At 68.3% G+C, this 43,924-nt stretch carries 34 protein-coding genes and 5 pseudogenes; 21 read left to right on the top strand and 18 right to left on the bottom strand.

Annotated elements, in window-relative coordinates; translation table 11 throughout:
• Positions 1-117: universal stress protein (locus AB0J72_RS53330; protein WP_363415100.1), on the top strand; the 117-nt coding region annotated here is incomplete at its 5' end.
• Positions 118-162: 45 nt separating this feature from the next.
• Here AB0J72_RS53330 and AB0J72_RS53325 read toward each other — a convergent pair.
• A complete protein-coding gene (locus AB0J72_RS53325) occupies positions 163-393 on the bottom strand; it encodes a hypothetical protein (protein WP_363415088.1) in 231 nt (76 codons plus the stop codon).
• 44 nt (positions 394-437) lie between these two features.
• On the bottom strand, positions 438-1,808 hold the full coding sequence (locus AB0J72_RS53320) for a nicotinate phosphoribosyltransferase (RefSeq protein WP_363415086.1): 1,371 nt from the start codon (positions 1,806-1,808) through the stop codon (positions 438-440).
• A gap of 199 nt (positions 1,809-2,007) precedes the next feature.
• Between AB0J72_RS53320 and AB0J72_RS53315 the strand changes: the two genes are divergently transcribed.
• The 4 genes from AB0J72_RS53315 (at position 2,008) to AB0J72_RS53300 (ending at position 7,265) form a co-directional block, all read left to right on the top strand.
• Positions 2,008-3,498: an AAA family ATPase gene (locus tag AB0J72_RS53315; protein WP_363415083.1), complete on the top strand. Its 1,491-nt coding sequence runs from the start codon at positions 2,008-2,010 to the stop codon at positions 3,496-3,498.
• Positions 3,499-3,587: 89 nt separating this feature from the next.
• Positions 3,588-3,794 (top strand): DUF1918 domain-containing protein, encoded by a 207-nt coding sequence (locus AB0J72_RS53310; protein ID WP_363415081.1) that lies wholly within the window; start codon positions 3,588-3,590, stop codon positions 3,792-3,794.
• Positions 3,795-3,820: 26 nt separating this feature from the next.
• Positions 3,821-4,765, top strand: coding sequence for a CBS domain-containing protein (locus AB0J72_RS53305; protein WP_363415078.1), 945 nt, complete (start codon positions 3,821-3,823; stop codon positions 4,763-4,765).
• Positions 4,766-4,778: 13 nt separating this feature from the next.
• Positions 4,779-7,265 carry a glycosyl hydrolase family 65 protein gene (locus tag AB0J72_RS53300; protein ID WP_363415075.1) on the top strand — a complete coding sequence of 829 codons (2,487 nt, stop codon included), beginning with the start codon at positions 4,779-4,781 and terminating at the stop codon, positions 7,263-7,265.
• Positions 7,266-7,299: 34 nt separating this feature from the next.
• Here AB0J72_RS53300 and AB0J72_RS53295 read toward each other — a convergent pair whose 3' ends face one another.
• On the bottom strand, positions 7,300-8,490 hold the full coding sequence (locus AB0J72_RS53295) for a site-2 protease family protein (RefSeq protein WP_363415072.1): 1,191 nt from the start codon (positions 8,488-8,490) through the stop codon (positions 7,300-7,302).
• Positions 8,491-8,821: 331 nt separating this feature from the next.
• On the opposite strand from AB0J72_RS53295, the gene AB0J72_RS53290 reads away from it, so the two are divergent.
• Positions 8,822-9,583 (top strand): DUF4118 domain-containing protein, encoded by a 762-nt coding sequence (locus AB0J72_RS53290; RefSeq protein WP_363415069.1) that lies wholly within the window; start codon positions 8,822-8,824, stop codon positions 9,581-9,583.
• A 610-nt stretch (positions 9,584-10,193) separates the two neighbouring features.
• On the opposite strand, the gene AB0J72_RS53285 is transcribed toward AB0J72_RS53290, so the two are convergent.
• The 7 genes from AB0J72_RS53285 to AB0J72_RS53255 all read right to left on the bottom strand — a co-directional run bounded on the left by AB0J72_RS53285 (position 10,194) and on the right by AB0J72_RS53255 (position 18,427).
• Positions 10,194-10,643 carry a hypothetical protein gene (locus AB0J72_RS53285; RefSeq protein WP_363415067.1) on the bottom strand — a complete coding sequence of 150 codons (450 nt, stop codon included), beginning with the start codon at positions 10,641-10,643 and terminating at the stop codon, positions 10,194-10,196.
• Between the two features lie 78 nt (positions 10,644-10,721).
• Positions 10,722-11,708 (bottom strand): RHS repeat-associated core domain-containing protein, encoded by a 987-nt coding sequence (locus tag AB0J72_RS53280; RefSeq protein WP_363415064.1) that lies wholly within the window; start codon positions 11,706-11,708, stop codon positions 10,722-10,724.
• A gap of 595 nt (positions 11,709-12,303) precedes the next feature.
• The gene (locus AB0J72_RS53275) at positions 12,304-12,609 is read right to left on the bottom strand and encodes a transposase (protein WP_363415061.1); all 306 of its coding nucleotides are present in this window, start codon (positions 12,607-12,609) and stop codon (positions 12,304-12,306) included.
• 156 nt (positions 12,610-12,765) lie between these two features.
• Complete coding sequence (locus tag AB0J72_RS53270; protein ID WP_363415058.1) at positions 12,766-15,018, bottom strand: MMPL family transporter; 2,253 nt, start codon at positions 15,016-15,018, stop codon at positions 12,766-12,768.
• Between the two features lie 87 nt (positions 15,019-15,105).
• The gene (locus tag AB0J72_RS53265) at positions 15,106-17,100 is read right to left on the bottom strand and encodes a multicopper oxidase family protein (RefSeq protein ID WP_363415055.1); all 1,995 of its coding nucleotides are present in this window, start codon (positions 17,098-17,100) and stop codon (positions 15,106-15,108) included.
• On the bottom strand, positions 17,097-17,468 hold the full coding sequence (locus tag AB0J72_RS53260) for a DUF6220 domain-containing protein (protein ID WP_363415052.1): 372 nt from the start codon (positions 17,466-17,468) through the stop codon (positions 17,097-17,099). Before AB0J72_RS53260 ends, AB0J72_RS53265 begins: the two co-directional genes overlap by 4 nt.
• A 278-nt stretch (positions 17,469-17,746) precedes the next feature.
• Complete coding sequence (locus AB0J72_RS53255; protein WP_363415097.1) at positions 17,747-18,427, bottom strand: IS6 family transposase; 681 nt, start codon at positions 18,425-18,427, stop codon at positions 17,747-17,749.
• Between the two features lie 55 nt (positions 18,428-18,482).
• Here AB0J72_RS53255 and AB0J72_RS53250 point away from each other — a divergent pair, with 55 nt between their 5' ends.
• Complete coding sequence (locus tag AB0J72_RS53250) at positions 18,483-19,112, top strand: hypothetical protein (protein ID WP_363415049.1); 630 nt, start codon at positions 18,483-18,485, stop codon at positions 19,110-19,112.
• 694 nt (positions 19,113-19,806) lie between these two features.
• Here AB0J72_RS53250 and AB0J72_RS53245 read toward each other — a convergent pair.
• Positions 19,807-20,862, bottom strand: a complete 1,056-nt coding sequence (locus tag AB0J72_RS53245; protein ID WP_363415046.1) for a hypothetical protein — start codon at positions 20,860-20,862, stop codon at positions 19,807-19,809.
• Positions 20,863-21,048: 186 nt separating this feature from the next.
• On the opposite strand from AB0J72_RS53245, the gene AB0J72_RS53240 reads away from it, so the two are divergent.
• Together AB0J72_RS53240 and AB0J72_RS53235 are read left to right on the top strand one after the other, a co-directional pair.
• Positions 21,049-22,374: a hypothetical protein gene (locus tag AB0J72_RS53240; RefSeq protein ID WP_363415043.1), complete on the top strand. Its 1,326-nt coding sequence runs from the start codon at positions 21,049-21,051 to the stop codon at positions 22,372-22,374.
• Positions 22,375-22,736: 362 nt separating this feature from the next.
• Positions 22,737-23,801, top strand: a complete 1,065-nt coding sequence (locus tag AB0J72_RS53235; protein ID WP_363415040.1) for an integrase core domain-containing protein — start codon at positions 22,737-22,739, stop codon at positions 23,799-23,801.
• A 276-nt stretch (positions 23,802-24,077) separates the two neighbouring features.
• On the opposite strand, the gene AB0J72_RS53230 is transcribed toward AB0J72_RS53235, so the two are convergent.
• Together AB0J72_RS53230 and AB0J72_RS53225 are read right to left on the bottom strand one after the other, a co-directional pair.
• A complete protein-coding gene (locus AB0J72_RS53230; protein WP_363415037.1) occupies positions 24,078-24,383 on the bottom strand; it encodes a ribbon-helix-helix domain-containing protein in 306 nt (101 codons plus the stop codon).
• 45 nt (positions 24,384-24,428) lie between these two features.
• Positions 24,429-24,926, bottom strand: coding sequence for an RICIN domain-containing protein (locus tag AB0J72_RS53225; protein WP_363415034.1), 498 nt, complete (start codon positions 24,924-24,926; stop codon positions 24,429-24,431).
• 277 nt (positions 24,927-25,203) lie between these two features.
• On the opposite strand from AB0J72_RS53225, the gene AB0J72_RS53220 reads away from it, so the two are divergent.
• The 3 genes from AB0J72_RS53220 (at position 25,204) to AB0J72_RS53210 (ending at position 28,930) form a co-directional block, all read left to right on the top strand.
• Positions 25,204-25,770, top strand: coding sequence for a hypothetical protein (locus AB0J72_RS53220; RefSeq protein WP_363415031.1), 567 nt, complete (start codon positions 25,204-25,206; stop codon positions 25,768-25,770).
• Between the two features lie 566 nt (positions 25,771-26,336).
• Positions 26,337-27,647 carry an L-fucose:H+ symporter permease gene (gene fucP, locus AB0J72_RS53215; RefSeq protein ID WP_363415028.1) on the top strand — a complete coding sequence of 437 codons (1,311 nt, stop codon included), beginning with the start codon at positions 26,337-26,339 and terminating at the stop codon, positions 27,645-27,647.
• The gene (locus AB0J72_RS53210) at positions 27,644-28,930 is read left to right on the top strand and encodes an ABC transporter substrate-binding protein (protein ID WP_363415025.1); all 1,287 of its coding nucleotides are present in this window, start codon (positions 27,644-27,646) and stop codon (positions 28,928-28,930) included. The genes fucP and AB0J72_RS53210 overlap by 4 nt, the downstream gene beginning before the upstream one ends.
• Positions 28,931-29,496: 566 nt before the next feature.
• Here AB0J72_RS53210 and AB0J72_RS53205 read toward each other — a convergent pair.
• Positions 29,497-29,694 carry a helix-turn-helix domain-containing protein gene (locus tag AB0J72_RS53205; protein ID WP_363415094.1) on the bottom strand — a complete coding sequence of 66 codons (198 nt, stop codon included), beginning with the start codon at positions 29,692-29,694 and terminating at the stop codon, positions 29,497-29,499.
• 226 nt (positions 29,695-29,920) lie between these two features.
• Positions 29,921-30,280 (bottom strand): annotated as a pseudogene (locus AB0J72_RS53200) (hypothetical protein); the annotation flags it as partial.
• Between the two features lie 398 nt (positions 30,281-30,678).
• Between AB0J72_RS53200 and nhaA (AB0J72_RS53195) the strand changes: the two are divergent.
• Positions 30,679-32,019 carry a Na+/H+ antiporter NhaA gene (gene nhaA / locus AB0J72_RS53195; protein WP_363415022.1) on the top strand — a complete coding sequence of 447 codons (1,341 nt, stop codon included), beginning with the start codon at positions 30,679-30,681 and terminating at the stop codon, positions 32,017-32,019.
• A gap of 206 nt (positions 32,020-32,225) precedes the next feature.
• Here the strand turns inward: nhaA (AB0J72_RS53195) and nhaA (AB0J72_RS53190) are convergent.
• Positions 32,226-33,530 (bottom strand): annotated as a pseudogene (nhaA, locus tag AB0J72_RS53190) (Na+/H+ antiporter NhaA).
• Between the two features lie 59 nt (positions 33,531-33,589).
• Between nhaA (AB0J72_RS53190) and AB0J72_RS53185 the strand changes: the two are divergent.
• Positions 33,590-34,843 (top strand): cation:proton antiporter, encoded by a 1,254-nt coding sequence (locus tag AB0J72_RS53185; RefSeq protein WP_363415020.1) that lies wholly within the window; start codon positions 33,590-33,592, stop codon positions 34,841-34,843.
• Between the two features lie 175 nt (positions 34,844-35,018).
• On the opposite strand, the pseudogene AB0J72_RS53180 reads toward AB0J72_RS53185, so the two are convergent.
• Positions 35,019-35,156 (bottom strand): annotated as a pseudogene (locus AB0J72_RS53180) (NADH-quinone oxidoreductase subunit A); the annotation flags it as partial.
• A gap of 137 nt (positions 35,157-35,293) precedes the next feature.
• On the bottom strand, positions 35,294-37,756 hold the full coding sequence (locus AB0J72_RS53175; protein ID WP_363415017.1) for a glycosyl hydrolase: 2,463 nt from the start codon (positions 37,754-37,756) through the stop codon (positions 35,294-35,296).
• A gap of 483 nt (positions 37,757-38,239) precedes the next feature.
• Here AB0J72_RS53175 and AB0J72_RS53170 point away from each other — a divergent pair, with 483 nt between their 5' ends.
• The 7 genes and pseudogenes from AB0J72_RS53170 (at position 38,240) to AB0J72_RS53140 (ending at position 43,554) form a co-directional block, all read left to right on the top strand.
• A complete protein-coding gene (locus AB0J72_RS53170) occupies positions 38,240-40,012 on the top strand; it encodes a cellulose binding domain-containing protein (RefSeq protein ID WP_363415014.1) in 1,773 nt (590 codons plus the stop codon).
• A gap of 33 nt (positions 40,013-40,045) precedes the next feature.
• Positions 40,046-40,501 (top strand): annotated as a pseudogene (locus tag AB0J72_RS53165) (cellulose binding domain-containing protein).
• A gap of 127 nt (positions 40,502-40,628) precedes the next feature.
• Positions 40,629-41,021 (top strand): hypothetical protein, encoded by a 393-nt coding sequence (locus AB0J72_RS53160; RefSeq protein ID WP_363415011.1) that lies wholly within the window; start codon positions 40,629-40,631, stop codon positions 41,019-41,021.
• Positions 41,022-41,066: 45 nt separating this feature from the next.
• The gene (locus AB0J72_RS53155) at positions 41,067-41,240 is read left to right on the top strand and encodes a DUF1918 domain-containing protein (RefSeq protein ID WP_363415009.1); all 174 of its coding nucleotides are present in this window, start codon (positions 41,067-41,069) and stop codon (positions 41,238-41,240) included.
• Between the two features lie 238 nt (positions 41,241-41,478).
• Positions 41,479-42,096, top strand: a pseudogene (locus AB0J72_RS53150) (phosphoribosyltransferase family protein); the annotation flags it as partial.
• A 99-nt stretch (positions 42,097-42,195) separates the two neighbouring features.
• Positions 42,196-42,840 (top strand): hydrolase, encoded by a 645-nt coding sequence (locus AB0J72_RS53145; protein WP_363415091.1) that lies wholly within the window; start codon positions 42,196-42,198, stop codon positions 42,838-42,840.
• 144 nt (positions 42,841-42,984) lie between these two features.
• Positions 42,985-43,554 (top strand): cation-transporting P-type ATPase, encoded by a 570-nt coding sequence (locus AB0J72_RS53140; RefSeq protein WP_363415006.1) that lies wholly within the window; start codon positions 42,985-42,987, stop codon positions 43,552-43,554.
• Positions 43,555-43,924: the final 370 nt, after the last annotated feature.

The following is a 43,924-nucleotide window of genomic DNA, read 5'->3' as shown; positions in this document are numbered from 1 at the left end:
TCCCGCGGCCGCGGCGGGTTCACGGGGCTGCTGCTGGGCTCGGTGTCACTCACCGCCGTCCAGCACGCGGCCTGCCCCGTCGCCGTCGTCCGCCACGAGAGGCCCGGGCCGTCGTAACGCGGCTCCTAACCCCGGCGCAGCCCCGGCGACGTGCCCGATCGTCTACCCGCAGATGTCGCCGTTCGGCGCGCTCAGCAGCCGATCCGCCGCGGCGACAACCGCCACGGGGCAGCCCGCATCACGCAGCAGTCCACCTGTGACCGGGCCGAGGATCCGCACGCCGGTCTCGAGCCGGCTCCGCGCGGCCACCACCATCATGCAGGCGTCCCGCGTCAGGGCCACGATGCCGTGCTCCACGTCCGGGCCGTGAACGACGCACCGTTCGATCGGCACGTCCGGGAACCGGGCCGGCCAGCCGCGCTCATGCCGACGGATGTTCAGGCAGGCAAGCCGGTATGGACCGGTGAGTAGTGTCTCAGCGGGGCGCAGAGCTTTGCGGTCAGCCGCGCGGCGACCGTGCGCAGCGGTGTGGTGGTGTGCACCGGCACGGGCACGGGTCCGGTCAGCCGCCGGGCGGTCGCGGGCAGCCAGTTCAGTTCGGTGGCGCACCGGTCCCGGGCCGCCCGGAGCTCGCCGACCGGGTCGCCCGGTGCGGTGCGCCGCCCGCCGAGCATGACCGGCACCAGCAGCGGTTCGCACCCGGAGGGAGCCGGCTCCTCGCGCAGGGCGAGCACGTCACCCTCGTCGGCGCGGGGATGCCGGTACACCTGTTTGGCGCCGGGCCAGGTGACCTTGCCGGTGGACAGCTTCATCACCGGGCGGTCGCCGTACGCGACGAGTTTGTAGGCGCTGTCGAGCGACGGGGCGTCCGCGGAGACGCCCATCTTGGTACCGATGCCGTAAGCGTCGATCGGTGCGCCCTGCGCGACCAGTGCGGCAACGGCGTGCTCGTCGAGTCCGCCGCTCGCGACGATCATGGCCTGGCGCAGCCCTCCGGCGTCGAGGATCTGCCGCGCTCGGCCGGCGAGCACGGCGAGGTCGCCGGAGTCCAGCCGGACGCCGAGCCGACCGGTCAGGCCCAGTTCGGCCGCGACGTCCACGGCGGCGTGCAGCCCCGCCTCGGTGTCGTAGGTGTCGACCAGGAAGATCGGATTGTCCGGGAAGTCCGTGGCGAACGCGCGGAACGCCGATCGCTCGTCGGGGAATGCCTCGATGTACGAGTGCGCCATCGTCCCCGACGGGCGCAGCCCGTACCGGCGGGCGGCGGCAAGATTGCTGGTCGCTGCGAAGCCGGCGATCGCCGAGCACCGCGCCACGGTCGCCGCCGCGCCCAGGCCCTGGGTGCGGCGGAACGCGAAGTCGATCAGTTCGGCGTCCGGCGCGGCGAGCCGGCAGCGGGCCGCCTTGCTGGCCACCGTCGTGCCGAACGTGACCGCGTTGAGCACTGCGGTCTCGACCAACTGCGCCTCGGCGAACGGTGCGGTGACCTCCAGCAGCGGTTCGTCGGCGAAAACCAGGCGCCCCTCCGGCACGGCCCACACGTCGCCGGTGAACGTCATCTCGCGCAGGGCCGCCAACGACCTGGCATCCAACGCGGCGGCCTGCCGCAGGTACTCGATCTCGTCCTCCTCGAACCGGAAACCCTCGAGGAAGTCCAGCGCCTCCGCCAGTCCTGCCGCCACCAGAAACCCGCGGTCCGCCGGCAGACGCCGGACGAACAGGCTGAACGTCGCCGGCCCGGCCATCGCCCGGCGCAGGTAGGCCGCCGCCATCCGCACCTCGTACATGTCGGTGCACAAGCCGGTCATGGGAATCCTCACCCCCTCCCGTCCGGCCGGAAACAGCTACCGGTCCTCATCTCCCCAGTTGTTCTGCGTTCACTCTGGTCGGCATGGGTCGCCCTGGCCGGGGAACCACGGGGCGAACGGAACCAGTGCGGCCGAACGATGAGGTGGTGGCGTGTCGTTTCCGGTGGGGAACGCTTCTAGCGGTTCGGGTGAGCCGTTCGTGGCGGTGCACGAAACGCATACGGCGGTCGTGTTCCTGGTCGGGGACCGGGCGTACAAGCTCAAGAAGCCGGTCGGCCTGGGGTTCCTGGATTTCACCACCCGCGAACGCCGCCAGGCGGTGTGCCGGCGCGAGGTCGAGCTCAACCGCAGAATCGCCCCCGACGTCTATCTGGGCGTCGCCGACGTGCACGGCCCGGACGGCCTGCTCTGCGATCACCTGGTGGTGATGCGGCGGATGCCGGCACATCGGCGGCTGGCGGCGCTAATCAGGGCGGGTGTCCCCGTGGACGATCAGGTGCGGCGCCTGGCCCGGCTGGTCGCCACCTTCCACGCCGCAAGCCGGCATTCTGCTGAGATCTCCGCGCAGGGCAGCACGGCGGCGATCCTCGGCCGCTGGACCGACAGCTTCGCGCAGGTCCGCCCGTACCGCGGAAGCGTCCTCGATGACGACCTCACCGGCGAGATCGAACAACGCACCGTCGACTTCCTGACCGGCCGGGAGCCGCTGCTGGCCGACCGCATGGCGGCCGGACGCATCGTCGACGGCCACGGCGACCTGCTCGCCGACGACATCTTCTGCCTCGACGACGGACCCCGCGTGCTGGATTGCATCGAGTTCGACGACCAGCTACGGCGGCTCGACGGGCTCGACGACGCCGCGTTCCTGGCCATGGACCTCGAACGCCTCGGCGCGCCGGCGCTCGGAGCGCGGTTCCTGGACTGGTACGCCGAATACTCCGCAGATCCCGCACCCGCTTCGCTCCGCCATCACTACATCGCCTACCGCGCCTTCGTCCGCGCCAAGGTCGCCTGCCTCCGCCACGCCCAGGGCGACCGGCACGCGGCCGCCGATGCGGCCGAGCACGCCGAGCTGACCGTTTCGCACCTACGCGCCGGCGCGGTCACCCTGGTCCTTGTCGGGGGCACGCCCGGCACCGGCAAGACGACCCTCGCCGGGCGGCTCGCCGACCGCCTCGGCGCCGTCCTGCTCGGCACCGACCGGATCCGCAAGGAACTGGCCAGCCTGTCCCCCGGCGAACCAGCGGCCGCGCCGTATCAGGAAGGCATCTACACCCCGGACTGGACCGGACGCACCTACGCTGAGCTCCTGGCCCGGGCCGAAGCGCTGCTCCACCGCGGCGAATCCGTGATCCTGGACGCCTCCTGGACCCGCGAAGCACACCGCGACGCCGCCGCAGGAATCGCCGCACGCACCCGCAGCACGCTCGTGCAGCTGCGCTGCGAAGCCGCACCGGCCGTCGCCGTCGCCCGCCTACGCCAGCGAACACATGCGATCTCCGACGCCGACGAACACATCGCCGCCGCGGTGGCCGCACACGCCGACCCGTGGCCGCAGGCGACGACGGTCCGCACCGACGAAACTCCCGACCGGTCCCTTGAGCGGGCGGCCCGGCTGGCCCGTCCGCACGAGACCACGACCGGCGACGGCGCGGCCGACACGGCACAGGAACCGCTGACCGACACATGAAGGAAGCCGCCAGGTGCTCGGCTCGGCATGAGTCGCAGCGCCCGGGGAATGGAATCGATCGTAGGAACGATGCGGAGGAAACGATTGCCGTGCAAGCACACATCGGGGACCGGCTCATCGAAGAAGGCACGCACGTCGGAGACCATCGGCGCATCGGTGTCATCACCGCCCTGCGACACGACGACGGCACCCCGCCGTACGTGGTCCGCTGGCTGGACACCGACCACGAGGCGCTGGTGTTCCCGGGGTCCGACGCGCACATCGAACCGGCCCACACCGAGGGAACACCGGGCTGATCCAGCGCTGCCCTGACGGCACCACGGTGTCGCACAACACGTTCCGCGACAACGCGGCGGCCGGCGTGCTGTTCGACACGCCGGGCGTGCAGTCCGGCGGCAGTGTCGTGATCGACCACAACCAGTTCGTGCGCAACGGTTTCGCCGCCGGCCGGCCGTGCAGAACGCGGCGGCCGGCCCGGCGAGGCAGGAAGGTTTCACCGATTCCCGCACGGGAAGCGAGCGGCAATGGCGCGCGAACCGATCGCGAAACGCGCAGAAGCGCAGGCGAGATCCGGCCTCGGCGTCATCCTGGCCGGATCGGGCGCCACCCGGCGAACTGCCGGAGGGGCCGCACCACTGAGGAGCCGACAATGCACGCCAAAGACATCATGACTGCGCCGGTGCACACCGTACGTGCCGATGCGCCGCTGGCCGACGCGGTGGCGCTGCTGGAGCAGAAGTCCATCACCACGCTGCCTGTCGTCGACGAGCAGGACACCCTGGTCGGGTTGATCAGCGAACTCGACGTGCTCCGGCAGCAGACGGCTGCCGCGGCGGGCGGCGTGGCTCCGGGCGGCCGGGGCGCCCCCACGCCGCGCGTCGGCGAGGTGATGTCCAGTCTGCCGCTGGTGGCCTGGCCCGAGGCCGACGTCTCCACCATCACGGCCGCCATGGTGGAGCAGGGCGTGCACAGCATCCCGGTCGTCTTCGAGGAGCACGTCATCGGCATCGTCAGCCGGTGCGACGTGCTCCGGACGATCCTGCCCACCGACGACTCCGCCCAGCGCGAGGCGCAGCGGCGCCTCGACAGCTACGCCGGCGGGCGGCACCGCTGGTCGGTCGCGGTCCACGACGCCACGGCGACCGTCGACGGCGGCTTCGACGACGACACGGAGCTCGCGGTCGCCGAGGCGCTGGTACACACCACGGTTGGAGTGAACGCGGTCCGCGTGGCCGCACGGTCCGGCGCGCACCGGACAGGATCGTAGGACGGCTGCGCCCGTGACGGAGGCATGGACGCTGCAGTTCGACGGGTCCGACCCGGCCCGTGAGGGGTTGCGGGAAGCGTTGTGCACCCTCGGCAACGGCTACCTCGCCACCCGCGGCGCCCTGCCCGAGCGCGACGCCGGCGGGCCGTACTACCCGGGCACGTACGCCGCCGGCTGCTACAACCGCCTGCAGGACGACGCCGCGGGCGACACCGTCGAGAACGAGAGCCTGGTGAACCTGCCCAACTGGCTGCCGCTGACGTTCCGAGCCGATGACGGCCCGTGGTTGGGTCATGCCGGCGTGGAGCTGCTCGACCAGCGGCACGAGCTCGACCTGCGGCGCGGCGTGCTGACCCGCCAGTTTCGCGTACGTGACAGCGACGGCCGGGTCACGGCGGTGACGCAGCGGCGATTCGTGCATCTGCGCCACGAGCACGTGTGCGGGCTACAGGTCACGCTCACGCCCGAGAGCTGGTCAGGGACATTGACCGTGCGCTCCGAAGTCGACGCCACCACCAGCAACCAAGGGGTGGCCCGCTACCAGGACCTGTCCGGCCAGCACCTGATGCTGCTGGACGCCGAACCGGCGGGCACGGACACCGTGCTGTGCGTGGTGCAGACCAACCAGTCACACATCCGTGTGGCCGAGGCCGCGCGTACCCAGGTCCTCAGCCAAGGGCGCCCGGTCGACGCCGGACGCAGGGTGTGCCGGAAGCCGGGCCGCATCGGCCACGAACTTGAGATCGGCGTCTCGGCCGGGCAGCAGGTCACCGTCGAGAAGCTCGTCACCGTCCACACGTCGAGGGACAACGCGATCTCCGATCCCGCCGACGAGGCGGTGCAACGGTCACGCTGGCTGGCCGGCTTCGACGAGCTGCTCGACGAGCACGTGCTGGCCTGGCGGCACCTGTGGCGGCGCTTCCGCATCTCGATGCAGGGCGAGGAGCGCCGTGTACTGCCGACGGTGCGCCTGCACCTGTTCCACCTGCTGCAGACGGTGTCGGAGAACAGCGTCGACGCCGACGTCGGGATTCCGGCCCGCGGGCTGCACGGCGAGGCGTACCGAGGACACGTGCTGTGGGACGAGCTGTTCGTCTTCCCGATCCTGAACCTGCGGATGCCGTTGCTCAGCCGCGCGCTGCTGCGCTACCGGTTCCGACGGCTGCCGTGGGCCCGCGCCGCCGCCCGGGCCGCCGGCCACAGCGGGGCGATGTATCCGTGGCAGTCCGGCAGTGACGGACGCGAAGAGAGCCAACGACTGCACCTCAACCCGCTGTCCGGACGGTGGGTCAGGGACTCGACCAGGCTGCAACGCCACGTCGGGCTCGCCGTGGCGTACAACGTCTGGCAGTACTACCAGGTCACCGGCGACCTGGAATTCCTCAACCACTACGGCGCCGAGATGATCCTGGAGATCGCTCGCTTCTTCGCCGGGCTGGCCGACTACGACGACGGCCGCGACCGGTACGTCATCCGCGGCGTGATGGGCCCGGACGAGTTCCACACCGGCTATCCGCACACGGACGAGGAGGGCATCGACAACAACGCCTACACCAACGTCCTGACGGCGTGGGTGATGCTCCGCGCGCTGGACGTCCTCGACCTGCTCAGCGCCGATCGCCGCGCGGAGTTGGTCGAGACGCTGGGCATCGCCCCCGGTGAGCCGCAGCACTGGCAGGACGTCTCCCGCCGGATGTACGTGCCGATCCGGCCCGACGGCATCATCGACCAGTTCGACGGGTACGCGGACCTCGCCGAGCTGGACTGGAACGTCCACCGCGACCGCTACGGTGACATCCGCCGCCTGGACCGCATCCTGGAGTCGCGGGGCGACAGCCCCAACCGGTACAAGGCATCCAAGCAGGCCGACGTGCTGATGCTCTTCTACCTGCTGTCCGCCGACGAGCTCGGGGTGCTGATCGACCGGCTCGGCTACTCGCTGCCGTCCGACGCGATACCGAAGAACATCGAATACTACCTGTCCCGTACCGCACACGGCTCCACACTCAGCGCGGTGGTGCACGCATGGGTCCTCGCCCGCAACCATCGCGAGCAGGCGCTGCGCTACTTCGTCGAGGCGCTCGACACCGATGTCGCCGACATCCAGGGCGGCACCACCGCCGAGGGCATACACCTGGCGGCCATGGCCGGATCGGTGGACGTGCTGCAGCGCTGCTTCGCCGGCGTGGAGACCCGCGACGACACGCTGATGCTCAACCCGTACTGGCCTCCGCACCTGGGCGTGCTGGAACTCGACATCCGCTACCGGGCGCTCCCACTGACGCTGCGAATCACCGGGGACACCGTCCGGGTCGAGGCCGGCCCCGGCCGACAGCCACCGATCCGGCTGTGTTGCCGCGGCGAGGCGGTCCTGCTCGCCCCTGGCGAGATCGTCGAATTCCCCGTCTCGCAACGCGGCACGGCCGTCGGTGAGGGTGAGGCCGGGTGCTCCGACGATCGCCACCACACCCCGGGGGCGGGTCGGCGAATGCCCGGCTGACCGAGCCGAGCTGCAGTGGCGCCGGGCTTGTCTGTTACCGGTGGATGTTCGCCGGTGCGCAGGTTCCCGGCGTGGCCGTGTCTCCTCCGCCGCGGTCCGGTGTGATGCCCAGTTCGGCCAGTTCGGTGGCGCGGGCAAGGTCGCCGGGAGTCACGATGCCGGTCAACCGGCCGTCGGTCACGACCGGGGTCAGCCGGTGGCCGCCGGCCAGCACCGTCGGGGCGGCGTCCATCAGGGGGGCGGCCGGGTCCAGCACATGGGTCCGGTCGACCGGCGCCGAGACGTCGCCCAGTCGTGTCCGGTCCCGGTCGGTGCCGGGAACCTTGGCGAGCGTGGTGAGGCTGACCAGGCCGACCAGCCGTCCGTCCAGGTCCAGGACCGGGAAGATGCGGTGCGGGTGGCGGCGCGCCACGGTGGCGACGAAGTCCGCGACGGACTGGCTGATGTAGCCACATGCGACTGGTGCCGTCATGACGTCGCCGACCCGAACCCCGGCCAGTGTCTTGCGCAGCATCACGTCAGTGGTTTCCGCGCGGGCGGCCGACGCGACGAACCACCCCAGCACCGCCAGCCACAACCCGCTGAGGTTGGCGGCCAGCAGCACCTCGAGGAGACCGGCGGCGATCAGCAGCGCGCCCAGCGCCATCCCCACCCGGCCGGCGACGCGGCGGGCGGCCGCCCGGTCACGCCGCACCCACCACAGGACGGCAGCGAGCACCCGGCCGCCGTCCAGCGGTGCGCCAGGCAGCAGGTTGAACACCCCGAGGATGGCGTTGACGACGGCCAGCCACGCCAGCCCGGTGACTGCCAGCGAGCCGGCGTCCGTTGCGGATGCGACAGCCGCGCCGGCGGCGAACACCCCGGCACCGGCCAGGCTCACCACCGGTCCGGCCAACGCGATCAGCAGGTCGGCCCGGGCGTGCGGAGGCTCGCCGTCCAACTCGGACACGCCGCCGAGCATCCACAGGGTGATCGCGCGTACCCGGACTCCGTAGTGCCGGGCGACCAGCGCGTGGCCGAGCTCGTGAGCCAGCAGCGCGGCCAGGAACAGCAGCGCCACGACCACCGCCACACCCCAGTACACGGCCGTCGCATACCCCCGCGCCCCGCCGGGCAGGATCACCGACGCCAGCCCCTGCACCAGGAGCAGCATGATCACGAAAACGGACCAGTGCACCCCGATCGGGATACCGGAGAACCGGCCCAGCCGCGCGGTCTGCCGCATCGCCACCACCGACCTCCCGTAACGGCGCCCGGCCCGCGGTTCCCGCGGACCCGAGCCAGCAGCAACCTTGCGTTGCTACCCGCAGGCCGGCGACCTCGAACCGTCTTACAGCAAGAACGTCTCTGCTCCCGGCCACGCGGCGGTCTGCGAGTCGCGCCGGGCCGCTGACGCGTCAGCGCCTTGGTCATCTGGGGGCATACGCTGGAAGTCGACCGACGCCCGCGACGTTTGCTGACCGAACCGGCTACCGCTACCGGCATGAACGCCGCGGGCGCTACTTCGGCGAGCACAGGAGACGGTTACCGCTGGGCGAAGAGGCAGGCGATACACGATGCTCAGCTCCTCCTTCAGCCGGGAACGGATCGCGCTCGCGGCGGCAGTCCTCGGGCCGTTGGCCGTCGCCTTGGTCCTGATTCCCTTCCGTACCGCGATCTCCGGCGCGAACCTGGCGCTGGTCCTGGTGGTGGCTGTCGTGGCGGTGGCCGCCATCGGCAACCGCCTGGCTGGCGCGCTCGCGGCCTTGTCCGCCGCAGCGTGGTTCGACTACTTCCTGACCGAGCCGTACGAGCGGTTCACCATCGCCGCGAACACCGACGTCCTCACGGCGATCCTCTTGCTCGCCGTCGGCCTGGCGGTGTCGCAGCTGGCCGCGCGGGCCAACCGTCTGCGCCTCGTCACCATCACCGACGCCGACCACCTGGCCCAGATCTACCGGACGACCCAGCTGGTCCAGTCCGGCGCCGCCCCCAACCAGATCGTCAACCAGGTCCGCCCCGAGCTGGTCGACCTGCTGCACCTGCGCGGATGCCGGTTCGAGCAGGGACTTCTGCTCGGCCGTCCACCGCGGCTCGAACCCGACGGCAGCATCACGCCAAAACCCATGCACTCGTCGTCGCAGGCGGGCGAGCTACCGGACGAGGACGTCGAACTCAGAGTCTGCGCGGACGGCGTCTACTACGGGCGCTTCATGCTCACCCCCACCCCTGGCGATGCCGTGCCGCTGCAGGCCCGGCTCGTCGCGGTCACCCTCGCCGACCAGGTCGCCGAGGCATTCGACGCTGTACGCACCACCAGGCCCGATCACCGACCCTGACCGAATGGGTGACCACGAAAGGACCTCCAGGGTCCGTTCGAGCACGCCCGGTTCCAAACCGTTTGGAACCGAACAAGTTGAGTCAAGGGGATCCAGGAGCGACATGCTTGACCAGACATGCAAATCAAAGAATGAAACGAGGCCTTGCAGGTAGTTTGACCTGCGGAAACCCTCAGAATGTCGGGACGGCGGGATCCGAACCCGCGACCCCTTGACCCCCAGGGTCGCCGGAGGCCCCAGCGACGTGCTCAAGCACGTGCTCCCAGGTCGCCTCCAGCATAAACCGGCCGAGTAAAGGGGTCCACGAATCACCTCGCCGCCGAAGCCCGGCCAGTGGCCGGAACTGGCGTTTGTCGTTCATGCCGCGCCGAACGCCTCGGCGTGCCGGGGTCAAGTCCGGTGCGGTGAACTGACGCTTCGGCTCACCGAACGCGGCATCATCGTGAACCGCGAGGTCATGGTCAACCGACGGATCCCCTCACCGGAGCTGGAGAACGAACCGACATCCTCGTCGAAGCCGCAACACGCACCAAGCCCACCGACGAAACCACCGCCAACCGCGTAGCCGTCATCATCGAGATCAAAGGCTCATGGAACAAGGAGATATCCGCTAAGCGCACAGCACCTGCACGAGGAGGATCGTCGCCGTGCCGTTCTGCACCGCGGCACGCTGCGCATCCGACAGATCAGCGCGCTCGAACACGAGCTTGCGCCTATCGCCGCGGAGCTCGGCGGCCTTTCCCAGCCGGTAGACGACCACCGACGCGGACGGTGTCACCCCTTCGGGCTGGTATCCGCTGGCGACTGCGTCGTACGCACCGTAGCTGCCCAGTTGCGGCGAATCCCGCAACTTCACCTGGTGCAGGTGGAACGCCTGGATCGGGTCGACGCCGACCGGCCCGACCAAGTACGTCCTCGACACGTCCTCGACGCCGTCATACCAGCGATGCGTCTCCTCGAAGCCGTCGACGCGGAGCCCGGCGACGCATGGCGGCGGCTGCTCCGACCGCACATACCACCAGACCCCGACCGCGCCGACCAACATCACGCCGATCGCCACCGCCAGGACCGTGACAAGGCGACCGCTCCGTGGAGACCTCACACCGCCCTCGACCGGCTCAGGTGCGCTCAACAGTTGCTACCACCCGTCTGCGTGCAGACCATACCAGTCCTTCTTGAGCCCCAGATTGTAAAATTCCGTCCCGGCAAGCGACCCGAGACCCGCGAGGAAGAACGCCCCGCCCACCGTGAGTGCGACGGTCGTCGTCCACGGGTTGGCCTGGGCCGCCCGCATCGCTCGCGAGCCGATGATCGTCCGGTCGTAGAACGTCGAGGCCTCCTGCATCAACAGCGCCAGCAGGTAGGCGGCGTCGACCTCGGCCGCGATCTGGATAACGTCCTTGGTCTTCGCCAGGAGGTCCGGGTTGCATGAGCCCTTCTCGGCCTGGGCGCACAGGTCCTCGAACTTCGGCTTCGGGGCGGCCCGCGGCCGGTAGTAGGTCTTGCCGTTCTTGTCCTTCGCGGAGCTCTTCTCGGTGGTCCCGTTGCTGTACCCCGGGTTGCCGCGCGTTTCGTCGCCCGCGCAATCGTCCTCGCCGCTGCACGTCCTCAGGCCCGTGGCATCGCTCGACGTGACCGGATTGTTGGCGGCATACACATAGCCGCTGAGCTGTTGCGGGTCGCTCGGATCGGCGACCTGGTCGTCGGCGATGAAGCGGCCGGTCGCGGGTTCGTATTCGCGGGCGCCGAGGTGGGTGAGCCCGGTGGTGTCGCGGATGCCGTCGACGAACCCGCGGGTGTTCGGCCAGGTCGGGTCCGCGCCGCGGACGGTGCCGAAGGGGTCGGTCTTACGGCGGGTGACCGCCTGGGTGACCGCGTTGACGGCGAGTTGCCCGGTGTTGTGATGGTCGGCGGCGAGCCAGGTCAGGCCGGCCGGGGTGCGGCTGGCAACCCCGTAGTACCGCGTGGCCGTGACCGTGCTGCCGACCTTGCGCAGTTCGTAGCCGGGCAGGTACACCGTCGCACCGGCAGGATCCTTCCCGACGAGCCGGGTGCCGCCGGTGTCGTAGATGTAGCTACTGGCACCCGCGGAGTCGGTGCAACACCGGCGACAACCTCCTGGCATTCCGGTATCCGCACTACACGACTTGCTGGCCCCCTTCGCCCTGCGTCCGGCTCTCCCGGACCCCAGTGGCGGGTCGTCACGCCCGCGACTACTACGAGGCATCCGCCCCGACCGGACGTCCATCAGCGGCAACACACCTGCCACCGAACCGTCCTGGATGGACAGTGTCGTGTCGGGCGCCGGTCGGTTCCCACGTTCACCAACTCATCGATCAGCCAGGGCGGTGCCCAGCTCTACTCCGGCAGCATCGCCACGACTACGCCGCTGACCTTCACCATGGCCTCCCCACCGTTGGAGCTAAACGGCTTCGGAGTCGACCACCACGATGACCGTGATAGTCGTGCGCTGCACACCGGCCCAGATCCACCAGGTTTGGAGCCGGCTTCGCTGTTACGGAGCTTCAACCACTGGTTCACTCGCGTTACACCTTCTGGCCTCGCCGACAGGCCCGCACCGTCTGGCAGTCCCGGCACGTCCCGCCTTCGTCAGGGCCGCTTGCCACCCTCCCCGCCGTTGCACGGATCAGGCTGCCCTCAGGCTTCGACCGGACCGCTGCGACGGTCCGGCGGGAGGGTCTCCTACCCTCCTCGATCAGTCAGCGCTGCATGGCGCACAGCTCCGCAGCGAGATACGCACTCGCCGCCTTCAAGATCTCGTTCGCCCGCCGCAGCTCAGCGCTCTCCCGCGCCAGCCTGCGGTTCTCCTCCAACAGATCACTGGACGGCCGGTCGGTACGCTCCCCGGCGTCGGCTTCAGCCTGCCGGATCCAGTTCCGCAACGCCTCTGGGTGCACGTTGAGCTGCTCGGCCAGCCGCCGGATCACCGGCTTCGGGTCTGACTCCCGATACAAGCGCACAGCGCGCTGCCGCAGATCGGGTGAGTACTTCTTCGGTGGTGCCACGGATCTCCCCTTCCCACAGCCAGCAGACCATGATCAAGAATCTCCATGAAAGCCCTGTCGACAGTGGTTCACGCTGCCGACGCGCTCTCCGGAGATTTGCAGTAGGAGTGCGGGGAACCCGCGCAGGGGTTCCCCGCACTCCGGCTCGCCGAAGGGTCAGACTCTGGCCTCTTCCTCGACCCTGGCCTGTGCAGCCGGGGTCGACTTGGGTGCCCGGCGTCCGGGCATCCACCAGTTGGCCTTGCCGCACAGTTCCATCACCGCGGGGACGAGGATCATCCGGACGATGGTGGCGTCGATGAGCACGGCGACGGCCATGCCCAGACCTCCCTGCTTGAGGGAGACGTCGGGGCCGAGCAGGGAGGTCGTGAAGATGGCGATCATGATGGCGGCCGCGGCCGTGATGACCTTGGCCGTCCGTGCCAGCCCGCGGGTGACGGCCATCCGGGTGTCGCCGGTGCGCTCGTACTCCTCACGGACCCGCGAGATCAGGAAGACCTCGTAGTCCATCGACAGGCCGAACAGGAGCGGGAACATCGTCACCGGTATGAAGGTCGTGACCGGCATCTCGGTGGGGAATCCGAGGGCGGGGCCGAACCATCCCCACTGCACGACCGCGACGATCACGCCATAGGCGGCGGCGATCGACAGCACGTTCATCACGGCGGCCTGCAGCGCGATCGTGACCGACCGGACCAGCGCGATCATCATCACCAGGGACAGCACGATGACGATCGCGATCATCGGGAGCAGGCGGGAGCTGACCCCGTCGGCGTAGTCGATGGTGGCGGCGTTCGGGCCGCCGACGTAGACCTCTTTGCCGCCGGGTGTCTTGGGCAGCACGTCGTCGCGGAGCTTATGCACCAGGTCCGCGGTCGCCTCGTCCTGGTACCCGGTCGTCGGGAAGGCCATGAAGATGACGGCCTGCCCATCCTTGCTGACCCGAGGCTGGGTTGTGTAGGCGATGCCCTCGGTCTTGCCGACCGCCGCGACGACAGGACGCAGATCGGCGCCGGAGGAGCCGACCTCGGTGGCGAAGATCAGGGGTGCGCCGTAACCGGGCCCGAAGCCCTCGGAGATGATCTTGTAGGAGGTGTAGCTGCTCCTGTCGTGGGGCTGGACACTGGCGTCGGGCATGCTCAGCCGCATCGACAGCACGGGTGCGGCCAACACCAGCATGACCGCGCCGGCCAGGATCGCGGCGGCCAGCGGCCAGCACTGCACCACGCCCGCCCAGCGCTCGGCGAGGGTACGACGCTCCCCGGACGGAACGCCGTCGGCCCCGCGCCGGCGGGACGAGCGGCGGGGCAGCCGCAGCGAGTTGATCTTGTAGCCGATGAAGCCCAGGAACGCCGGCAGCAGGGTCACCGCGGCGATCACCGTGACCAGCACGGCCACCGACGTGCTGACGGCCAGACCGGTCATCATCCGATCTCCCATGACGACCAGGCCCAGCAACGCGATCACGACGGTCGTGCCGGCGAACAGCACCGCGTGACCCGCGGTGGTGATGGCCTTGACCGTGGCGCTCTCGGGCTCGTCGCCGTCCTCCAGGGCTTCCTTGTAGCGGGTCACGATGAACAGTGCGTAGTCGATGCCGACACCGAGCCCGATCATCGCGGCGAAGATCACAGCGAAATCCGGCGCGGGGACCACGTGCCCCACCAGCTTCATCAGGGCGATGCCGCCGAGGAGCGCCAGCAGCGCGGTCACGATCGGCAGGCCCATCGCCACCAGCGACCCGAAGGCGATGAACAAGATCACGGCTGCCGTCAGGACGCCCACGCCCTCGGCCGGACCCTGCGGGGGTGTCTCGGCGTTTTCCGCCTTCTCCCCGCCCAGCCCCAGCGTCACGCCGTCACCGGAGGCGTCCTTGACCGTGTCCACCAGAGGCTTGACCTCGGCCTTCTCCACATCCTTGTCGGTCAGCGGGATGGTCGTACGGGCGATACGACGGTCCTGCGTCACCAGGTTCTCGTCCTGATAGGGCGAGATGATCGGCCCGGTGATGGGTGAGGCGTCCAGATCGGCGATGACCTTTTCGATCTTTTGCCGTACGGCGGGGTCGTCGATCCCCTTCTCCGCCTTGATCGCGAGAGTCAGCATGTCGCCTTGCTGCTCGGGGAAGTGCTTCTCGATCAGGGCCTGCGCCTTGGCGGAATCGGAGTTACCACCGGAGCGGTCGTTGTCAGAGGCGGCGCCGAAATTGAAGCCGACGAACGCCACAGCGATCACGCCGACGATCCAGATCAACAGGACCAGGCGGCGGCGTCGGTAACAGAACCGGGCCAGCCTTGCCAGAGCTCCATCCGTACGGGGAGCCTCGGTCATCATCTTCTCCTCGAATTCTTGCTTGATACATTCAAATTCATCGATTACCCACCGATACGCGGAGCTGGGGTCATGCAAGTCACGGGACAGGATCAAAACCGCCGCGGGAGCGGGGAGCGGCTCGAGATCGCATACCTGGCGGTCAGAGGAGCGGCGCGGGCGGGATCAGTGGCCATGGCCCGGGCTTCGGCCGTGCGAGCCGCCGAATGGCGTCGTGACGCCGTCGTAGCAGAGTCGCAGCATCATGCCGCCTTGGTGGGCGTGCGGCAGGTTATGGCAATGGTTCATCCAGATGCCGGGGTTTGTAGCCCGGAATGCGACTTCCCAGGTCTCGCCGGGTCGGACGTCAAAGGTGTCCACCCACAGCGGGCTGCCCGTCGACGGCGTTCCGTCCCTGGACAGGAGCAGCACCGGATGGCCGTGCAGGTGCCAAGGGTGCGTTTCCAGGCTTCGATTGACGACGGTGAACCGGACGATGTCGCCCTCGGCGACGAGCTGGTCGGGGATGGAGGGGTGGCCTCGGCCGTTGACGGTGTGTGCATACGCCGGTCGGCCGTCGACCATGGCCACTCCGCGGTCGAGGACCATGGTGAAGTGCCGGTCGGCCTTGCGGGGATCGAAGGGTGCGGCGGCCGGAGCTCCGTACCGCAGCAGGTCGAGTTCCGGCAAGGCGGACGTGTCCCCGATGCGCGCAGAGGCGCCGCCAGGCGGGCGCAGGCGCAGCCCGCCGGTGAGATCGTCGTCGACAACGACTGCCACGGCCGTGTCCGGCATGACGAACACCAGGTCGAATCGCCCGCCGGCCGGCAGACGCAGGCCGATGTCACTCACGTCGCCCGGCTGGTTGAGGTCTCGGCCGTCGACGGCCGAGATCCGGAACGGGGTACCGGCGAGGACGATCCGGTGTGGATCCGAGTCGGTGTTGATCAATCGTAGTCGCACGGATGCACCAGGTGATGCGGGTTGTTCGGTCTGGCCGTCTCTGCCCGCGATCACGACGGTGCCGTCGAAGGTGTGCACGGGCAGGGTCAGGTCCACCTGCTGCGGCGCGGATTGCTCGTCGGCTCGCTGCCCGTCGCGCGGTTGCACGACAAGGGTTCCGTACAGCCCTTTGCGTACACCGATGTGGGACGCGTGATGGGTGTGGTACCAGTACGTGCCCACCTGGTCGGCGCGGAACCGGTAGACGAATTCCGCACCAGGTGTTACCACCGGCTGGGTCACACCCGGAGCGCCGTCCTCGCCGCACGGTACGTCGTAGCCGTGCCAGTGGAGGGTCAACCCGTCCTCGATGTCGGCGTTGCGCAGTCGCACCTCGATCAGGTCGCCCTTGGTCGCGGTGATCGCAGGGCCGGGGACCTCGCCGTCGTAGGTCCAAGCGTCGATCTCTCGTCCGGACGGGAGTCGTACGGTGGCCTTCTTCGCTGTGAGTATGTGCCGCCGCACGGTGCCACCCGGCGCCGGTGAGTCGGCGCCCCGCAGGTCGGCCACGGACACGGCCGTTCGGGACGAGCGCCCGGGGCCGCCTCCCCTGGTCACCGATTCGGCGGGAAGGAACGACAGCCCGGTGCCGGCACCGGCCGCCGTCACCATGACCGCGCCACTCGTCCAAGCGAGGAATCGGCGGCGCGAGATCGCCCCTCGATCCTCTGGTATCTGCGCGATGTCCACATCAGCGGTGTTGTCGGCGGTAGACGTGACCACCCGTGCGGTCAGCAACGCGCCGGCGCACACGAGCGAGATCGTGATCAAGGCCGTGCCTACGGTGAGCGGATACCCGACCAGGAAGGTCGCCACAAGACCGGCCAGGGCCGCGTACGCCGCGGTGAACACCGAGACCACACCACCGAGCGATGCTCCGCTGCCTTGCCCCCGCCGGGTCGTGAGCAGTTTCCGTCCGGCGAGCACCACGGCGGCGGCACCGGCGGCCCCCAGCAGCGGCAACTCGAGTAGCGCCTTCTCCTGTGCGAACCACCACCCCCGGCCGGCCAGTATCGCCACGGTGCCCACCCGGACAAGCGTCACGAGCACTGCCGCGACGAGGCAGGCAAGCGCCAGCCGAGTGCGCCGGAGCGTCAGAGCGACGCCAGATCCAAACCACGCGGTGGTGCACAGCAGCGCGACGACGTGGTCCAGGATGATCCACAGACCGGTGGTCATGACGCCTGTCGTGCGGGTGTGGCCGGCCCGGACAGCTGCCTGGCCTGGCGGAGGATCCTTCCCGTCACGGCCACGATGACGAGACCGTTGACCGCGTGGAGGCCGAAAACGAGCCCGCCGGAGGCGCCGTCGAGCGCTGTGGCGATCCCCTTGATCAGGAACTGGACAAGCGCGAGGCCGGCGACCAGGCCGCTCATCCCGATGAGCCGCCCGGGCATCCGGGCGATCGCGGCGACGACGGTAACCAGGACCGCGATGAGAACGATTCCGCCGCCCAGAGCGCGGTGCGGCTGGAAGGACTCCTCGTTGGGTGCCGTGTCGAAGGCGCCGCTGGCTGCCAGAAAGAACTGTGCGACGAGGACCAGCATCTGCAGGGCTGCCAGGCCAGCGAAGAATTTACGCATGGCGCGCTCCTCGATGTGGGTGAGGATGATCGTTCATGGGGTGATCGTCGTGCCGGTGCGGCTGCCGTCGCCTCAGACAGCGGATGGCAACGGCTACGCAATTGGGCGTAGCTGGCTGGTGCCTCGCTACGCCGGTCGTCGTAGCAGGTCGCGCGTCTGCGCGGAGCGTTGCCCGGCCGCGAAAACCGGCGCTGTTGCGTTTGGAGACCGTAGGGGCGCGTGTGAGCGCGTGCTGCCGGTCTTCAGACGGCGGTAGCGAGTTCGGTGAACGCCGCGGCGACACGGAGCCCGCGTGGGGCGTCGAGTCCGAGTTCGTAGTGGCCGCGGCGCAGGTTATGCATGAAGGCGTGTCCGGCGATGATCGTCTGCGCGGTCCGGTCGGTTCGTAGGCCGCGCATCGGTCTGAGCCGGTGCTTGAGCTGGCTGTGGTCGGCCTCGATCCGGTTGTTGGCATGCCGTTCGACGTGGTGCCACGCCGAGGGAACCAGTTCATCGAGGACGGCCGGGTACACCGGCGCCGCGTCAGTGACCACCTCGGTGGGTCGCACCTTCAACATGGTCATCCACCTGCGAAGGAACCGGCGTGCCGCTGCCGCGTCGCGGCGGGCAGAGACGAGTACGTCGAGGACCTGGCCGTCCTGGTCGACGGCCCGGTACACGTACCGCCAGACACCGCTGACCTTCACGTACGTCTCGTCGACATACCACCTGTCACCGGGTGCATGCCGGCAGAACCTGGCCGCGTCGGCCAGCAGCGGGGTGAAGCGTTGCACCCAGCGGAAGACGGTGACGTGGTCCACCTCGACACCACGCTCAAGCAGCAACTCCTCGACGTCGCGATAGGACAGGTTGTACCGCAGGTAGAGCCGGACCGCGACCACGATGACGTCGGGCGGGAACCGGAATCCGGCGAACGCCGACAGGTGGCAGGGACGGACGCCGACGGCTCGAGTACTTCATCGTTCAAGGCTGCCTGACGTGGGAATGCCGGACGACCCGGTCGTAGCGACCCGCGAGTTCATCACCGGCTGGTACGCAGATGTGCCATCGAACAAACACGTCGTGCTGCCGCGATCGATTCCCGCCGCCCTCGCTTCGTTCTATGCCGCGGCGGCCGGACGCGATGAAGTGCTCGGTCGGCAGGACCGGCTGTTCCCGCCGTACAGATTGCATCCAGGCGAGGACGGCTGGCTGGAGTTCGGCGAAGAGAACCAGGGTGGCTTCGTCCTCGCACTCGACCCGACTAGGCCCGATCCAGCAGTGTTCTACCGGTACTGGAAAGACGAACCGATCGTCGACCCCCATCCGCTGACCACGTTCCTCCTGCTTTTCGCGGTGTACGAAGCATCATTCGCCGGCCCGTACCTTGCCACCGCCGACCTCACCTCAGAGGAGGCGCTGCGACTTACGAGCGGACTCCGACGAGTGCCGCTGCGGGACCGATGGTTTCCCCCGGGCGATACCGAGTTCCATGTCGGCAACGGCCTCGTCGTGCAGCTCGCCCCGAACGATGACGCCACCTGGTGCACGTACACCAGCGCCCGGCATCGCGCACACCTGCAACCGCTCCGCCATCTCGACATCGCGTGGAAGACCTTTGAGAGGTGACCACCGACGGTCGCGATTCCAGTCTTAACCACCGGTCAAGGTGCGCCACGCGGGCCGATCTGGTCCCCAGAACGCCAAATGGGCCGACCCAAATAATGGATCAGCCCTCTGACCTGCGTCGGGACGGCGGGATTCGAACCCACGACCCCTTGACCCCCAGGTCATCGCTGTTGGTCTTTTCGCACGTCAGGCACGGTATGCCCCATGGTCGAAGCGTGTTCCTAGCTGCGCGTTGTCCACGATCGCGCATCACGTGTGGTCCCCAACCGGTCCCCAGACGACTGCGACGGACGCGGACGGCCCTGCCAGGACACCCATGATTGACCCCAACATAATCGTCGCCCAGCAGGACTGGATCCGCCGCCACTGGCAAATCGGAAATCGCGTCCATCACGTGCGGGACGTGACGTGCCGTGAAGACCTCCACCAGGACCGGACCAGTAGTCACTGTCACCGCAACCCGGCGGAACGCGCAATCGGCAACACCGAACCAAGGTCGCACCCAACAAAGCCCGCGCAACCAGACACGCCAACCGCCGATCACACGATCTCATTAACGCCATAACCAGCAGTTACCCGATTATGCGATGCCCCCAGGCGCCACCTTCGACTGGCCGGTCCGGCCGGTAATTATTGCGACGGCTACTGTGCCTGGCGGTTGCTGTTATCCGGGCCAGCGCAGTTCGGCGGGGCGTCACTTCCCCTGAACTGTCGACGTAATGGTTTCCCGCAGTCCTGCATCGAAGATTGGTAACGACAATAGTCCGTTGAGGATAAGCACCACTTGCATCAGCCTTTGCACATCCGGCGCGAGCGACAACCCGGGCACGATCGGGAGGGCGAGCGCCACAGCTACCGGTACGAGGACGAGCGTTACTGGGCGCACCAGCGAGGCGAGTCGTGATTTAACGGGTGTGTGCATGTCGGGAGCAATCGGCCAGTTCCCACATAGCAGCTCATGCTGAACCTCGACAAGCTCCGACCGGATTTCGTGCAGTGTTGCGGCGGTGGTCATATTCGGAATTCGGCTTAGGAGGACGTCCAGCGTTGCGAGGAGTCCATTCAACTGCGTTCGGACTGAAGCCTGGGCCTGAGTGTCAGCCCCGCCCACCGAAGCCGCCAACATAATGCTCGCGCGAAGCCTATGGATCGTATCGTGGAATGCAAACGTCAACTGTCGCCGCGACCGAGTTTCCCGCCATGGCTGGCGAACGTTATCGAGCGCATAGATCAGCAGCTGAATATTCTCAATGGCTATCTCGACGGGCGTCATTGCACCGGTCTTACGGACCGCGATCGGCGCTGCAATGAATTTGTTGACCACGCCCACGACGGCGGACCCGACCCGCAACCCTATATATGCAACACATGCAGCGATGTATCCGTAAAAGCAAGCTCCCATAAAGCTTTCAGAATTACTCCGCGCAAAAAGAGACCGGCCTAATAGTTCATCATCGCTTAGGGCATTCAATAGCCAGAATATTGGAACGACTGACATTGACACCTGAAAATCAACTATATATCTGAGTCGGACCGGCCAGCTGGCCGTTGCCATAAATCCGCTAAACAGGAGGTACAAGGTAATCACGACGTACATGGCGAAAATTCCGAACAGTTGGAGAATGCTTCGATTCTGCAACAATACGTCGGCTAGCCAGATCGGCGCGGCAAGGAACGAAATTAGGCCAACCATGAAACCAACCGACAGCTGAACACGCTGGAAGGTCGATTCATGCGCCGCTGTCAGCACGGCCGAACGCCGAACCACTCGGGATACTAGCTGCAATTCCGCGCCGTTGAACCCAGGAACCCCTGTCACTGCTGGGCGAACAGCGGTCCAACGTGAACGTGCGAGACGCAGTGCCACCTTAGCGGACATTCGATTCCATCCGATCTACTCACGGACGTCCACGCGCAGACCATATAGACTTACACGGTGTTGGTAAAGTCTGCGGACGACGCTTTTCGGCGAGGCGTCCGAATTGCCGGGCTTGTCGCCGGAGCGTTATTATGTGCGGCATTGACCCTCATTAAGCTAAACATTTTCACTTTTGGTCTGCCAGAAGTACCGCACTGGCTCTGGTCGACGGCAACGCGAGGGGCCACCTCCGCCACCCGAGTCGGAAACACCATTGTCGTCGCCTCCCGTTATAACGTCCAAGCACTGAATGTGCAGAACGGGAAATTGTTCTGGTCGGTAAACGCCGAGTTCACCGAAGTAACGGCTGCTGGGCCAAACACAATTTTGGCTCGCGACTATGTGCGCCACTCAGTGGCGGCGTACGCCATAAAAGATGGCGCTGTGATATGGCAAAGTTCCGACGTCGCCGACTTGATGGTGTCTCCTGGCAGAGTAATCATGTTGCACTGCCGGCCGTACGGTGGACAGATGGACCAATGCTTCCTTGAGAGCAAAGATCCGAGTACCGGACAAAATCGCTGGACCACTCCGGCGGTCGACGCCCCATCTTCCGTTATCATCTCCGCCTCTCCGCCATCGCCATCATTTGGGTTTCCGCAAACACGGCCGGTCGCCGCCGTTGTTGGACTTCGTAGTCCAACGGGCACTCAGATGTTCGAGACTGCGAACGGGGCACTCGTCCGCACAGACGAAACTTTGGGTACCGAGTCTAGTTATCCAATCGGCAAGCAGCTCCTCCGCTCAAAAACGGAATGGCGTGACGACGGCTGCCACTACACGGCCGGGCTGGTCGACGTCAACACCGGCAACACGATCCGCGACTTCAACGAACTCGATATACACACTGCGACAGGCACGGCATGCCGGCAGAATTACCTGCCAGTCGGCTCGAACGAAGTTTTCGCCGCCACTGCCGACCACCACCAGCTATTAATCTCGGTCAAGGACGGCTCCCCGGTGTGGGTAGGGTCGGAAGATCAGCAAGTGGAGGCCATCGACTGGCCGTACGCGGTAATCAGTGCGGATCGGAGCAAATTCAGCCTTGTCGACCTTAGAACCGGCGCGGCAAGTGCAGGGTGGGTTGCACCTCAGGCCGATCCTCAGTTCCGGAGAGTCAAATTCGCCTACCCATACCTGGCGGTATCCGACTTCCGGCGCATCAAGGTATATAATATTAGCCACCTTGTCCCCGATGTTTCCAGGCCGCCAGTTTTAACGGTCGATAATATCAGTACGGTGATCGGGCTTTATCCTGGCCTACTAGTTACCGGCGGTCTCGTCGAGACTGTCCACGCGTACGAATTCAGGCCGTTTCCTTGGTCTCCACCGTCCGCTACATAGCTCGACAAATGGGATGAAACGTAAGCGTTCACTCTCAATCCATCCGGCCAGCCTCAGACAGCGGCGTCCTCACCGATGCCAATTCTTATGATGGCCTAGCTTGTCAAGGTGAAGCGTCCTACTGGACGAACGACCTTGACAAGCTAGGCCATCACGTAGGGACGGCGCGGCGGCGGTCGAGGCGGTCGAGTCGGAATGATCCAGTTGGGGACGTACCCTTGGCCGGTGGACATGGTGACAAGCGCGCGGGACATCGCGGAACGCCTCCTCGCTGAAGCTGTGGGGCTCGTAAATTCGGTTTGGGTCTGTGACGTGCTGTTTCGGCGCGACGTCCGCCCGGCTGTGAGCGCCACCATGGAGGCATGACCGCTTCGCTGGTGTACCTGCTCCTGCGCCAGATCTTGCAGATGCTGACCCAGATCGCCCGCGACGGCGGCGCGAAAGACGTCGAACTGCTCGTGCTACGGCATCAGGTGGCGGTGCTGCGCCGGCAGGTGCACCGCCCCGACCTGCAGCCCGCCGATCGGGTGGTGCTGGCGGCGCTGTCCCGGCTGCTGCCCCGATCCCGATGGTCCGCGTTCTTCGTCACCCCAGCCACGCTGCTGCGCTGGCACCGGCAACTGATCGCCCGGCACTGGACGTATCCGCACGCACGGCCCGGCCGGCCACCCATCGACCGGGAGCTCCGTGCGCTGGTGCTGCGGCTGGCTGCGGAGAATCCAACCTGGGGCCACCGCCGCGTGCAGGGTGAGCTGGCTTGTCTGGGCTTCCAGATCGCGGCCAGCACGGTCTGGAAGATCCTGCACCAGGCCGGCGTCGACCCGGCACCCCGCCGCACCGGACCAACCTGGCCGCAGTTCCTCACCGCCCAGGCCCACACGATCCTGGCCTGCGACTTCTTCACCGTCGACACCGTGCTCCTGCGACGGATCTACGCACTGTTCTTCGTCGAACTCGCCACCCGCCAGGTGCACATCGTCGGCGTCACCGCCCACCCAACCGGCGCCTGGGTGACCCAGCAGGCCAGGAATCTGCTCATGAGCCTCGATCAGCGGGCCGATGGGCTTCGGTTCCTGCTGCGTGACCGGGACGCGAAGTTCACCGCGGCGTTCGACGCCGTGTTCACCGCCGCGGGTATCGATGTGCTTCGCACACCGCCCCAGGCGCCGCAGGCGAACGCCTACGCGGAGCGCTGGGTCGGCACGGTACGACGCGAGTGCACCGACCGGATCCTCATCGCCGGCGAACGGCACCTGACGAGCGTGCTGACCGAGTACACCACGCATTACAACGGCCACAGGCCACACAGATCACTCGGCCAGCGACCACCGAACCCGGCGGCGCAGGTCGTCGACCTCAACGCCGCTCGAGTCCGCCGACGCCCGATCCTGGGCGGGTTGATCAACGAATACTCGCAGGCAGCGTAGCCGAATCTGATTTACGAGCCCCACAAGCAGTTTCGGGGAAACAGTACGCGCGTACGTGCAAAATCAAGTGTCATGGCACGAGCAACACATTGATTGCGGTCAACAAAAAAGGCCAGCTGAGCTGGCCTTTTGTAAAGTCGGGACGGCGGGATTCGAACCCACGACCCCTTGACCCCCAGTCGTCGAAGGCCCCAGCGACGTGCTCAAGCACGTTCTCCCAGGTCACCACGAGCATAAACCGCCCGAGTAAAGGGGTCCAAGTCAGAGGCTCTGCGGCTACGCCGCCTCAGCCTGGTTGCCGAACCGGCCGGCGACGACCTTCCGCAACACCTCAAGCGCCTGCTGCGCGTCGTCTGGCCCCACCGGCGCTGTCCGCTCCCTGACGTAGCCCGCAAGCGCCTCCCGGATGACGTCGGAGCGCCGCGCATGCTGCGCGTCCGCAAGACCGTCGAGCTCCTCGACCATCGCGACCGGCAGCCGAATGCCAGTGAACTTGTCCGGCGATGTTCGGGCGTGGCGCCCCCGCCCGTGGATCGCGGGCGGGGGCGCTGTTGGCAGGGCAGGGCAGGCCGTCAGGGCCATGCGTCGGCCCGGTGCGGAGGTCGCCCTGCGCCGTTACTCGCAATCTCAGCCGGGAAGGTGGCTCCAGCGCTGTGTGCTGTTGCCGTCGCAGAACCGCAACCCCACCGGCAGGCCGTCCTGCGATCCCGGTGTCGCGACGCAGTGGCTCCAGGAGCCGGAGATTCCCGATCCCAGCAAGTCGTTGCTGATGCCGTAGCCCCACCTCACGTTGGTGATGTTGGTGCAGAGCCACTGGTCGACAGTTGCTCCGTTGAAGGCCCCCTCCCTGACTTCCATGCAGAGGCCGCTGGCTCTGTTGCGCAGGCGGAAGCTCGTGGAGTTGATCGATTCTTGCGTCCATTGTTGAGCGACGGCGCCGGTGCAGGGCATCTGAATGATCAGGTCCAATGCGGCGTTGCCGGCGGGCTGGAGGCACTTGCCGTTCGCCTTGCTCACGAGCTTGACGATGGGGCTTTCGGCGTGGGCCGCGGGCGCGACCGCCAGACTTGCGATGATTGCTGCTGCCGCAGCGAGCAACAGCGTGGCAAGTCGATGTTGACGCATGTGCAGTTCCTCTCGTAGTAGGTGCAGTCAGCCTGACGTGGACCGCTGAAATCACGCTGAAACACCACCGAGATGTCCCGGCCGACTCGATGTCGGCAGGTTCTCGCAGGTGCGCAGCGCAACCACGGGCCCCGTCACGGCAGGCGTTTCGGCGTGGAGCGTTGCGCTTGCCGAAAACCCCATCCGCCCTGGTGAGGCCGGTGTGGGGTGTTGGAGATGTTGATCCGGTTGCTGGGCCTGGGCGTAGCTGGTGATCGATGCGGCATGATGTTCTGCCGTGCTGCTGCGACTGGCGTACCTGGCGGTGACGAACGCGTTCGCGGTGCTGCGGCTGCTGCCGATGAGCGATCGGGACAAGGACGTGGAAATCCTTGCCCTGCGCCATCAGATCACGGTGCTGGAACGCCAACTGGGCAAGGAGAAGGTACGATTCGACGCGAGCGATCGGGCGTTCCTGGCGGCCCTGCTCCACAGCCTGCCACGTGACGTGCTGCACCGAGTACGGCTGTTGATGCGCCCCGACACGGTGCTGCGCTGGCATCGCGACCTGCTCGCCCGCCGCCACGCGCGCAAGTCCCGAGCCAAACGGCCAGGCCGGCCGCGCACCGTGCACTCCGTCCGGACCCTGGTGCTGCGCCTGGCCCGGGAAAGCCCAACTGGGGCTACCGGCGCCTGCACGGCGAACTGCTCGTACTGGGAATCAAAGTGGCGGCCGCTGCCGGCCATCCCCGATTCTGGTGTGGACGCTCACCGAATTGACCCGCGGTACGGCTGCCCGGCGACCACGACCCGAAGCCGGTGTGGCTGCGGTCGTCCCGCACCGCAGCAGCACCGTCGCATGTAGACAGACTCTGGCGCATACCTGCGTCGTTTCGACCCGGACACCTTCCGGCTGTTCAACCAGAGCCTTGACGTCCCTTCGGCGGGAGCTCTCAAGCGGGCCGTGCGCCACGCTCTGAATCCGCGGCCTGCGTCCTCGGCTGAGGCTCCTACCCCAACTGGGTACCCGGCTGCGCAGACCTGACGCCCTTCGACACCGCGAAGCGAAGGAACCGACATGGTCACACCTGAGCCGGTTTCGGCGTTGACGTTCGGTGGCCCGTCAGACGCACCAGGGGCCGTCGTCCTCACTGAGCCCACCCGCGTTTATGGCGCGTCGGGGTGGGTAGTTCGCAACAATGGGCGTGCCGGCCGCCCCGTGCGATGGCGGCCGAAGACGACGTTACCGACAGTGCCAGTCTCGATCACGAGTGTTCCATCGATCCGCTCCTGCGAGTCCGCTGTATGAGGTCACCGACCAGCGACGCGCACGCGCGGTTCACGGAAGGAGTGCCCAGGGCCAGCATGGCGCCGTCAGTAGGGGATGATGCAGACGGGCGGGGGCAGCAGCGGCCACTGCTCGGCAGCGGGATGCTACTGCTCTTCATTGCTCTGATCGGCTGTTTCACTGCTTGGGGCATAGCGCAGGACCTGACCACGCCGATGGTGGCGGGATTCAAGCGCATCTTCGAGATGAGCACCTTCCAGGCGTCGCTCGTCCAGTTGGCTTACTTCGGCGCGTACTTCCTGCTCGCGCTTCCGGCGGCCTTCATCAACCAGCGTTTCGGCTACAAGACGGGAATCCTCACCGGACTGGGGCTCGCGGCGCTGGGCGCATTCCTCTTCTATCCGGCAAGCAAGATCATGACGTACGAGGCGTTCCTGCTGGCCCTGTTCGCGATGGCCGCGGGCTGCTCGATCCTGGAGACCTCCGCGAACCCGTACGTCATGTCGCTCGGCCCGGAGGAGACGGCGACCCGGCGGCTGAACTTCGCCCAGGCATTCAATCCGGTAGGCACGAACATCGGTGTACTGCTGGCCTCGACGCTCATCCTGCCCAAGCTCGTGGAGCCGGTGGACATCGCGTCGCTGAGCCCGGATCAGCTGCGCACCATCCGCGCGGGCGAGCTCGGCGCGGTGATGGCCCCTTACCTGGGGCTGGCCGTCCTCCTGGTGCTCATCGCCGTCGCCATCGCGAGCCAGAAGGCGCCGCCGATCGTCGAGGAGTTCCCCGATGCCGGCCCGCACACCGGTGGCACCCGCGACCTGTTCGGCGTGCTGTGGCGCAGCAAGCGTTACCGCTTCGGGGTGCTCGCCCAGTTCGCGAACATCGGGGCTCAGGTGTGCACCTGGACGTACCTGATCCAGTACGTGCAGCAGGCACTGAGCGGCAGCCTGCAGAAGGGCGGCGCCTATCTGCAGCTCAGCCTGCTCGTCTTCCTCGCATCACGCTTCCTGATGACGTGGGTGATCGGTCGTGTGCGCGCCACCAAGGTGCTCGCCGTGCTGGCCTTGCTGGCGGTGGCGCTGTGCATGTTCGCGATGGTGAGTCCCAACCTCGCCGGGGTCCTCGCCGTGGTCTCCCTGTCCTTCTGCCTGTCGCTCATGTTTCCGACGATCTACGGCGTGGCCCTCAAAGGGCTCGGTCCGGCGACCAAGTTCGGCGCCGCCGGCCTCGTGATGGCCATCGTGGGCGGCGCGATCATGCCGGTGATACAGGGCAGGCTCGTGGACCGGACGAGCGCGGCGATCTCCTTCATCGTCCCAGCCGTCTGCTTCGCCGTCGTCGGGCTCTACGCCCTCTACGACCTCAGGGCCCCGGCCGGGCCCGTCTGCGGGAGCGCCGAGCCGGTCCTGCCCAAGGGCGCCGGGCCGAGCACCGTCACCGGGAGCACGGCATGAACCGCCGGCGCCGCGTGGCAGCGGCAGTCGCGGTCGTGGTGCTCGCCGTGGCCGGCTGCGGTCCACCGAAGCCGACGAGCCCAACGAAGGAAACCAAGCAGCTCGAGGTCGTGTCGTGGTGGACTTCCGGCTCCGAAGCTGCCGCGCTGAACGTCCTGTTCACCGCCATGCATCAGACGAATCCGAATGTCGACGTCGTCAACGCCGCGGTCCCGGGCGGCGCCGGGTCGCAGGCGGTCGTGGCCCTGGCCAAGCGGCTGCAGAACGGCAACCCGCCCGACGTCTGGCAGACCTTCGCGGGCAAGTCCGTGCAGGGCTACGCCGACAGCGGCGTCATCCGCGACGTCGCGCCGGTCTTCGCCGAGGAGGACCTACGCGCGACGATGCAGCCGACCATCCTGGGTGCGCTCATGCACGGCGGCAAGCCGTACGGGGTGCCGACAGGTGCCCATCGCAGCAACATGCTGTGGTTCAACACCGAGCTCCTCAACCGGGCGGGCGTCACACCACCCTCCGGCGACTACGCCCTCGCCGCCTTCCTGGACGACCTGCGGAAGGTCAAGGCGTCTGGAGCCATCCCCCTGTGTCTCGGCGGAAAGGACCCGTTCACCACCGTCGAGCTGTTCGAGAACGTGCTACTCACCACCATCGGGGTGAAGGGCTGGCAGGACATGGCCGGCGACCGCCTCAACTGGCGCAGCGCGCAGGTGCGGACAGCGCTGCGGACCTTCGGCGACATCCTCGCCTACGCCGATCCCGAAGCGGGCACGTTGACCTGGGACGCGGCGACAAAGAACCTCGCCAGTGGTGGTTGCGCCTTCGAGTCCATGAACGACTCGGCGTACGGCGAGCTGGTCACCTCCGGCGCGCGAGAGGGCAAGGACTTCGGAGCTGTGGCGTTTCCCGGCACCGACGACAGCTTCCTCGCGGTCGTCGACGTCTTCGTGGCCGCGACCAGAGCCAAGAACGCCAAGAACGCCCTCACCTTCCTCAGCGACATCAGCAAGCCGGCGACCCAGATCCCGTTCAGCAAGGCGAAGGGGTCAGTACCGGTGCTCCGGAACATCGACATTTCATCCCTGTCCGCCTACCAGCGAGATGCCTCGAAGAGCCTCTGGGGCTCATCGGTGCTGCTGTCGGTCGCCCACGGCGAGGCCATGAGCCCGGCGTTCCAGGATGGCTTCTACTACGCCGTGTCGAACTACGTACGCACCCACGACCCGGACGCCTTCGCCCGGGATCTCGAAAACGCGGTCACCAAGGACAAGATCCCGCCACGCTGATGCGGGGGTCAAGCGTTGTTGCTCACGCGATGCTTGATGCCGTGGGCTCGTAAATCTGGTTCGAAGGCCGTGATGTGCGGTTTCGTGCGAGGTCGACCGGACGAGGTCGACGACAATTCAGGCCATGAATGCGTCGCTGGTGTTGCGGATGCCGACAATGACGTCCGCCCTGGTCAGGGTCGGTTTGACTATGACAACAGATCTTGCGCTCGTCAAACATGTCCAGGCTGGTCGTATCGCTGGCGACAACTGGGCGAGGATGCCTGAACGTGCTGCTTCGACTGGCTTACCTCGGCGTGACCAACGCGCTGGCGATGCTGCGGCTGCTCGGGATGAGCGACCGGGCAAAGGACGCCGAAATCCTCGCCCTGCGACATCAGATCACCGTCCTCGAACGACAGCTGCACGGCCAGAAATCCGGTTCACCCCCGCCGACCGGGCGCTGCTTACCGCACTGCTGCACCGACTACCCCGCGGCGTGCCACGCCAGATCCGGCTGCGCCGCGTTGTCAGCCGCTTCGGCCCCTCGCGACTGTGATTCGCGGTGTCGCTGACGACGCGGCGTTTCACGCCGGCGCGGACGGGGGCCAGCCGAGCAGTCTGGCGCCGAGAACTGCAGCGTGCAGCGTGAAGCGCTGGGTCGGCTCGCCGGGGTGGTAGCCCGTGAGGCTGTGGATGCGGTCCAAGCGATAGGTGACCGCCCGGACGGACAGGTGCATCTGCCGGGCGGTGGCCGTGTAGTTGCCCTGATTGTCGAAGAGCACCGTGAGGGTGTCCAGGTACGGTTGCGCACCGCCGCGCGGTCATCAGTGGGCCGAGCACGGTGGTGACGAGGTCGATGATGGCGTCGCGGTCACGCAGCAGCACGGGGAAGACGAGCAGGTCGGCGGCGTTGAGCACGGGCGTGGTGAAGCCAAGTTTGCTGGCGTGCTCGAGGGTGTTGCGGGCCTCGTCGAGGGACGTGGTGAGGCCGGGCAGGCCAGGGTAGGCGCGGCCGACGGCGATCTGCCAGCCGTCGGCGCCGAGTTCGCCGAGTAGCAGATGGGCCAGCTCGGCGGCGATGCCGCGCAGTCCGCCGGCGCTGACGCACACCAGGTCGCCGTCGCGGAGGGTGGTCAGCGTGTTGCCGTCGCCGAACCGGCCGGCGAGCGCGGCGTCGATGCGGTGCACGATGTGCGCGTTGAGGCCGGCGGCGCGGGCGACGAGCACGACCTGGGAGGCGGAGATGCGGATGCCGTAGCGGTGCGCCCGTTCGGCCAGCCCTCCGGGGCTGGCGCGTCCGGTGAGCAGGTCGTTGATGAAGGCCGGCCCAGGGACTCCACCCGTTCGACCGCGGCGAGCCGACCACACCGCACGATCGCCACCCGATCCGCCGAGTGCTGCACCTCGGCCAGGACATGGGAGGACATGCACACCGTCTGCCCGGCGGTCCGCGCATCGCGGACCATCGCCAGGAACTCCCGCTGCACGAGAGGGTCGAGGCCGCTGGTCGGCTCGTCGAGGATGAGCAGCGCCGGCTGGTGCATGAACGCCTGCACCAGTCCGACCTTTGCTTGTTGCCCTTGCTCAGCGCGTGCACCGGCCGCGACAACCTCGCAGCCTGCGCCAGCAACCGCGCGACAGTGATCAGCCGCGGTCGTCCGTGGACAGTTGCATTGGGCAGTTGTACGTGGGCACGCTGCGTCGGTTCGGATAGTCTATGACGCAGGTGCGCCGGGAAGTCTGGTCGGCAGTGACTGATCCGACCCATGATTGCGAGCACCGACGTGAATGACGATCCCCGCCGCACGGCGACGCTGTTCGGACGCGGCACCTGGCCAGAGGCCCGCCGGATCGGTGCGATCCTGCGTCAGGAGACCATCGGCGGGGCGCTGCTCCTGGCCGGAGCGGTGATCGCCCTGGTGTGGGCGAATTCTCCATGGTCAGCGGCGTACGAGGCGCTGCGGGAGCTGCGGGTCGGCCCGGCCGCCTGGCATCTGGACCTGCCGCTGGCCGTCTGGGCCGCGGACGGGCTGCTGGCGATCTTCTTCTTCGTCGCCGGTCTGGAACTCAAACGTGAATTCGTCGCCGGTGACCTCCGCGCCCCCCGCCGGGCGGTCGTGCCCGTCGCCGCCGCTGTGGGAGGCGTCGTCGTGCCGGCGCTGCTGTACACAGCGGTCAACTTCGGCACCAGCGGCGGAGCATCACGTGGCTGGGCGATCCCGACGGCCACGGACATCGCCTTCGCACTCGCCGTGCTGGCGGTGGTCGGCAGACACCTACCGACGTCGCTGCGCACGTTCCTGCTGACGCTCGCAGTGGTCGACGATCTGCTGGCGATCGTCATCATCGCGGTGTTCTACACCTCCAGCCTGTCGGTGCTGCCGCTGCTGGCGGCGCTGCTGCCCCTGGCGGCGTTCGCCGTGCTGGTCCAGCGCCGGGTGCGGTCATGGTGGCTGCTGCTGCCGCTCGCCGCGGCGACGTGGGTGCTGGTGCACGAGTCCGGTGTGCACGCCACCGTCGCCGGTGTCCTGCTGGCGCTGACCGTGCCGGTCGCACGCAGCGAGCGGGCTGGTGGACCCGGCGCCGGTCCCGGCCTCGCCGAACATTTCGAGCACCGGTTCCGGCCGGTGTCCGCCGGGCTCGCGGTGCCGATCTTCGCCCTGCTGTCCGCCGGTGTGACCATCGGCGGACTCGGCGGGCTCGCGACCTCGATGGCCGATCGGGTCACCGTCGGCATCATCGCCGGCCTGATCCTCGGCAAGGTCGTCGGCATCACCCTGGCAACGTGGCTGGTCGCCCGGTTCACCCGTGCCGACCTCGACGAAGGGCTCGCCTGGACCGACGCGTTCGGCCTGGCCTTGCTCGGCGGTATCGGCTTCACCGTCTCGCTGCTCATCGGCGAGCTGGCCTTCGGCGCAGGCACCGAACGGGACGACCACGTGAAGGTCGCGGTGCTGACCGGGTCACTGATCGCCGCGCTGCTGGCCACCGTGGTGCTGCGGCTGCGGAACAACGCGTACCGCCGCATCCACGAGGCCGAATCCATTGACGCCGACGACAATGGCATTCCTGACGTGTACGAGACGGCGGACAGTGGTCGCGGCTGAGTACGGTGGCCCCGGTGAGTACCGGAACGTACCGACCAGTGTGGACAGTTCGTTGGACATGCGGGCCAGGTCGGCTGCGGACTGCTGGGACTCGGTGACGCTGTGGCTGGTGGTGTTGGCCGCCTCGGCGACGCCGGTGATGTTGGCGGCGATCTGGCCGGTGCCGGTCGCGGGTCAGGCGGCATGCCCCGCAGGCGCGTGCGGCGTCATCGGCTGTCTTCCTGGTACACGTCCGGGATGCCGTCGGCGTCCAGGTCGAGCTCCTCGATCTTGATCAGGCGGCGGTAACGGGCGTTGCGGATTCGCAGAACGATCCCTGCGAGCACCGCGGCGATCAGCGATCCGACCAGAATCCCGATCTTGGCGTCAGCATCGCGCTACGTGCCCGCACCGAACGCGAGCTCGCCGATGAGCAGCGACACGGTGAAACCCATCCCGGCGAGGATCGACACACCGAGCATGTCCCACCAGCTCAGCTCCGCCGCAAGCCGGGCGCGGCTGAACCGCTGCACCAGCCACGTCGAGCCGAGCACGCCGACCGTCTTGCCCACCACCAGCGCGACAACGATGCCGATCGTGACCGAGTTGGCCAGCCGGGCGCCGAGCGGCCCCTGCCCGACGACGGTCACCCCGGCGGCGAAGAACGCGAACACCGGCACGGCGACACCGGCCGAGACCGGCCGCCACCGCCGCTCGAAGTGCTGCGCCAGTTCGCAGCCGGACCCGTCCGGCCGGCGTCGCACCGGGACCGCGAAGCCGAGCAGCACCCCGGCGATCGTCGCATGGACCCCGGACGCGTGCATGAGCACCCATGTCGCCACGGCGAGGGGCAGCAGCACCCACCAGGCCCGCACCTGCCGGTGCGTGAGCAGGGCGAACAGCCCGAGCGGGACCAGCGTCAGAGCCAGCGGCACGACGCGGAGGCCACTGGTGTAGAACACACCGATGACCGTGATGCCGAGCAGATCGTCGACCACGGCGAGGGTCAGCGGGAACGTGCGCAGTGCCGCCGGCAGATGCGTGCTGAGCACCCCGAGCACGGCCAGGGCGAAGGCGACATCCGTCGCGGTCGGCACCGCCCATCCGGCGATCGCCCCACCCGCACCCCAGTTGACCGCCACGTAGATCACCGCGGGGCCGATCATGCCGCCGACCGCGGCGAGGATCGGCAGCACCGCGCGCCGCGGGTCCCGCAGGTCCCCGGCCACGAACTCCCGCTTGAGCTCGAGACCGGCGACGAAGAAGAAGACCGCCAGCAGCCCGTCGGCCGCCCACTGCGCCAACGACAGGTCCAGGTGCAAGACGTGCGGCCCGACCCGGACGGCGCCCAGCTCATGGTATGTGCCCCGCCAGGGCAGATTCGCCCACACCAGCGCGGTCACCGCCGCGGCCAGCAGCAACGCGCCGCCGACGGTCTCCGTACGCAGGATGTCGCCGATCCGGCTGACTTCGCCCCAGCTGCCCCGCCCGAGCAGCGGACGCTGACGAGACTGATCAGGCACGGTACCCATGTGGCTCCTGCGGGAAGGGTCGGCAACGCCACAGTCGTGCCCACCGACAGGACCCGCCGATGACGCTGCTGCTCGTATTCGCCGTCGTACTGCTCATCGCGGTGCTGGTGTCCGCCCTCGCCAACCGCACCGTACTGTCCACCGCCGTACTGTTCCTCGCCGCCGGGTTCCTGGCCGGCGACGGCGTCCTCGGCCTCGTCCACGTCACCCCCGCCACACCCATCGTCGCCACCCTCGCCGAACTCGCCCTGTTCGTCGTGCTGTTCACCGACGGCATGCGCGTCGGCTGGACCGACCTGCGCACCGCGTGGCGCCTGCCCGGCCGGGCACTCGGCTGGGGCCTGCCGCTCACCCTGCTCGTCACCGCCGTCATCGCCCACTACGTCGCCGGCCTCGACTGGCCCGAAGCCCTGCTCATCGGCGCGATCCTCGCCCCCACCGACCCCGTCTTCGCCGCCGCCCTCGTCGGCAACGACAAGGTCCCAGCCCGGCTACGGCACCTGCTCAACGTCGAGTCCGGCGTCAACGACGGGCTCGCCCTGCCGTTCGTCGTCGTCCTGCTCGCCGTCGCCGCCGAATCCGGCGACCTGCACCTGGCCGACCTCGGCACAGAGCTGCTCCTCGGCGTGGCCATCGGCGTCGCCGTACCGTGGCTGGCGATCCGCCTGGAACGCACCCGCTGGTTCGCCGTCTCCGAGCAGTACCTGCCACTCAACGCCGTCGCGATCGGCCTGCTCGTCCTCGCCATCGGCAAAGCCACCCACGCCAACCTGTTCCTCGCCGCATTCGCCGCCGGCATCACCGTCGCCACCGTCGGCCGCCGCGAACGCGAAGCCTTCGAACACTTCGGCGAACTCCTCGCCGAAGTCTTCAAGCTCGTCGCGCTGCTGGTCTTCGGCGCTCTGCTCACCCCGGCGTTCTTCGGTGACATCGCCTGGACCGGCTGGGTCTTCGCGATCCTCGCCCTCGTCGTCGCCCGCCCCGCCGCACTTGCCGTCTCGTTCCTCGGCTCGCGCCTGGGGATGCGGGAGCAACTCGCGGCGATGTGGTTCGGACCGAAGGGCTTCGCCTCCGTCGTCTACGGCCTGCTCGTCCTCGCCTCCGGCATCGCCGCCGCCCAACAGGTCTTCACCCTCGTCGCCCTCACCATCGTGCTCAGCATCGTGCTGCACTCCTCCACCGACGTCCTCGTCGCCCGCGGCTTCGACCCCACCCTCATGCCCGCCTGGCGGCAACGCATCGAACACCGCGGCCGCAAACTCCTGCGCCGCGGACCCGCACGGCCCACGACGCAGCAGCCCGACGATGTCTGAGCTGCCGGCACCTTCAGCGGTCTGGCGCGGCCGCCGGCGCCAGAGCGAGGACCGCATCCCGCCGCCGCGTACGCCTCGACAGCCAGCCGCACTGCAGCGGCTCCCGAAGTGGCCACGAGCAGCAGGTGTGGCCGGCGCAGCGCCCACCGGCCCAGGCCCGCCTGGAGCGCCGCCCTCACACCCATCGCGGGGCACCCTCCCGCCAGGCGTACACGACGCCCGCCATCAGCACATCCAGGAAGGCGAACATCTCCACCATGGCATTGACGCCTACCTGGGCCACCACCAGCGCCCACGGGTACATGAGGGATTCGGGTGATCGCGCGGGCCGGCCGCGATCTCAGTCCGGCTTACGTTGCGGTCGGTACTGCCGGTCTGGCACCGGCTCGATCTCTCGGGGGTGGCCCACAGGCCACCCCCGAGATGGTGTTCCTGGCACGGATCTGCTGGTCAGCCCGCGGTGCAGGTCAGTGTCGGCGCGGCGTTGGTGCCGCTGGCGCTGAGGCCGAACGCCGTGGTCGCGCCGGGGGCGAGGGTCGCGTTGTAGGTGACCGGTTTCGCGGTGACGGCGGCGCCGGCAGTGGTCAGCGTGGTGTTCCACGAGTTGGTGATGGTCTGGCCGTTCGCGAACGTCCAGGTGACCGTCCAGGTGCTGATGGTCGTGGAGCCCGTGTTGCGGACCGCGACCTCGGCGTTGAACCCGCCGGTCCACGAGTCGGTCACGGCGTAGCCGGCGCTGCACGCGCCCTGACCGGCCGGCGGAGTCGTCGGCGGCGGGGTGGTCGGGGGCGTGGTGCCACCGTTGATCGAGACCTCTCCGAGGTTGAGCGTCCACGGGTCGTTCATGAGCGCGCCGGAGTTCTGGTTCTGCGGCGGCCCCCACTTGTCGTTCCATGCGAGGAAGTAAGAGGTCTTCGGGTAGTACTGCTTGATCGCGTTGATCCACTTGCCGTAGTCGAACGGCGAGTTGTCCGGACCGATCTCGGTGAAGGTGAACGGCTTGCCGAGGCCCAGCACCTGGTTGTACGTGCTCTGGATACCGGACGCGGCCGGGTTGTCGTCGTAGGCGTCCATGCCGACGATGTCCACCGCGTCGCCACCGGCGAAGTGGCCGGTGGCGTTGCCGCGGCTGAAGTCGGGCGCGTAGACCCAGATGAGGTTGTCCAGGCCACGGGTGTTGACCAGGTGGTTGTGCATGGAGTTCCAGACGTTCTTGAACGTCGTGGTGTCCTGGCCGCCCCACCAGAACCAGTCGCCGTTCATCTCGTGGAAGGGCCGCCACAGCACGACCACGCCCGAGCTCTTGAGGTCCGCGAGGCCGTCGCCGACCTGTTTGAGGCTGTTGAGCCAGGCGCTGCCCACGGCGGTGCCGGGGTTGGTGATGTCGGCGAAGTTGGGCAGCTTGGTGCCGAAGCCGCCGCTGCCCGGATTCGGCCAGTGGATGCCGACGCTGACCAACCCGCCCCGCTGCTGCCAGCTCTTCAGCGTGCTGTTGCAGGAGCTGTTGACCTGAGTGTTGCTGCCGGTGACCCAGTTGCCGTAGTCGCAGGCGAGCACCGCCGGGTACTGGCCGGTCTGGTTGTGCAGCTGCTCGGTCTGGTCGAGGTTGAACGTGCCACCGCTGTAGCCGCCGAAGAAGCCGGACGCAACCCGGTTGGAGCTGCCGGTGGGCAGGCCCGCGAGCCAGCTCAGCGTGCCACTGCGGGTGACCGGCCCCGACGGGGGCGGTGGCGGGGCTCCGGTGGCGTACACCTCGAGCTCGTAGAGCGAGTAGCCCCAGCTGGTGTTGGCCCGGGCCGTGCCGTACATGCGCAGGTAGCGACCGGTGCCGTTGACCGCCAGGTCGTTGACGCCACCCGCACCGGTGCCGGTGGTGTAGACGGTGGTCCAGTTGGTGGCGTCGGCGGACGTCTGGATCCGGTACCCCTTGGCGTAGGCGGCCTCCCAGCGCAGCACCACCCGCCTGATCGTCTGGCTGGCGCCGAGGTCGACCTGGATCCACTGTGGATCGTTGTAGGCACTGCCCCAGCGGGTCGAGGTGTTGCCGTCCACGGCGAGAGCGGCACCGAGGCTGCTGCTCTCGTTGGACGACGAGGTGACCGGGCGGTGCAGCGCGAGGTTGCCCGACGCCGGCGGCGTGACCGGCGGTGTCGTCGGTGCCGCGCCGGTGGTGACCGAGAACGACTCGACGGTCAGCCCGGCCCCGCCGGTCCACGGCTCGAAGCCGGCCTGCACGCTGGTCAGGTACCAGCCGGACTGCGCGTAGCCGCGGCCGACCGCGTCGTCGAAGAACGCCGAGACGGCGAAGTTCATCGAGGTCGCGGCGGTCTGGCGAACGTAGGACATGACGTTCCAGCCGCCGTTGTCGGCGATACGACCGCCCCACACGTCGAAGGCGGCGCCGCCGATGCTGGCGGTGGCGATCTTGCTGCCCACCGGCTGGATGGAGCCGAGATGGTTCAGCCAGACCATGATCTCAACGCCGTTGTTCTGCCCGGTGGTCTTGGCCGCCGGGTCGAACCAGATGTCGTACGCCGCGTCCCAGGCGCCGCCGCTCGGGTAGGTCATGGACACGCTGGTGGTGATCTGCCGGAAGCGGCTGTCGGACGCGGGCAGCGGCAGGATGGTGCCGGGGCTGCAGTTGCCGTAGTGGCAGCCGTAGTAGACCGACGGGTACGAGGCCGGTGCGCCGTTGGTCGCGTTGTTCGCGTCGCCGGTGTCCAGGCTGAAGCCGTCGACCGCGTTGTTGACCGTGATGCACTGCTGGACACCGGTGCCCCAGCGGTTGTTCTGCACGACGTACCGGCTGCCGGTCACGCTGCCGTACTGGTCGCAGATCTGGGTGGCGGCTTGGGCGTTCGTCACCTGCACGACGGTGGTGAGCACTCCGGCGGCCAGGACGGCGCCTGCCAAAAGCGCTGCTCGGAACCTGTTCATCTGCTCCTCGAAACCCTTTGCTCGGGTGAACGGGGGGTGCCGTGGCGGACCGTCGGCGCCACGACGGTGCGTCGGTCGCAGGTGGCGGCTGCGGAACCCACGCGGCGGACCGTGACGGTGTGCCGAGGGTCGAACATGGTCGATACTGATACTTAGCCGCTTCATATGCAAGCGCCCAGTGTCAGATTCAGCGCGGCAGCGACGAGCGCCGACGCCCGGGGAGGGTTGCGCGGCGCATGAACCGCTGCATCGAAGCGATTCGACGCCACAATGACGCTGACTGGCATTTCCCACGTCGATCCCGATCGGCAGCGCCCACAGCGTCGATGCGATTCGATGCAGGAGACCTCGCCGGCATGGAAGTTTCACCATACGACTCGGACCATCGATCGATCGATTGACAACTTAGCCGCTTAAGGGAAAACATCGCGGTCACCCGGATCTGCCCAAGGAGGCGCAATGAGACGTCGTGCACCCGTCCGGCTCGTCACGGCCGCAGCGGCGGTCGCCGTCACCGTGCTCGCGGCCGGCCTGGCCACCACACCATCGGCGCAGGCCGCCGCCGACGGATGTCAGGTCAGGTACCAGGTCACCAACGACTGGGGATCGGGCGCCACCGCGACCGTGGTCGTCACCAACACGGGACCCACCGCCGTGAACGGATGGACGCTCGCCTGGAGCTTCCCGGCCGGCCAGACGATCACCGACATGTGGAACGCCACAAAGACCCAGTCCGGCGCCGACGCCACGGCGACCAACGTCAGCTACAACGCGGCCATCCCGGCAGGCGGCGGCTCGGTCAGCTTCGGCTTCAACGTCACCTACGCCGGGTCGAACCCGTCCCCGGCCGCGTTCACGCTCAACGGCGTGGCCTGCTCGCCTCCCGGTACGACACCGTCGAGCAGCCCATCAGGCAGCCCGTCGAGCAGTCCGTCGAGCAGTCCGGGTCCGAGCGGCCCGGGCGTGCCGACGGGAAACCTGGCGCTGCGCCGTCCCGTGACAGCGTCGTCCACCGAGGGAGCCGGGCTGTCCCCGGCGAACGCGGCGGACGGCGACCGCACCACCCGCTGGTCCAGCCTGTACACAGATCCGCAGTGGCTGCAGGTCGACCTCGGCGCCGAGTACCCGGTCCGGCAGGTGATCCTGCGGTGGGAGGCCGCATACGCCCGCGCGTACCAGATCCAGACCTCCACCGACGCGACGACCTGGACGACCGTGTCCGGCACCACGACGGGCGACGGCGGCGACGACGTGCTCGCCGTCGACGGCCACGGCCGGTACGTGCGGATGTCCGGCACCGCCCGCGGCACCGCCTGGGGCTACTCGCTCTTCGAGCTCGAGGTCTACGCGGTGCCGGTCGCGGCACCGCCGGGCCCGGACTGCGGGCAGTCGCCGGCCGACCCAGACGCCGGCTCCAAGGCGCGGCACCTGATCTGTTACCTCAGGACCCACACCTACGTCAGCGGGCAGACCGACCTGCCGGACGCGGACAAGGTGCAGCAGCTGACCGGCCGCTACCCGGCGATCGTCGCCTTCGACTTCATGGAGTACACCCGCGGCAGTATCCAGACCCAGCAGGTCATCGACTGGGCGAGGCAGCGACAGGGGATCGTCGCTTTCCAATGGCACTGGTACTGCCCGCGCGGGGGCAACTACGCCGCGCCCTGTGACTTCGTGCCCGACCTGAACAACCCGTCCTCCAAGCTGTACCAGGACATCGACCTCGTCGTCGGCGAACTGAAGAAGCTAGGCGACGCCGGCGTGCCGGTCCTGTTCCGCCCGCTGCACGAGGCGAACAACAACTACATGTGGTGGACGAAGAAGGGCCAGGACGCCTACAAGCAGCTCTGGCGGCTCATCTACCAACGGGCCCGGCTGGCCGGGGCGCACAACGTCGTATGGGTGTTCAACGGCATGGCCAGCGGGCAGGGCACCGCACTGTCGTCCTGGTACCCCGGCGACGGCTACGCCGACCTGGTCACCTCCGACTACTTCCAGAGCGCCGGCGACCTCACCACCTGCAAGGCGATCGGCAACGGCAAGACCACAGGCGTCGCGGAGACGTTCAGCCCGCTCAACCCATCCACCGATCCCGCCTGGCCGTACTTCGTCGTCTGGGCCTCCCGCGACTGGAACGGCAGCGGCAAGGACGTCGCCGGCCTCTGGAAGACCGCCATGGCAAACCCTCGCACCATCTCCATCGACCAGCTGCCAAACATGACCGCCTGGTAGCCGCGTCAGCGACGCAACGGCGGGCCGGATCCCATGCCCGGGACCCGGCCCGCGCGATGTGCCACACCCCGGACGATCCGTGGAGGACGAAAGATGCGCACTCGAGTCATCGGCGGTGCCGTAGCCGCCGCGACGGTGGCCGCCACCGCGGTCGGTCTGCACAGCGCCCACGCCGACACCAGCGGCTGCGGCGTGCAGTACCGCGTCACCAACGACTGGGACACCGGGACGACGGTCGAGCTGACCATCGCCAACTTCGGCCCGCCGATCAGGCAGTGGACACTGCGCTGATCGTTCCCGGGCAACCGGCGCGTCAGCGACGGCTGGAGCGGCACCCACAGCCAGAGCGGCACCGCCGTCACCGCCGTCAACGCCGCCTACAACGGCACCATCGCGACGGACGGCACGGCGACCACCCGCTTCAACCTGACCTACGGCGGGTCCGACCCCGCACCGACGGCGTTTCAACCTCAACGGGCAGCCATGTGACGGACCCGCCGAACCGACCACCGGTCCCGCCACCCCGCCGGTCTCGGCGACCGCGTCGCCCCGACCGTCAGGCAGCGCCTCGCCGTCGCGTTCACCCAGCGGCCCGCCGGCTCCGTCCGGCCCGGCAATGACCGGCAATGCGACCCACTTCGACGGACTCGGCACGCCCTACGGCGGCTACGGCGTGCCCCAGGCAGAGCTCGACAGTCAGCACTTCGCGGCGCTCAACGTCTACAACACCCCCGGCGACTACACCACCTACTATCCGCGACCGATGGGCGTGCTCCTCGGCTCGAAATCGGCGCCTGACGACGGCCGCAACTGCGGCCGCTGGGTCCCGGTCACGATCGACGACTTCTGCTCCGGGCTCAACGAGGTGCGCCCGGCCACGCGGGCAGCGTTCACCGGCCCGCCTGACGTCAGTTCCACTGCGTCGAACACCGGGCGCCCAGGGTTGCCCGGCTCGGAGTACGGCCTCTGGCTCGGCATGAGCCGCAGCGCCCGGGGAATGAGGCGCTGAGCGCGGCGAAGAGCTGCAACGCGGAGGCCGTGGGAGGCGATTACCATGGAAGCGAAGGCCGGGGACCGGCTCATCGAAGAAGGCAAGCATGTCGGAGACCACCGTCGCATCGGTGTCATCACCGAAAGCGGCATGACGACGGACCCCGCCCTACGCGGTCCGCTGGCTGGACAGCGGCAACGAGGCGCTGGTGTAGCCGGGGGCCGACGCGCACATTGAACCGGCTCACGTTACGAGGAAGCCGGGCTGAACCAGCGCGGCAGCATCACCATGTCGTAGCGATCGCCATTGCGCGGAAAGCTCGGTCGCCATGCCATCGCGGACCACCCTCTGCACGGCGTAACCGCGACCCCAAACCATGTCGCGCGCCAGGTCGCCACACGTTCGGCAGGCAGATCTCCCGCGCACTCGACACCAGGTCGCGGCTGGACGCCAGGGTTTTGCGAGGAGGCCAACCATGATCCAGAACCGGGTCTTCGGCAATCGTGTCGACGCGGGCCGGCAGCTGGCTCGCAAGCTGTCCCACCTGCACGGTCAGGACGTAGTGGTACTGGGCCTGCCGCGCGGCGGGGTACCGGTGGCCTATCAGGTCGCCGAGGCGCTCCAGGCCCCGCTCGATGTGATCATCGTGCGGAAGCTCGGCGTCCCGGAGCAGCCCGAACTCGGTTTGGGTGCCGTCGGTGAAGACGGTGTCCGCGTGCTCAACCCGCGGGTGATCCGCCTCGCCGGTGTCACGACCGACGAACTGGCGCAGGTCGAGGAGCACGAACGGGCCCTGCTCGGCGAACGCGCGCGGCTGTTGCGCGGCGACCGTCCCGCGGAGGATCTCGCCGGGCGCACCGCGGTCATCGTCGACGACGGCATTGCCACCGGCTCCACCGCACGCGCCGCCTGCCAGGTCGCCCGCGCCCGCGGCGCCGCCCGCACCGTGCTGGCCATTCCGGTAGCGCCGGCCCGCCTGATCGAGCCCCTGCAACGCGACGCCGATGACGTGATCTGCGTGCACGCGCCGGACTGGTTGATGTCGGTCGGCCAGTGGTACGCCGACTTCGCCCCCACCTCCGACGACGAGGTCCGCGACCTGCTCATCCGTGCCGCCACCCAACGGGCGTCCACCGGGGCGCCGGCAGACACCGAACGGGGCGGCGGGGTGCCCGGCCGCGACGAGGAAGTCGTGATCAACACCGCGGACCTGAACCTGCCCGGACACCTCACCCTGCCCCCGGATCCGAGTGGGCTGGTCCTGTTCGCCCACGGCAGCGGCAGCAGCCGCCACAGCCCGCGCAACCGATACGTGGCCCTGACACTCAACCAGGCGGGCCTGGGCACCCTGCTGTTCGATCTGCTCACCCCCGGGGAAGCAGCCAGCAGGGCCAACGTGTTCGACATCGAACTGCTCGCCGAGCGGCTCGCCCGCGTCTCCGCCTGGGCGCACGATCAACCGTGGGGCCGTGACCTGACCATCGGGTGGTTCGGCGCCAGCACTGGTGCCGCAGCAGCACTGTGGGCTGCCGCCGAGCCGCACGCCGACGTCGCAGCGATCGTCTCCCGAGGCGGTCGCCCCGACCTGGCCGGACCCCAGCTGCCCGCCGTGACCGCCCCCACGCTGCTCATTGTCGGCGCTCTCGATACGCAGGTACTGGCCCTCAACCGAACCGCACAAAGCCGGATGCGATGCCCCACCGAGCTCGTCGTGGTACCTGGCGCCACGCATCTGTTCGAAGAGCCAGGCACCCTGACCGCCGCGGCCCGCCACGCTCAGGCCTGGTTCACCACTCACCTGCGCCACGTCGCCCACGCAGGCCACCGGCACTCCTGAGGGAAGGCCTCGCCGGACGTCAACGGAGCGGCCGGCCGCCGGTCACACCAACCATGCCCGCATAGACACAGCCTGATTAGGCTGTTCCATGCGGACGCGGGTGGTCGTGTATGACCGGCCTGCTCCCGGGTACGGCGAGTGCCCATGGTGGTTGTACCGTCCACCGGTCACAGCATGGCGGAGAATACGCCGCGCACCATGACCCCGGAAGCGGTCTTCGCGGCGCTCGCCTCGTCGCCGCGCGGGCTCTCGGCCGGCCAGGCCGCACAGCGACTGGTCGGCGGTGGGCGTAACGAGCTTCCAGCCCCGCGTCGCCGGTCGCCGCTGCGGCGCTTCGCCAGTCAGTTCACCGACCTGTTCGCCGTGGTGCTGCTGGTGGCGGCCGGTATCACCATGCTTGCACCTGGCTCAGTACGCTGCCGACGCGGTCCGGTCGCCCGTCTCGCAACACCATGGCCCGTACGACGGCGGGCCGACGGACCGCGGCGAACAATGCGGCGGCCGCGCCGGTACCGTCTTCGAACAGGCCGACTGGCAACTCGGCGGTCTGCGGACGCTCCCGTAGCCAGTCGAGCACGGCGACCAGCCAGCCGGCCAGGTCAACATGATGCCGCTGTGCCCTGTGCGTGCATCCTGTCCTCGCCGGTGTCGCCGTCACTCGGGGTGGATGCCGGAAACCGGCCCGCGGCCCCGTGCGGACGGCGCTGGACGTGAGCGCGGCCGTCACCGCGGTGGCGCTGCCGTGTGTCGTCGGCGCTGGCCGCCACGTGGCGAGCCGCCCTGCCAGGAAGGTGACTTCCCCTCGCACCCGTGGGCACGTCCGCCATCCACAGACCATGCTGTGGGTGGGGTCCCGGAAAGCGGCGTGAAGGTACACAGCCGGGAGGTCGGCGCCATGGACAAGTCGATCGGTCTGGCGTTTCGGTCGGCGGCACGGCGGCACGTGCCGGCGACGGGTGCGGGCGGTGCAAGCGTTCCGCCGGCGCCTTCAGGGACGCCCGGCGGCGGTGACGGCCCCTCCGCACCGGGGGATCCGGGATGAGCCTCGGTCTGCTGGCGCTGATCTGCGTGGCCGGCCTGGCCG

Source organism: Dactylosporangium sp. NPDC049742, from assembly GCF_040674675.1.
In the GTDB taxonomy this organism is placed as follows: domain Bacteria; phylum Actinomycetota; class Actinomycetes; order Mycobacteriales; family Micromonosporaceae; genus Dactylosporangium; species Dactylosporangium maewongense.
Note: the sequence above shows the minus strand (reverse complement) of the source record. Positions and strands in the feature narration are given on the sequence as shown.

Coding starts and splice junctions, on each gene's coding strand:
- fucP (WP_363415028.1), top strand. CDS start 26,337: ATGCTACTGCTCTTCATTGCTCTGATCGGCTGTTTCACTGCTTGGGGC.
- AB0J72_RS53295 (WP_363415072.1), bottom strand. CDS start 8,490: ATGCGGCAGACCGCGCGGCTGGGCCGGTTCTCCGGTATCCCGATCGGG.
- nhaA (WP_363415022.1), top strand. CDS start 30,679: ATGATTGCGAGCACCGACGTGAATGACGATCCCCGCCGCACGGCGACG.
- AB0J72_RS53210 (WP_363415025.1), top strand. CDS start 27,644: ATGAACCGCCGGCGCCGCGTGGCAGCGGCAGTCGCGGTCGTGGTGCTC.
- AB0J72_RS53260 (WP_363415052.1), bottom strand. CDS start 17,468: ATGCTGGTCCTCGTCGCACAGTTCTTTCTGGCAGCCAGCGGCGCCTTC.
- AB0J72_RS53230 (WP_363415037.1), bottom strand. CDS start 24,383: ATGGCCCTGACGGCCTGCCCTGCCCTGCCAACAGCGCCCCCGCCCGCG.
- AB0J72_RS53185 (WP_363415020.1), top strand. CDS start 33,590: ATGACGCTGCTGCTCGTATTCGCCGTCGTACTGCTCATCGCGGTGCTG.
- AB0J72_RS53290 (WP_363415069.1), top strand. CDS start 8,822: ATGCTCAGCTCCTCCTTCAGCCGGGAACGGATCGCGCTCGCGGCGGCA.
- AB0J72_RS53320 (WP_363415086.1), bottom strand. CDS start 1,808: ATGACCGGCTTGTGCACCGACATGTACGAGGTGCGGATGGCGGCGGCC.
- AB0J72_RS53235 (WP_363415040.1), top strand. CDS start 22,737: ATGACCGCTTCGCTGGTGTACCTGCTCCTGCGCCAGATCTTGCAGATG.
- AB0J72_RS53140 (WP_363415006.1), top strand. CDS start 42,985: ATGGTGGTTGTACCGTCCACCGGTCACAGCATGGCGGAGAATACGCCG.
- AB0J72_RS53160 (WP_363415011.1), top strand. CDS start 40,629: ATGACCGGCAATGCGACCCACTTCGACGGACTCGGCACGCCCTACGGC.
- AB0J72_RS53265 (WP_363415055.1), bottom strand. CDS start 17,100: ATGACCACCGGTCTGTGGATCATCCTGGACCACGTCGTCGCGCTGCTG.
- AB0J72_RS53225 (WP_363415034.1), bottom strand. CDS start 24,926: ATGCGTCAACATCGACTTGCCACGCTGTTGCTCGCTGCGGCAGCAGCA.
- AB0J72_RS53280 (WP_363415064.1), bottom strand. CDS start 11,708: ATGCCAGGAGGTTGTCGCCGGTGTTGCACCGACTCCGCGGGTGCCAGT.
- AB0J72_RS53155 (WP_363415009.1), top strand. CDS start 41,067: ATGGAAGCGAAGGCCGGGGACCGGCTCATCGAAGAAGGCAAGCATGTC.
- AB0J72_RS53170 (WP_363415014.1), top strand. CDS start 38,240: ATGAGACGTCGTGCACCCGTCCGGCTCGTCACGGCCGCAGCGGCGGTC.